This window comes from Micromonospora sp. NPDC047812 (assembly GCF_040704175.1).
Classification (GTDB): Bacteria; Actinomycetota; Actinomycetes; order Mycobacteriales; family Micromonosporaceae; genus Micromonospora.
In genome coordinates this window covers 113,119-170,789 of record NZ_JBEYRY010000004.1, presented here as the reverse complement: position 1 = coordinate 170,789, position 57,671 = coordinate 113,119, and the positions used below count along the sequence as shown (strand labels likewise).

Here is a 57,671-nt window from a genome sequence, read left to right as displayed (position 1 = left end):
CGGTCTCGATGTCGATGTCGATGCCGTCGAAGTTGTACCGCTGCAGGATCGGCACCACGGTCGCGACGAAGCGGTCGGCGACGGCGGCCGAGCTGAGGTCGATCCCGGCGGTCGCGCCACCGATCGACAGGAGGATGGTCAGGCCGGCCGCCTTGGCGCGGCACATCTCGGCGGGGGTGGGCACCCTGACGGTGGCGTCCATCCCGTCCTCCCAGAGCACGGTGCCGTCGGCGCGGATCACGGGGAACGCCGCGTTGATCACGTTGTACCCGTGCGCGGGGATCCGGGAATCGGTGATCGGGATCCATCCCAGCGGCGGGTGGACGCCGTTCGCCGCGCCGTCCCAGTTCTCCCAGTAGCCCTGGAGCACCTTGCCGGTCGGCTTCGGCCTGCCGGCGCAGGTGTCGGGGCCGGGCGGCGTGGGCGTCGCGGTGGGTGTCGGCGTCGGGGTGGGGGAGGGCCCCGACGTGGCGGTCGGGGTGGGTGACGGCGTGCCGCCGCCGTCGCAGGCGCCGAGGTCACTCCAGAGGGAGGGCGTCGCGGCGGGGTTCCAGCCGGCGCCCGGCGGGGGCGTGTGCGTCACCAGCGCCTGGTAGGAGCGCCCGGCGTAGCTGACCCGGCTGCCGGCGGCGTACGTGGTGCCCTCGGCCCAGGCCGGCGCGGCGCAGGTCGCGAAGGCGACGTCGGGGGCGGTCCTTGCGGCGGCGCGGCCCTCCACGGCGGGCACGGCCGCCAGGGCGGCGGTGAGCGCCGCGCCGGCCAGCAGCGCGGGCATCGTACGTCGAAGTCGCATGGCATTCCTCCTCGTCGATGGCGGGAGGCTATCAGTTAACTTTGTTAAATGTAAACGGTGGACCGAAGGCGGGGTGTGGGGCGAGCCGCCCCGGGGTCGCTGGCGACGACCGGAGGGATCCCGGTAAAAGTTTTCGCCGATATCGACAATGGTCTTGGAGCTAATCTCCGCGACGGGATACCCTCCTGTGGACCACCCGCCGTCCATCGTGGAGGAGATCGAGCATGCGCAAGTTGATGTCGGCGATCGGAGCCGGAGCGATGCTGACCGTGGGGCTGCTCGCCGGCGCCGGCCCGGCGCAGGCGGCGAGCTGCACGCTCGTGCAGTCCGAGATCTACAACGGGGCCAACATCATCGCCTGGTCGCAGGGCCTGCAGGGCTGCTCCGGCGACGTCTACTGGGAGATCCAGTCGGGCGACTCCGGCGGCTGGCAGGTCGCGCAGAGCGGCACCACGCACTATGCCAACGAGGTGCAGAGTTACTACGGCGACGTCGAGCTGCCGTGTTACCTGCGGGTCTACGCGAAGTTCGGCACCCAGGAGAAGCTGACCCAGCCCGCTCACAACAACAACTGCGCCGGCTGAGGACCGGGCCGGACGGGCGGGGTGCGCGCCCCGTCCGACCCGGTCTTCCGCGACGGCTACGGAGCCGGGTACCGCGTGAGGTAGACGGGTTCGCCGACCCGCGTCATGTCGGCCGCCGCGCCCACGCCGTTGACCACGTGGTCGATCGTGCCGGCACTCAGGTTCACGGTCATGACGTGGTGCAGCCTGACGCCCGGGGCGACGGGGACCTCGAAGCCGTTCTCGGTGTGGATCGACGGGTTGTTCTGGTTGAACACGTACACCCCGCCGCCGTGCAGCGTGTGGTGCCGCACCCGGTCGCCGACCTTGTACCCGGCCCAGCCCTCGACGGCGCCGTTCATCCAGTCGGCCTGCGTCGGCGGGTCGTACGGCAGCTCGTTCTGGTAGAGGATCGTCGTGCCGTGCTCGCCGTTCCAGACCGTGTTGTACCGCTGGAAGTGCTCGACGAACAGGCCGGTGGCCGTCACGTGGTCACCGTTGATGACAGCGCCGTAGTGGCCGGTGTTGGTCCGCCAGCGGTCGGTGTCGCCGTTGACGCCCTCGGTGAAGCCCTCGATTCCGTGGTCCCCGCGCCACACCCAGGTGTGGTCGATCAGGACGTGGTCGGCGTTGACCTCCAGTGCGGTGTGCGTCCTGCCGATGTGCGGCCCGCCGACGCGGAAGTACACGTCGGACAGCGTGATCGGGTTGCGCGCGGTGCTGGCGTTGCGGCCGTGCTCGCGCCCCACGCGCAGCAGCACCGGCGACTCGGTGGGGCCGGCGTCGACGGTGACCCCGGCGACGACCACGCCGGGCACGCCGGCGACGTCGAGCGGAACGGCGCCGTCGACGGCGGTCAGCGTGGCGTGGCCGATGCCGAGGACCACGGTGTCGGGCCGCTTGACCTCGATGCTGCGGGCGATGTCGTACACGCCGGGGGTGAGCAGCAGGTGCTTGCCGCGGGCGAGCTGACTGTTGATCACGTGCACCGGATCGGACGGCTTGGCGATGAAGAAGTCCCGGATGCCGATGGTGCGGCCCGGCGTCACGCCGTCGCCCCAGGAGACGCCCCGGCTGTCGCGCCGGACGGCGGGGACGCGGACCTGGTAGCGGCCCCGGTCGTCGACGAACAGGTACGGCTTCTCCCTGCTCACCGGCGTGGTGTCCAGCGTGGTGTACGGCGGGTCGGGAAAGTCGGCGTCGTCGGGAGCGCCCACGGTGCCCGCGAAGACCTGGTTCCACACCGCGTTGGACCAGCTCTCGACCTCGCTGTTGCGGGTCAGCCACTGCTGCTGGGAGCCGTTGGTGGTGGCGGGCAGCCGGGAGTCGGCGATGAAGCCGCCGCTGGCGTACTGCGGGCCGGCGGTGCAGTAGTCCATCAGCGACAGGCCGCCGCCGCTGATGTCGAGGCGGCGCATGGACACCGCCTGGGACACGGCCCAGAAGTTCGCCGAGGAACGGCAGCCGTCCTGACCGGTGGCGTTGATGGACAGTGACAGGTTGGACAGGGTGCGCCAGAAGTTGACCAGGGCGATGCAGTTGCCGGTCCCGCCGCCTTCGAGGCAGCGGTTGTAGGTCTCGATCTTGCCGTTGACGGTGACGTCGGTGGGGGAGGCGCCCAGGCCGGAGACCTCGGTGTAGTAGCCGACCCTCACCTGGAGGGGCTGCGCGGTGGTGCCATAGCTGCCGGGCTTGAAGAGGTACGCGTGCCGCGCGGTGCCCATCTCGGCGTCGACCTGTCGGGCGTGCGCCGCGTCGAGGGTCGCCTGGATCTCGGCGACCGGTGTGTCGGGATCGAAGATCGTCACGTTGGGCCCGAAATCAGGAGCGCCGTGGCGGGCCGGTCCGGCGGTGGCGGCCGTGCCGGTGCTGCTGGCGACCGCCGTCAGCACCAGGCCGAGGGCGAGCGTCCGGCGGAGCCGCCGTCGCGCGTCGGGGGACTGCATCCTCATCGTTCGTCCTCTCCGCCGGCCGGGACGGGTGCCGGGCTCGGCGACGTGGTGGGGGAGGTGTTCCGGCGCGGGCGCGGGTGGGCGCGCCGATGGCCGGCTCGCGGTCGTCGTCGACCTGCCTCGTGGGGCGGCGGCGGGGACAGCGCACCCGTGAGAGCGCTCTCTCGCCGCCGCGACTTCTATCACGCTGTGAAAGAAGGGTTGGCATGTTTCTACCCTGTCAATCCGCCGGGCGCTACCGCTGCGCCGCCGTGATCAGGGCAGGTTCCCGCGGAACCCGCTCCCGCCGGGCCACCGCACGTACGCGCCGGTGTTCCCGCGTGACGGCGTCGGCGCGGTGCCGCTCCACGACCTTCCGGGCTCGACCGATGTCGTGAGGGCCGTCGATGGTAGGAATGTGCCGTCCGGTACGGGTGGTCAGCGGGGGTGCGGTGTTCGAGATTCCTGACGCGGTGGTGGCGGAGTTGGCGGGGCCCGTGGCCGCCGCGATGCCGCTCATCGCCGCCAGTGTTGCGACGGCACCGGCGGCCGAACTCGGTCGGCTGCGGGCGGTCGCCGAGGGCGACACCTGGCCGACCCTCGAATCAACCCTCGGACACCGGGCGGTGACGGGATTCCGCCCCGTCAGCGGGACCGGGCCGGACGACGCGCCGGTGCGGGACGCTCTCGGCTCGCTGCCACCGTTGCTCGTCGAACGCCTGCTCGGCGCGCTGGAACTGACCGTGGCGGAGTTGGACCTCGCGGGCACCACCCCGGACCTGACCGGCCTGCTGGGTGCGCCGGCCGCCGGCGCGTTCGCCATCGTGAGCACGAGCGGACAGAGCGAGGCGATCACCGGCGCAGCCGTGCTGGAACAGCTCCGGCCCGGCGTGTCGGCGGTGGTCGCCGCGCTGGCCCGTCGGCTGGCCGGCCACCCGCGGGTGGCCGCCCTCCTGACGGCCGGACCTGACATCGCCGCCGAGCAGGACATCGCCGCGGCGCACGGTGCGAACCGGCTCGCGCTGGCCGTGGCCACCTCCGCCGCCGTCCTGCACCGGGTCGGCGTCCCGTCCTGGGCCACCGCACCGCCGGCCGTGCTCGGCGTGGCGATCGGCACCGCCGTCCTGCTGCTCCGCCAGGCCCCGATGCCCGCCGGCTACGCCGCGGCGTTGCTCGCCCGGGCCCGGGCGGAGTACCTGCTGCCCCGCCACTCCAGCGGGTCGGCGCTGGTGTCGGGGCACCGGTTCGCGGTGCTGGAGGGCACTGCCGTCCCGGACGTCGACTTCGGCGGCAACGGACTGGTCGCGGTCGTCCCGGGCGGCGTGGTGATCCGCACCGGTGTCGAGAGCGGACACGTGCGGATCATGTTGAGCGTCCTGGACGGGCCGCCACCGGAGGTCGCGACCGGCTGGGAGGAGATCGTCGAGGTCAGCTGGCAGGCGGCCGTCGGCGGCGCGTCGGTGCTCGGGCCCCGCGTCGGTGAGTCACGCCTGAGTTGGGCCACCCCGCCCTGGCCGGGCGACTACCGGCTGCGGGTGCACGCCCGGGGGCGGGACGAGACCGACGAACGCGACGCCGAACGCTACGAGCTGGTGGTGTGGCAGGCACCCGCCGCGCCCGAGGTCGTGCATGCCCGTACGGACCGGCTCGGCCACCGGTTGCGCGGCGAGCCGGAGCCGGCGCGGCCCGAACGGCCCGAAGCCGCCTATCGGTGGGTGCCTCAGAGCAGCCTGGGCCAGGCCGCGACGGTCACGGTCGTGACCGGGGCAGGTGCGGCGGACGTGCTGCGCGCCTTCGGGGCGGACCCGGCCCGACCGGAGTCGATGCGGGCCATCGGCGAGGACCTGATGCGGCGGCGGTCGATCGACCCGTGGGTGGCGGTGGCGGACATCGGTGGCGCCGTGCTCGCCGTCGAGTACAACGGCTGGCAGGGCTCGACCGGGCCGGTGCTGACGCGCGCGTCCGCCGGCGGCCGGGCAGCCAGCATGTTCTGGAACGTCAACGCGGTCACCCGGCTGTCGTTCGCCGAGCACGGCGAGGTGCTGCTGTCGGTGGAGCCGTTCGGCGACCTCGACGCGCCACCACCGGTCGCCGCGATACTCGCGGACCTCGACTTCGCCGACCACCACCGTGGCAAACCGCCGATGGGCCTGGTTGCGGTGCAGCGGTTCACCGGCCACGGCGTCACCGGCGAGGACCTGGCCCGGATCGAGGCTGCCGACGTCGGTTTCCGGATCCTGCCGGACCTACCCACGCTGTACCCGCGCCGGTCGCAGCCCGACAATGCGCTCGGCCGGGGCCTGCCCGCGCCGGTTCCGCACCAGCCGCAGCCCGGCGGCCCGCTCGGCCCCGCCCTCGATGCGCTGACCGGGCTGTCCGAACCGGAACTGCGGGACTTGGCCTGGTGGATCGCCGCGGAGGCGGCTCGCCGCGCGGGGCTCGGTGACGACCCGGACGTCGTCGCCAGCGTCGCCGCTCACGCCCTGACTCCGGACGCGCACCTGCGTGCCCGCCGGTCCCAGCTCGCCGACGGCGATCACCGGTGGGTCTGGCTTGCCCTGCACCGGGCGACCAACGGGGACCCGGTAACCGCGGTCACGGACACCCTCGACGCGGCCCGCTACGCCGCCGGCCCGCACGCGGCAGCGCTCGTCGCCGACGCCCGGGGCCGGATTCTCGGACCCGCTGGGCGATGACGGCCGGATCGTAGCTCCTGCTCCGCTTCTCATGACCGCGGCGGCGTGCGCCGCGGTGCACGCCGCCGGCGTCCTGGTAGCTCGTCCGGTGTGGCGCCACGCCCAGGTGTTGAGTATCGGTCTGCTGGTTGTCCACGCCGTGCGCCGCGGACGGCCCGCACCACGCTGGGCGGTGCCGGCGGCACTAGCTGTGCTGCTCATGGACGCGGTCCGGACGATGCCGGCCGACCCCGACGGTGAAGGCCAAAAGTGGAGGGCGCTGCGTCCGGGCGGCGGCGTCGACGTACGGTCCGGCTTCGAGTTCGGTGTGTCCGTGTCATGGGCGTCGTCGGCAGCGGCCGCGCTGCTGCTCGTGGTGTGGCGAGCCGGCGGCCGGCGGCGGCGCCCGATGGCCGCCGCATCGACGGCCGCTGCGCTGGTCGTGGGATATGCGGTGGTCCGGGTCGTCGACATCTGGCTCGCCGTGCGCTCGGAACGCCGGTGGTACGCGAGCGACGTCGGCGATGTCTCGACCGGGGTGATCCTGTCCGTGCTGCCGCCGCTGACGCTCGCGCTGACCGCGCTGGCGCTCGCCGCGAGCGGCGCGGCGCTGCTGGCCTTGGTGGCGCTGCCGCATCTGAACGCCAGCATCGGTGCGCTGTCGCTGTCCGCAGGTGACCGAACAGCACTGTTCGCCTGGCACGTCATCACGCCCACGCTGTCGATGCCACAACCCGTCGCGGCGCTCACGGTAGCGGTGGAGCTGGTCGCGATCCTGGTGCTCGTTGCGGGCCTGACCGGCGCTCCCCGAGCGGTGCGAGCCGTACCGGCGGAAAGGTCCTTGAACACGCTCCTCGCGTCGGCCGCGCCGTGGCGGGCACGGGGGAGCGGAGCCGACCGGTCAGCCGTCGACGGACAGGCGGACCGTCACCGTGTCTCCCACCGCCAGCCCTTCGGCCCGTCGCACGGCCGCCTTCACCGGCACGATGTAGCGCCCGTCCTTGGGGAACAGCGACGTGCTCCAGCCGGTCTTCCCGATCCGGGCCGCGACCGGGATCATGCCCCAGCCGTAGCTCACCCCCGCGGACCGCGCGGCCAACTCCTGGCACCCGTCCTCGGGGACGGTGACGAAGTGCCACGGCGCGGGGCCTCTCCAGAACCACAGCTCACCACCGAACTCCAGGTCCATCGGCTCAGCATAGGAGCGGGGGCCGACTTCTCCGGACGGGCGGGTGTCGCCGGTCCGGGTACGCCGTGCGCCGCCCGGCGGCACTCGCGTCGCCGGCGCCGATGGGGCAGCATTCCCCCGTGCTCCTGATCGTTCCCTCGGACCCGCTGCGACCGCGCCACCCGGACGCCCACTTCGCTCCTGAGGCACGCGCCGCCCAGGAGGCCGGCGTCGAGGTCGCCGTCGTCGACCACGACGCGTTGGCCCGTGGCGACGACGTGTCGCGGGCGGTGTCGCGGGTGACGGTCGAGGGCGTCGCGGTCTACCGCGGCTGGATGCTGCGCAGCGAGCGGTACGCCGCCTTCGCGGACGCGTTGGCCCGCCGGGGCGTCAGCCTGCGTACGAGCGGCGAGCAGTACCGGCGCGCCCACGAGTTGCCGGGCTGGTACCCGGACCTGGTCGAGCTGACGCCACGCTCGGCGTGGACGGTCGGCACGGAGCGCGCCGACTTCGACCGGGCGAGGCGCGCGCTCGGCGGTGGGGCGGCGGTGCTGCGCGACTTCACCAAGTCGTTGAAGCGTCACTGGCACGAGGCGGCGTTCATTCCGGATCTCGACGACGGCGATGCCGCGTGGCGGGTCGCGAGCCGCTTCGTCGACCTGCGCGGCGACGACCTCGTCGGAGGCCTCGTTCTGCGGCGGTTCGAGCGGTTCACCACCGCCGAGGTCCGCACGTGGTGGGTCGACGGCGGCTGTGTCCTGGTCGGTGCCCATCCCGACAGTCCGCACGACACGCCGCCGGCGGCGTTCGACGTGGGTCCGGTGAGCGGGTCGGTGGCGGCACTGGGGCTGCCGTTCGTGACCGTGGACCTGGCGCGGCGCGCCGACGGCGTCTGGCGGATCGTCGAACTCGGTGACGGGCAGGTCAGCGACCGGCCGTCCACCATCGACCCGGCCGCCCTGGTCGGTGTCCTGCGTCGTGGGGCCTGATCCCCGAAACTTCCGGTCCCTCGGCCGTTGCCGAGCCGGCTGGCTGGCAGGGTGGGACGCCGACTGAGGCGACGGCGCGAAGCGCGTCCATCGAAAGAATCCGATAATCGGGCGTTGAGGTTCCGGACATGTTCCGATACGGTCCGATGGAAGGGCTTCGATCAACTCACGGTGTCGAGGATGCTGACGGCGGTGTGGTCTCCGGGCGACCACTCCACCGGCCCCACGCCGTGGCGGGCGGTTGCCGAGGCGGCCTTCCCCATCCATTCGGCTCATCGAAAGGCTCTGCCATGGACAACTCGCTCGCCCGTGCCAGCGGGCGCCCGGTGACCCGCCGGCGGCCCCGCGTCGCGCTGGCGTCGGTCGTGGTCGGTCTCTCCGTCGTCGCGACGACGGTGGCGGTGGCGTCCGGCGCCAGCGCCGGGACGACCCTGGGGGCGTCCGCCGCCGAGAAGGGGCGCTACTTCGGCGCCGCGGTGGCGGCCAACAAGCTCTCCGACGCCACGTACGTCGGGATCCTCAACCGGGAGTTCAACTCGGTCACCCCGGAGAACGAGATGAAGTGGGACGCCACCGAGCCGTCCCAGGGCCAGTTCACGTTCGCCAACGCCGACCGGATCGTCAACCACGCCCGCGCCAACGGGATGCAGGTGCGTGGCCACGCCCTGGCCTGGCACTCCCAGCAGCCGGGATGGGCGCAGAACCTCAACGGCAGCGCGCTGCGCCAGGCGATGGTCAACCACGTCACCCAGGTGGCGACCTACTACCGTGGCAAGATCCACTCCTGGGACGTGGTGAACGAGGCGTTCGCCGACGGCGGCAGCGGGGCCCGCCGCGACTCGAACCTGCAACGCACCGGCAACGACTGGATCGAGGTGGCGTTCCGCGCCGCGCGCGCCGCCGACCCGAACGCGAAGCTGTGCTACAACGACTACAACACCGACGGACAGAACGCCAAGAGCAACGCGGTGTACGCCATGGTGCAGGACTTCAAGGCCCGGGGCGTGCCGATCGACTGCGTCGGCTTCCAGTCGCACTTCAACAGCGCCTCCCCGGTGCCCGCCGACTACCAGGCCAACCTGCAACGCTTCGCCAACCTCGGCGTGGACGTGCAGATCACCGAGCTGGACATCGAGGGCTCAGGCCAGACGCAGGCCGACAACTACGGCCGGGTGGTGCGCGCCTGCCTCGCCGTGACCCGCTGCACCGGCATCACCGTGTGGGGCATCCGGGACACGGACTCCTGGCGCGCCAGCGGCACCCCGCTGCTCTTCGACGGCAGCGGCAACAAGAAGCCGGCGTACACCGCCACCCTCGACGCCCTCAACGGCGGCGCCACCCCGCCGCCCACCACCGCACCCCCGACGACCCCGCCGCCCACCACCCCGCCGCCCTCCGGCGACTGCGCCGCGACGGTGTCACTGAACTCGTGGAACGGCGGCTTCGTCGCCACGGTACGCGTCACCGCGGGAGCCGCGGCGATCAACGGGTGGGCGGTCGCGCTCACCCTGCCGGGCGGCGCGACGGTCACCAACACGTGGAGCGCGCGCGCCGCCGGGGCCAGCGGCGCCGTGACGTTCCACAACGTCGACTACAACGGCCGGCTCTCGGCCGGAGCCGTCACCGAGTTCGGCTTCCAGGGCACCGGAACGGGCCCCACCGGCACGCCCACCTGCACCGCGAGCTGACCCGCCAGCGGCCCGGCGCGGGTGCTCTCCCGCGCCGGGCCGTCGGCGTCGCACGCGCCGCACACCGTGCGCACCGGCACCTCGCGGCGTCCGCAGTCCTCGGCGCGTCTCTCACCCGGCCGCAGGAGCTCCTGCGGCCGGCACTCGGCTGATCCGGCCGGTGCGGCCGGGCGCGCCGAACCACCTGGCCAGCGCGCCCTCGAGCGTCTGCTGGTCCTCGCCGACCCACGCGACGTGCCCGTCCGGCCGGAGCAGTACCGCCGGCACGTCCAGCTCCTCGCTGCTGTCGGCGACCCGGTCGACCCGGTCGACCCAGCCGTCCACCGAGAGCCGCCCGGTCTGGTCGAGCAGCAGTCCGCCGCCGGCGCGCATCAGCTCGAACAGGCGCCCGTGCGTCAGCTGGACGTCGCGCAGCCGCCGCCCGAGCAGGGCATGGTCCGCACCGAAGTCGTACCGGATGCTGATCGCCGTGATCTTCTCGATCAGGAACCGGTTGACGTCGTCGAGGTCCATCAGCTGAGCCAACAACCGCCGGACGGCCTGCGGCCCGGGCTCGTTGGTCGTCAGCTCCATCTGTGCGCGGGTGTTGGTCAGCACGTCGGCGGCCACCGGATGCCGCTCGGACTCGTAGCTGTCCAGCAGGTCGTCCGGCGCCCAGCCGTTGACGGCCGCCGCCAGCTTCCAGCCCAGGTTGAACGAGTCCTGGATCCCGAGGTTGAGCCCCTGCCCGCCCATGGGCGGGTGGACGTGCGCGGCGTCCCCGGCCAGAAACACCCGTCCGACGCGGTAGCGCTCGGCCTGGCGGGTCGCGTCGCCGAAGCGCGACAGCCAGCGGGGCGAGTGAGCGCCGAAGTCGGTGCCGGCGTACCTGCGCAGCTGTCGCGTGAACTCCTCGAGCGTCGGCGGCACCGAACGGTCCTCGGCCACGCCCTCCGCCGGCACGACCGCCCGGAACACCCCCGGCTTGCCCGACGGCCCGATCCCGAAGCGTTTCTCGGTCTTGCGCACCTCGGTCATCACTGCGGTGATGTCGTCCGGGGACGCGGTCATCTCCATCTCGCCCAGCAGCGTGTCGATCCTCGACGGATCGCCGGGGAATCCGACCCCGAGCAGTTTTCGGACCGTGCTGCGCCCACCGTCGCAGCCGACGACGAACCGCGCCCGCAGCGGCGTGGCAGCTCCATTTCCGAGGTGGACGGTCACGCCGTCGTCGTCCTGCTCCAGCCCGACCACTGCACAGCCGCGCCGGATCTCGGCTCCGACGTCGGCCGCGTGCTCGGTGAGCAGCCGGTCGGTGAGCGTCTGCGGAATGCCGAGCACGTATCCGTGGGCGGTGTCCAGCCCGGTGGGAGCGGGCTTTTCGATACCCGCGAAGAATCCCCGGATCGGGTACTGCGTGCCGTTCTCGAGGAACCGCTCCAACAGCCCCCGCTGATCCATCACCTCGATACTGCGTACGTGCAGCCCGAGCGACCGCACGAACGGCGGCGGCTCGGCCTCCTTCTCCAGTACGAGCACGTCGACGCCCCGCAGCCGCAATTCGATCGCCAGCATCATGCCGGTCGGCCCGCCGCCGGCAATGATCACATCGAACATGAATTCCCCCATGGTGTGCCAATTCCTGCGCTCGGCCGACGATTGTGCGCCACGACCGGGGTCTTGCCGCAAGCCCGGGGGTGCGGTATACGTTAATGGTGGCAAGGAGTTCTCCTCCTTGCCTTTGTCGTTTCTCAGGCCAGCACACGTGTTCCCAGGCCAACATGCGCAGCCGAGCTACAGCTCGCGGCCGGCGTCGATACCCGGCAGCGCCGCACTGTCGGCGGTCAGGTCCCTGCGGAATCCCCTCCCAGCACCGTGGGGAGATTAGGTCGGGGGACCCTCCCCGGGGCGTCAGCCGGGCCGGGCCTCGGCGGTCGTGGCCGTTCCCTCCGGCTGCCGCTGCTCGGGTACCGGGGGTCGTCGCATCGTCCGCCAGGGGCCACCGAGCAGGGGAGTGAGCACGATCAGCAGGTAGCAGGTGCCGACGGTGAGCAGGGTGGCGGTGGTGCCGAACCGGTCGGCGGCCAGGCCGGCTCCGAGCGCGCCGAGCGGCATGGCGGCCCAGGCGCCCGCGCCGATCACGCCGTACACGCGCGCCCGCATGTGCGCGGGCACCCGTTCGAGTTTCACCGCGCCGATCAGCGGGTTGATCGCGCCGGCGGCGAGGCCGGCGACCGCGAAGACCACGGCCACCACGGGCAGCGGCGGGGCGGCGGCGAGGGCCCAGAAGGGCGGGGCGCCGGCGACGGCGAAGGCGGTGACGAAGGTGGCCCGGCGGGGCAGCCGGTGCCCGACGGCGCTGAAGAGCAGGGAGCCGACCAGCGCGCCGCCGCCCATCGCGCCGACCAGCAGGCCGAACGCGGTGGCCCCGCCGAGGTCCCGCGCGGCGACTACCGGCAGCAGCACGCTGCTCGTGGTGGCGTCGAAGAGGTTGGTGACCAGTACCAGCAACACCATGGCGCGCAGCAGTGGTTCGCGGATCAGGAAGCGCAGCCCGGCCATGAAGTCCTGCCAGTAGCCGCCGGAGGCTGCCGTGGGGCTGTCGGCCGGCCGCAGGCTCGCCGGCACCAGCACCGCGACCGCTGCCGCCGAGACGGCGAACGTGACCGCGTCCACCGCCAAGGCGGTCAACGCGCCGAGCGTGCCGACCAGCAGGCCGGCCACCGGTGCGCCGAGCAGGCGGGCACCGCGTTCGGTGGCCTCGAACCAGCCGATCGCCCGTTCGATCGGCACCCCGGCGGCGGCCGCCGCCTCGGGCAGCAGCGCGGTTCGGGCCGTCTGACCGGGGGTGTCGAGCAGGCCGCTGACGAAGACCAGGGCGAGCAGCGCCGGGAAGGGCAGCCCGACGGTGGCGTGCAGCAGCGGTACGGCGGCGATCGTCACGCCGGAGACCAGATCGGCCAGCACGCTGGCCCGGCGGTAGCCGATCCGGTCGACGAGCACGCCGCCGAAGGCGCCACCGAGCACGACCGGGGCGGTGGCGAACGCGCCGGCGAGCCCGGTGGCGGCGAGGGAGTCCGTCTCGGCCAGCACATGAAGCGGCAGCGCGATCAGGGTCAGCATGTTGCCGGTCAGCGAGACCGCGTGGCCGATCAGCAGCCCGAGTAGCGGGGCCCGGCGGGACGTGGCCGGTGTCATCGCGGGTCCCGGAAGGCGTGATAGATGAGGGCGGTCGTGTGGGCGTCGGCTCGACCGGCGTCGCTGCGGGCGCGCCAGCGTTCGGCCAGGGCCGCCAGGTCCGCGCGCAGCTCCACCAGCTCGTCGCTGGTCAGGTGCAGCGTGGAGTCGCTGCTGGTGGTGCCGCGTACCCACTCCGGATCGAGGGTGGCCTCGGCGTCGAGGTAGGTCCGGATGCGGTCGACGTACCGGTCGAGGATGGCGCGGCGCAACAGGTCGGAGGCGGCCTTGCGTTCCGGGTCGGCCAGCGCCTCGACCGGCTCCCAGGAGGTGCGGGTGTGCGCCGCCCGCCACCAACGTTCGCGCCGGTTGCGGGCCAGTTCGGGGACCTCCCGGACGAAGCCGTGCTCCGCCAGCTTGCTCAGGTGGTAGCTGACCGAGCCGACCGCCTCGCCGGTGACCTCGCTGAGCGACCCGACCGTCTGCGGGCCGCGGACTCGCAGCTCGCCGAGCAGGCGCAGCCGCGTCGGATGCGCGAGCGCCCGCATGGCACGGGGATCGGTGAGGTGCAGGGTCGAACCATCCGTCATCGCACAAGACTAGATATACAAGGGATGAAGGACAAGGAACCTTGTATATAACGCTATGGGGCGGGCGCCGAGACGCGACTCCCGTGACATCGGGGTGCACGGCGGCTTCCCACGGCCGGCCTCACGTCCCCTGCCACATCGTTGGGGCGCCGGGCAGGTCCGTGCCCGCCGGACGCGGGTGCGGCGGTCTCGCCCGCCGGTCAGCCGGCGCCGAAGCAGACGAAGGCGGCGGCGGTGGCATGGGCGGCACCGCCGCCGTCGGTGTCGAACGCGCGCTGGGCCTCGGCGAGCGCCGCCGCCGGCGCGGCACCGGCACGCATCCGCCGGTGCAGGTCCAGCATCAGCGCGGTGGTCAGGTCGGCCGGGACCGGCAACACGGTGGCGATCAGGCTGCGGGTGCCGAGGGCCAGCAGCACGGCGGTGAAGCCCATCACCTCGTCGCCCGGGCGGACGCCGGAGAGGCCGGAGTCGCAGGCGGAGAGCACCACGCAGCCCGGTGGGCGGGTCAGCCGCTCCAACTCGTACGCGGTCAGCGGCCCGTCGGCCAGCTCCAGCGTGGAGAAGAGCGGGTTGTCGGCGCGGAAGGTGCCGTGCGCGGCGATGTGCGCCAGCCCGGTCCCGTTCAGCGCGTCGGTGACCGCGTCCGCGGTGGCAGCGCGGCCGGTGAGGGAGCGGGAGCCGGGCAGGGCCGCGCCGAGCTGGCGTACCTCGGCCTCGGCGGCAGGCAGCCGGGGCCCGGCCACCAGCACCGGCGGGCCGGCCGGGACGGTCCGCCCGACGGCGCGCAACCAGACCGTCGCCGAGGGCGCCACCGTCACCGGCCGGCCGGCACAGGTCGGCAGGCCCGACCAGGGCACGGCGTGCAGCGCGCCGATCGGGACGATCACCAGTGGCCGGTCGCCCAGCAACCGGCGTACGGGGTCGAAGAGTTGCCGGTCCAGCGCGGTGGCGGCGAACTCGACCCCGGCCCGGGCACCGGCCGAGTCGCCGGTGGTGACCAACCGGCGCAGGCCGAACCGGTGCTGGCGGGCCCGGCCCAGCGCCTCGTCGAGCGGGCCGAGGTCGTGCAGGCTGGTCCGGCCGTCACGGACGAGTACCGCCCGCAGCCGCGGCCCGTGCGCCACCAGCTCCAGCAGCACGGCGGCACCGAGCGCGGCGGCGAGGGCGCCAACCGTGGGCGGTGCCACCAGGCCGCCGCCGCCCGACTCCCGGGCTCCGCCGTCCGCGCCCCGGGCCAGTTCCCGGATGCGCTGTTCGAGTCGGCCCTGGCTGCGCCGCAGCGCGTGCACGGGGTGCCCGGCGAGCAGCGCGTCCTCCAGGGCGGTGCTGACCATCCGTAGCTCGGCCAGGGCGGCGGCCAGCTCGGGGTCCTGCGGCGGCTGCACCGCGCGCATCCGCAGGGCGTTGGCCCGCCAGCGTTCCGCCCAGGCCAGCACCTGGGCGGGCGTGCCGGTGCGGACGGCGATGTCCAGCCCTTCGGCGGCCAGTTCGTGCCCGTACGCCCCGCTGTGCGCGCGTAGCTCGGTGGCGCCCAGGGAGGCCCGGTGGCCGTCGAGCACCGCCAGTCCCCGGCGCAGGGCCCGGGCCGCGCCCCGCAGGTCACCGTCGAGCCGACGACGCAGGGCGAGCGCGTACCAGCCCTGGGCCCGGTGCGGCGCGGTGCCCCGGCGGTGCGCGCGGGCCGCCACCGCCAGCAGCTCGGCCGCCCGGGCGGGCCGGCCCATCGCCTCGGCCAGCCGGGCGGCCTCGATCCGGGTGGTCAGTGCCGGCGAGGGCCAGCCGGTGGCGTCGAGCTGCCCGGCGGTTCGCACCATGGCGGTGAGCAGGGCCGTCGACCGGGTGCCCCGGGCGAACTCGGCGCGCAGCTCGACGTGCCGGGCGAAGGCGGCCCAGATGCGGCGTCCCTGGCGGCGGAAGCGGGCCCGGGACGAGGCGGCGGCGGTCGCGGCGGTGTCCAGGTCGCCGGCGAGCAGCGCCGCCCGGGCCCGGGCCAGCAGCGCCTCGGCGAGATCCGAGGCCATGCCCCGCCGCCGCAGCTCCGTCACAGCGGAGGTGGCGACCTCGACCGCCTCGTCGACCAGCGGCACCGAGAGCAGCAGTTCGAACCGGTCCAACAGCAGTGCCGGACGGGGCACCGACAACCGGCGGTACTCGTCGCCGACGGTGGCGAAGGTGCGCAGCGCGCCCGCGACGTCGCCGCGCTGACCGGCGGCGATGCCGATGTTCCAGCGGGTGTCGGCGGCGGCCAGGTCGAGCCCGAGCCGGCTGAAGATGGCCGCGGAGCGGAACAGGTCGTCGTCGGCGTCCCGGCTGGTGCCCCGGTGGGCGTTGAGCAGTCCACGGTTGTTGCGCGCCCGCGCCTCCAGCAGCAGGTCGCCCTCGCGCTGGGCGATCTCCACCGCGATGCCGTAGTCCCGGACCGCCTCGTCGAACCGTCCCCGGTAGTGCAGCACGACGCCCCGCTGCATCCGGGCCCGGCCGGCGTCGGCGCCGGTCAACCGGGGGAGGGCCAGGGTCACCGCGCGTAGCGCCGCGCCGGTGCGGCCGGCGTTGGCCAGGACGTACCCGAGGCTCATCCGGGCCAGTGCCCGCACCCGGGGCGAGTCGGTGACCCGCACCGCCCGCCGCAGGTGCCGTAGGGCGCCCGGCAGGTCGTTGAGTTCCCGCAGGGCCAATCCGATGGCGCGTTCGGCGGTGGACCGCTCGTCGGCGTCGGGGTGGCCGGCGGCGAGGACCTGCCGGGCGATCGCGATCGCCTCGCGGGGGTAGCGCTGGACGGCGTCGAGCGCGGCCTGGGCCGGGACGGCACCGGAAACGGCGCTGTCGGCCATGCCAAGAAGAATCCCGCAGTCGCGCTGCCCGGTCAATCGCGTCCGGGGTGGACGGGCATCAGTCGCCTGAGCGACGATCAATTGACACCCGACTATCCTTTGAAATAATCGTCCGGTGCCTCGGAGAGCGCTTCCGTAGCCGCCCGGCCCGTCGCCGACCGCGCATCTTCGACCGCCTGGAGGACCGGTGCCGTCTGACGACTCCTTCGCGTCGCGCCCGCCCGCCGGGTTGTCCCGTCGGCAGGTCGTGGCCTGGTCCACCCTGGCCGCCGCGGCGGCGCCGCTCGGTCTCGTCGGGCGGGGCGGCCCGGCCGCCGCCGGCGAGTCACCCGACGCGACCTACCAGCGCGTCTTCCTGGAGGCCCTGGCCGCCGACCCCGACCTGCGCCGGTACGCCGTCGAGGGCCGGGAGTTCCTCTACCGGCCCCGGCAGTTGCTGGTGGCCCACCCGGACGTGCAGCGGGTCGTGAGCCGGCTGCGCAGCTACGGCCACCCGGTCACCGAGGGCGTCGGCTTCGGCGGGGTCGCCCGCCTCCGCTTCGCCGCCGAGACCGACATCCCGTCGGTGGTGACCAGGCTCCGCGACCCGCAGCAGTGGCCCGGGCAGCCGGTGCCCCTGGTCCAGCCGCACCACGCCCTGCTCGGCTTCGGCAACATCATGGGCAACCCGGGCGGCCCACCCCGGGTCGCCGCCGCGCTGCCGGCGCCGGATCCGGCGCGCGCGGGGGAGGGCGCGGGAGTGACGGTGGGGATCTGCGACACCGGCATCTGGCGGCAGGCCGGTTCCCGTCATCCGCAGTGGCTGGCCGGCAGCTATCTACCCGAGGTCGACGACGAGGACGCGGTCTACGTCGGCGCCGACGTGCTGGCGCTGCAGGGTGGTCACGGCACGTTCGTCGCCGGAGTGGTCCGGCAGGCCGCGCCGGGCGTACGTTTCGATCCCGAGGCCGCGCTGAACGCCACCGGCGTCGGCGACGAGGAGATGCTGGTCGCCGCCCTCGGCCGGCTCGGTCCGCAGGCGTCGGTCGTCAACCTCTCGTTGGGCTACTTCACCCAGGACGACCAGCCCCCGCTGCCACTGGTCAACGCGCTGGCCGGGCTGCCCGGCCGGGCGGTGGTGGCGTCGGCGGGCAATGCCGGCACCAGCCGGCGGGCCTGGCCGGCCGCCCTGGACCGGGTCCTGGCGGTGGGCGCGGTGAGTGCCCGCTCCACCGGCCCGGTGCCGGCGCCGTACAGCAGCTACGGCTCGTGGGTGGACGCCTGCGCCCTGGGGGACCGGACCAGCACCTACGTCAGTGGTCGGCTCCAGTTGCCGGGACAACCGGTCCGGTACTTCGACGGCTTCGCCGCCTGGGCCGGCACCTCGTTCGCCACCGGCCACGTCGCCGGCCGACTGGCCGCGCTGATGACCAGCGCCGGGCTCGGCGCGGAGGCGGCCCGAGCCGCGCTGGTCGCCGGCCCGCGCTGGCATCCCGACTACGGCGTACTCGTCACGTGAGGCCGGCATCGGCGCGCCGGGCGTCGTACCGGTGAGCGAGCGCGGCACCGTCGGGCTGGTCGCCGCCGCCTCCTGCGGTGACGAGCGGGCGTGGGGTGAGTTGGTGCGCCGCTACACCCCACTGGTGCTCTCGGTGATCCGGTCGTACGGACTCGACCAGGTCGACGCGGCGGACGTGAACCAGACCGTCTGGCTGCGTGCGGTGGAGCACCTGGGACGGCTGCGGGAGGCGAACGCCCTGCCCGCCTGGCTGATCACCACCACCCGACGCGAGTGTTACCGGCTGCTTCGCCTCGGCCGGCGGACCCAGCCGTTCGACCCGTACGACGACTCGGTCGACGGGCACGTCGGTGCCCATCTGCTGGTGGATCCGGTCACCCCGGACGAGGACCTGTTGCGCGCCGAGCGACAGCAGGCGCTGCGGGAGGCGTTCGCGCAGTTGCCGCCGCGCTGCCGGGACCTGCTGGCCCTGCTGATGGCCGATCCGCCGGTCAGCTACCGCGAGATCGGCGCCCGGTTGGGCATGCCGGTGGGCAGCGTCGGTCCGAGCCAGGCCCGGTGCCTGCACAAGCTGCGGAACTGTCCGGCACTCGCCCCGTTCCTGCGGGTGCGTCCGGGCGACGAGGGGAGCGGAGGTGACCGGGATGGAGCCGTGGCCGCCAGCCGCTGACGACGCCCTGCTGGCCGAGTTGAGGGCCGCCCTGCGGGACTCCGACCCGGTGCCGGAGGAGTTCCAGACCGCGGCCCTCGCCGCGTTCAGCTGGCGGACCGTCGACGCCGAACTGGCCCTCGCGGAGCTGACCTTCGACTCGGCCTGCGATCCGGAACCGGCCGGTCCCACCCGGTCCGCCGGCTCGACGCGCACGCTGACGTTCCGCACCGGTGCGGTGGTGGTCGAGATCGAGGTGACCCCGACCGGCATCGTCGGGCAACTCTCCCCGGCCCGGGGCGGGCGGGTCATAGCCCGGACCTCCGTCGGCCCGTACGAGGAGGTGCCGGTGGACGCGGTCGGCTACTTCTCGATGAGGATGCCGCCCGCCGGGCCGGTCCAGCTCTGCGCCCGCACCGCCGGGTACGCGGTGGCGACCACCTGGGTCACCCTGCGCTGAGCCGGACACCGAGCGGACCCGGAGGCCGGCCGTCGAGGACCCCGGAGCGCCGCGACGGCGGCGACACCCGCCGGACGTGCGGAACGGAGGTCGCGGGCCCCGTCCGCGACCTCCGTCCCTGCCCCTTGCGGGCGCTTACTTGGCCCGCTGGGCCACCGTGATGTCGTACCGCACCCCGCCGAGGTCGGCCCGCGCGGCGCCGGTGGTGTCCGGGCCGACCTGGGTCACGTTGACGGCGATCTTCTCCTGGGTCGGCACGGTCGCCGTGAAGTGCAGCGAGAAGGCGAGCCGCTCACCCGGGTTGAGCTCCAGGTTGTCCAGGCTGGCCTGGCCGATGTCGACGATCTCGACCTGGTTGCGGCCCACCTCGCGGACACCCTTGCCGGCCTTGCCGCCCTTGGCCCAGCGCTCGAACAGGGTCGGTCCGAGGTCCGCGACGAGCCGGCCACCGGCGGCCTGGAACGGGGCCCCGGCCTGGCTGAAGACCACGCTGCTGCGGGCCGGCCGGGTCAGCGTGTTGCCGATGGCGAACGGCCGCGTCTGCGCCTGGCCACCGGCGGTCACCGCCACCGAGTCCACGTTGCGCCAGGCGATGTTGTTGTTGTGACGGGTGTTGACGCCGATGTCCGGTCCCTCGAAGGTCATCGGGTCGTTGGGGGAGATCCAGCGGGCCAACAGGCAGAAGTGCCCCGGACCCGGCACGTCGTCCCACGGGATGGTGACCGAGGTGACGCCCGGGTAGACCGGCACCGCCATCGCGCCGATCTGCGTCCACGCGCCCGGCCAGGCCGCCCCGCCGCCGGGCGTGGTCCGGTAGACCCAGATCGTGCCCTCCTCCATCACGCTGTCGCCGTACGGGCCGGGGTTGCGCAGGTTGATGAAGATGTAGTTCCGCTGGCCGACGATCGGGTTCTGGCTGGTCGCGCACTCGACGGCGGTGTGGCAGACCTTGATGTCCGGGCTCTGCCAGAGCGGGTTGAGCGCGTGCGGTTCGAGCCCCACGTCGGCGGCCGTGTCCTTCATGTACACGTCGACCGCGGCGGCGGTGGCGGGGCCGTCCGCCGGGCCGGCCAGCGGTGCGGCACCGGCCGCAGTGACGGACAACAGCGTCGCCAGTGCCGCGCCGGTGAGCAGGGCGAGCGTCGAACGACGCGCTCTTCCTGCGAGTCTGGTAGACACATTTCCTCCCGATGATGGGGGATCGCCGTTCGCCCCGAGGTGGTGGCGTGGGCGGGTGGACATCCTTACGGAGTCCGATCGATGCGAGTAGATACATCTGCCGCCGGCGGGTGATGTCAGATGGTGGGAGTTGCCGTCAAGCCGGCGAAAGCCGCACAGCGCTCGGATGCGCGCTCAGCTGCGTCGGTTTATGACCGCGAAGGCGGTCGCCCCGACCAGGATCTCCGCCAGGATCAGCAGCGCCAGCATCATCTCGACCGCGGCGCCGAGCCCGATCGCGATCCCCGCCGCACCGGTGAGCGGCAGCGCGAGCAGCCCGAGCACGGCCAGGGCGCGGGTGAGGACGGCGTCGTCCCGCTCGTCACCCGACTGGGACCACGCCCGCTCGAAGGTCGTCGCGCGGTCCGGTCGCCTGCGGAGCCGCCACGCCATCACCGCGACACCGATCAGCCCGACCGCCGCGCCCAGGAGGAAGCCCACTCCCATGTTCCCGGGCGCGTGCTCGCGCAGCAGCAGGCCCACGGCGATCAGCAGCGCCACGATCGCCATGCCGACGCCGAGAGCCAGGGCCCTGCGCCTGTCCGTGTGTCGATCAGTCGACATGGAAGATCTCCTCGACGGTGCGGTGGAAGTGGCGCGCGATGGCGATGGCCAACGGCAGGGAGGGGTCGTAGCGGCCGTTCTCGATCGAGTTGATCGTCTGTCGCGAGACGCCCAGCGCCTGGGCCAGCTCGCGCTGGGACAGCCCGGTGGCCAGCCGGAGCGCGCAGAGGTCGTTCTTCATGAACACCCCCTGATGTCAAGTGAACTTGTCGCGACAAGCGTGCTTGACACTCTCCGGGATTGTCAAGCTCGCTTGTCTCTGGTGAGGGCTCGCCGGCCCGACCGGCGCCCCGAGGCGGGGTTCCGGCCGGGAACGCGGGCGACGGCCCACTCACTGTCCGATGGCCGACGCGCTACTGACTGCCACGGCCCTTCGGGTGCTACCTCTTCGCGGGCGTTCGGCCGACCGGGTCGGGCCGGCAGAGCGAAGGAGCCCTCCACATGTTCCCGTTTCCCGACGAAGCGACCAGGAAGGCACTCGATCTCGGCCGGCGCGAGGTGTTCCAGACCTACCGGGTGCTGATGGCCTGCGAACTGCAGCGGCTGCGCCCCGTCGTACGGGCGCTGCCGGCGGGGCTGCGCCGCGACCAGTTGACCGCCCGGCTCGACAAGGTCGCCGCCCTGGCCGTCGGGACCTGGCTGCAGCAGATCTCGGAACGCGGCGCGACGATGCACCAGGCGGCCACCCTGTTCAAGGAGGTGCAGGACTCTCTCGACGGGGTCGTGCCCTCCGTCGTCGGCAATCCCCACCTCACCGCCGCTCTGGACGAACTGAAGACCAGGATCGTCGACGTCATGGACGACGACAGGAGTCCCACGCACGTCGCCGTCAACACCGCGTTCGCGCGTCTGTTCGGGTCCACCTCATCGGTGGCCAAGGCGCGTTTCGCGCAGACGGTCACGGCCCTGCGGGCGCTGCTCACGCGTACCGACGGCCGACGGTCGGGATTCGTGTGCAACCTGTCGCTGCCCGACGGGATGGGCGCACTGGCCAGCGGTCAGGGCGACACCGCCATCATCAACGTGGGTCGCTCCGCGCTCGACGGGACGATGCACCTGTGGGAGCTCGCCGCCACGCTCGTGCACGAGGGTACGCACACCCTGGCGGACAACCCGACGGTCGACATCGTCTACCGCCACCGCAACGCCGCCTACTACCTCCAGGGCCAGATCGCCCTGCAGAACGCCGCCAACTTCGAGCAGACCGTCTACGAGGCGTTGGGCCAGGGTGGCCCGTTCCCCACCGACGCCGAGGTGGCCGCCATGCGGGGACGCGCCGCGCCCCGGACGGACTCGCTGCACACCGTGCTCGCGTCCCGCATCACCCGTGCGTGGGTGCGCACCTACGACTTCACCTGCCTCGACTTCACCAGGACCGACCTGCCCAAGCCGGTCGCGCTCGTGCTCACCGACCTGCCGCAGGACCGGGCGTACGCGCCGTTGACCAAGGCGTACATGGAGGCGCTGCACGCGGCGATGCTGGCGCTGATGCGGGCGGAGGAGCGGCTGGTGGTGCGGGCCGAGCCGAAGATGCTGAACTACTCGACGGTGATCAACTCGGACGGCACCATCCGGTTCACCATCAACTCCGACCTCGCCGCCCGGACACCCATGGCCCAGCTCCTGCACTGGATGCTCGACGAACTCGTCGCCGAGGCGAAGTGCCAGATCCCCAAGGACACGGCGCAACTGCTGGCCCTGATCCTGGGCATCGAGAAGTTCGACCGGGACAACGTGCACGACGTGCTGAACGACTTCTACGGCTCCTTCCACTGAGCGGCGGCTGCGCGGGGGGTCGCTGGGAAGCGCGGCCCCGGCGACGCCTGGCGGTGGTCGACTCGACGCCGCCCCCCGTGACGCCGAGGACGTACCCATCGACCACAATCGGAGGCCGTCAGCGTCCACAGTCGAAAGGACACGAGTGAAACGCCGCCTTCTACACGCCCTGACGGTCGCGACCGTCGTCTTCTCCGGCTCGGCTGTGGTGGCCGCGCCGGCCTCGGCGAGCGACGCGTGGGGCATCGTCTGCAACCTCCGGCAGAACACCTGGCTGCGCGCCGAGCCGCACGGCCACGTGCTGCTCACCCTGACCGCCGGGCGCGGGTTCCGCTGGCACGGCCAGGTCTCGGCCATCGACGACGACGTCTGGATCTACGGCCACGGCGCCGAGCACCCGTCCGTGGACGGTTGGGTCCCGGCCGGCAACACCACCTGCTGAACCGGCACCTGAGCAGGGGCGGCCGCCGCGCGCTGCCGTCCCGTCGCAGGGTGACCGCCGGGATCCGCTGACCCACGCCGGTCCCGGCTGTGCGCCGAGCCTGGGCACCGAACGCCACCGCGGCGCCGACCCGATCGGGGGCGGCGCCGCGGGTGGTTCCGGCGCAGCTCGCTTCGGCATGCCACCGACGGTGGCTCCTGTGCGAAAGTAAGGCATGACAAGGCAGAGCGACGGTTACGTGATCCGGGCCGGCCGACCCTCAGACGCACCCGAACTCGCCGCCCTGCACGCGTCGGTCCAGCTGCAGTGGGTGACCGGCGGGAAACCGCATCCCGGCATCGCCGCCTGGGTCGAGAGCCTGCTGACCGACCATCCCTCGGTGGTGCCCGACGACTTCCTGGTCGCCGTGGACCTGGCGACCGGCCGCCCGGTGGCGAGCCTCGTGGGCCTCCGGCAGGACTGGAGCGTGGCCGGGGTGCGCCTGCCGGTGGCCCAGGTCGAGCTGGTCGGTACGGCACCGGAGCACCGCGGCAACCGGCTCACCGGGCGGCTGTTCGCCGCGCTGCACGAGCGGTACGCGTCCCGCGGCGTGCCCGTCCAGGTCATCGAGGGGATCCCCTACTTCTACCGGCGGCTCGGCTACGACTACGCCCTCGCCAACGGCGGCGCGCCGGCGGTGCCCGCCGCCGAACTGCCGGCCACTGGTCAGGCCCGGCCGGACGACCCCTCCGACGGGCTGATGCTCCGCTCGGCGACCGCCGCCGACGCGGGTGCCCTCGCCGACATCGACCGGCGGCTCGCTGACGGCGACGCCCTGGTCTGCCCGAGGGACGCGGGAGTGTGGCGGTACGAGATCGCCGGACGCCGTCAGGCTGACCTCGCCCGGCGCGTCGTCGCCGTCCTGACGCGAGGCGCCGAAGTCCGTGGATACCTGGTGCACGGTGCCCGGCTCAACGCCGCCGGCGAGCTGGCCGTGTTCGCGGCGGCCTGCACGCGAACGGCCGACTGGCCGCAGGCCGCCGTAGCGATGCACGCGTACCTGGCCCGGATCGGTCGCGGGTACGAGGCGGCGGCGGGTCGGCCGTTCGTCGCGGTCTGCCCCGCGCTCGACCACGAGCACCCGCTGGCCCGCCTCGGCCCGCCGGGCGTACCGAGGCGGCCCAGAGGCTGGTACGTCCGCACCGGCGATCCGGTCGACCTGCTCGCGCGGTTGGCACCACTGCTGCGGGCCCGTTGGCGCGCGGCCGACCTGCGGTGGCGTGAAGCGACACTGACCATCGACACGTACGGCCGCGCCGCCCGGCTGATGTTCACCGACGGCGAGCTGACGGCGGTGACGGCAGTGCGCGGCACGGTCGGCCCGGCCACCGACCCGGCGACCCACGCCGCCATCCCGCCGGGCGCTCTGCTCCAGCTCGCCCTCGGCAACCGCACCCTGGCCGAGGTGCTGGACGCCTGGCCGGACTGCCTGCTGCGGGACCGCCTCACCGAGCACTTCCTGACGGTGGCGTTCCCCCGGGTGCCGGTCCGCGTCTGGCCCCGCAACTGAGCAGGGGTGCGGTTGCCGCCGTACCGGAGGGCGCGGCTGACACCCGCTGCCGACCTTCGGACGCCACGCCGCCGAGGCCGGGTGGCTACCGGGGCGGCAACACGCAGAACTCGTTGCCGTCCGGGTCGGCCATGACCACCCAGCCGACCTCGCCCTGGCCGATGTCGATCCGGGTGGCCCCCAGGGAGAGCAGCCGGTCGACCTCCGTCTGCTGATCGCCGTCGGCAGGCGGAGCGAGATCGAAGTGCAGGCGTTGCTTGCCGGTCCTCGGATTGAGCGGTGGGCCACCCCACGTGATCTTCGGGCCGCCCAGCGGTGAGCGGATCGCGGTCTCCTGGTCCTGGTCCCAGACCAGCGGCCAGCCCAGCGCTTCGCTCCAGAAGTACCCGACCTCCTGCGAGCCGTCGCAGGCCAGTGCTCCGACGAATCCGCAGTCGGCAAGGAAGGTGTTGCCCGGCGCGATGACGCAGAACTCGTTGCCCTCGGGGTCGGCGAGCACCACGTGCCCCTCTTCGGGGCGCTGGCCGACGTCGATGTGCCGTGCGCCGAGGTCCAGCGCCCTGGCCACCGTCCGCCGCTGGTCCTCTTGGGATGCGCTCGTCAGGTCGAAGTGCATCGGGTTCGGGCCGACCTTCGGCCGCTCGGTCGGAAGGAAGCGGAGCCGGAACCCGGTGTCGTCACCGGGCAGCAGCGCGACACCGTCGGGTGGTTCGTCGACCAGGTCCCAGCCCAGGACCCCGGACCAGAACCGGGCGAGACGCGGAGGTTGGTTCGCATCGAAGCTGAGCGCGAACAGTTGGCACGTCATCTTCTGCGCATCTCCGATCGGCGGTGTGACCGCTGTCGACAGGACGCCTTGCCGGCGCGTAGGTCGGGAGCCTAAGGGCGGGCCGGCGGCGTCCGCAGCCGAGTATTCGGCGCCGCCGGCCCGCCGGTCACCCCGCCGCTGTCGGCGGATGGCGCCGAGTTCACGAGGACGACGGGACGTGCTGCCAGAGCGGGGAGATCCGGGCCCGCGCGAATCGCCAGCCGGTCGGCGTACGTGCGGCGGTGTAGTGGGCCTGGACGCCGGCGGTCCGGTGCGGAGCCTCGCCCCGGTGGAAGAAGTACACGAGCTGATGGGTGCCGACCTCGGCGTGGTCGCCGTCGAGATCCACCACCACGTCGGTGTTGAAGTGCTGGGTCAACTCCTCCTCCGGGCTGGTTCGCCGCACGACGTCGACGATCTCGTCGATGCCGCACAGGGCCCCGCGCGGGCTGCTGGTCTCGGCGTCCGGGGTGTAGACGGCCCGCAGGTCCTCGAAGCGTCGCTCGTCCAGCGCCCGCGCCAGCCTGGCGACCAGTTCGGCGATCTCGGCGCGGTCGGTCACGTGTGACATCTCGGTCCTCCGTATCGTTGGTGCGGCCAACGGTAAGGCAGATCGTTGGCGCCGCCAACGTCCTGTTAGCATGGTCACCCGTGGAACCGACACCGGACCGCCTCGCCACGAAGGCGAGCTGGCTCATCACTCAGACCGCCGTGCACGCGAGGCGGTTCGTCTCCCAGGGGTTCGCCGCCGCCGGCGCGCGGGGCTACCACTACCGGGTGCTGGCGGCGTTGCGGGAGTTCGGCCCCGCGAGCCAGGCGGAGCTGGGGCGGCGCTGCCGCATGGACCGCAGCGACGTCGTCGCGGCCGTGACCGAGCTGGAGGGGGAGGGCTTCGTCGGGCGCAGCGCCGACCCGGCGGACCGCCGACGCAACATCGTCACCATCACCGAGGCGGGCGTCCGGCAGCTCCGGCGGCTGGACCGCGCGCTCGACGACGTGCAGGACGAGCTGCTCGCCCCGCTGTCGGTCACCGAACGGCAGGCCCTGGTCGCGTTGCTCGGCAAGGTGCTCGACCATCACGGCGGCGCACCGACATCGTGATCAGCCGCACGTGGAGCCGCAACGCCGCTTGGCCCGACGTCGTCGGTCGTCACGGCTGAACCGCACCGCCATGCCCGCCACCGGGCCGGGCGCACGTGGCCGCAGGCGGCCACAGTGTGACCTAGATCATCGACTTCTCTCCCGCCGGGACCGCGACCGACCGTCCGCGGCGCGTTCGGACCGGCCGGACCTGCGACTTCCGCGGATCGCGTCCCCTCGTCCCGCCGATCCCGGCTCGGCTGACCGGCCGATGGGTCGCTGTCGTGTCGGTCACTACTGTTAGCGTGCCCTCGTTGTCGATCACGGCCGATTCCTCACGAAATCTGGCTGTTCTGCCACTGCGGAGGGTATTCCTGATGGGCTGGCTACCGGTGGGGGACTCGTACGAGATCTCTCTCGTGGACGGAAAGGTGGCGGCCCGGTCCATCGGCCCGCGGGCCGGCGGCCGTCCGCTGAAGACTCTGCCGAAGGCACTGCGGGACGACCCCGAGGTCGACCGGCTGCGCCAGCTCGCCCAGTGGCTGGACCGGCACGCCGTGGAATGCCTGGCCCGGGTCGACGCCTGGGTGGTGTCCTCGCTCCCGGTGCCGACGGGGCTGCTGGCCCGGGTCTGGCCGGACCCGGCCTGGCAGGACGCGTTGCGCGACCTCGTGGTGCTCGGGGACGACCCGGCCGAGCCGGGCTTCCTGCGCGACGTCACCGACACCGGCGACCTGCGCGTGGTCAACCTCGACGGGGAGACCGTCCGGCTCTCGCCGGTCACCGCCACGCTGCCCCACCCGGTGCGCCTGACCGAGCTGGCCGACCTGCGCGAGTTCGCCGACGAACTGGACGTCACCCAGCGGATCGAGCAGCTGCACCGGGGCACCTGGGGCAGACCCGAGGACCTGAAACAGCGCGACACGACCATCACCGACTTCCGCGGCGCCACCGTGCCGAACCGGCTCGCCGCCCGGGCCGCCACGCTCGGCTTCCGGGTCTCCGGCTCGCAGGTCAAGTGCCGGGTCTGGGAGGCCGGCCGCACGGTCGAGGCCGCCATGTGGTTCAACGAGGACTACTGGGACTCGGAGGCGACCCTGGGCAACCTCTCCTGGTCGGTGGTGGACGGGCCGACGTTGCGGTTGACCGAGGTCGGGCCGGTGGCCTGGTCGGAAGGAATGCGGATGGCGACGGCCCTGTCCGGCGCCGCGAGCGGAACGGGGAAGAAGGCGTGACCGGGATGACGACGACGGCTGACGACGGCGCGGTCGAGAGCCTGCTGACCGCCGGCGCGGTGCTGCCGGCCGACACCGCCGGGGCCGGTGACCGGGCCGTGCCCCTCACCGCCCGCACCTACCGGCACCCGGCCCTCGACGACCGGCCGGTGGTCCGCCTCGTCGACGCCGCCCTGGGCGAGGGCGAGGACATCGCCGTCGGGTTCCTCGGCCTGTCGCCCGGCGCCGAGCCGGTCGTCGTCGGGCTGGGTCCCCGCCGACCGTTGGCCTTCCCGGAGTGGGTGCTGGTGCACCACCCGGCGGACGGCCGGCACGCGTTGGCGGTGGTGCCGGAGTTGCAGAAGCTGGCCAAGCAGGTGCGGTCGCGGCCGAAGGCCGCCCTGGACGGGCACCAGGGCATCGCCGACCGGTTCGCCCGTACGCTGCCGCACCTCCTGCCGACGTTCTTCGAGCAGGCGGCGCGGGTGTTCCTGGCCGCCGGGCAGGACGCGTACGCGACGCAGCTGTTCAACAAGGCGCGCAAGGCGGAGGCGCAGCACGGCCTGCCGGTCGACCTGAACCGGCTGGACGAGGTCTACGTGGAGTTCGCCTCGGCCAAGGTGGTGTCCGCGACCGCGTTGGCCGGCTACGCCAAGGAGCTGTCCGCCCAGTTGCCGGCCGACCAGGCGCTGGAGCGGTTCTGCCGGCTGGCGCTGCGGGCCGCGACCGCCGGCGTGGTGCCGTCCACCCAGTCGGCCGGCGTGGTGAACCGGCTGGTCCGGGCCGCCACCAAGGCCGCCGGCAAGGCCGGGGCCGCCGCCGTCGCCGAGCGTGAGGCGGCCTACCTGACCGAGCTGCTCCGGCTGCCGGTGGCCGCCGAGGCGCCGGCCGGCTTTTGGAAGGCGCACCTGCCGGCGCTGACGGCGCTGGCCGGCCGCGACCCGGCGATCCGCGGCAGCCTGCTCGACCTGATGCCCGCCGACCGGGACGACCTGGTCACCTGGCTGGCCCTGCTGACCGACACCGGTGCGCTCGCTGGGCTGTCCGTGCCGGACGTGCCGGACCCGGCCCGCCCGCAGGACGGCTCCGTCGGCTGGCTGCGCCGCTTCGTGAGCCGGGTCAACTCCGGCCACCGACGCCGTCGGCTGCCGCAGCTGTACCCGCTCGTCGAGCGGATGGCCGACCGGCTGCGCGTCGAACTGGCCGACAGCGGCGAGACCCTCGGGGCCGACGGGGACCTGGAACTGCTCGACCTGCTGCTGGCCCTCGACCTGCCGGTGGCCGCGCCGAAGGAGCGGGAGGCCCTGGACCTGGCGAGCTGGGTCACGCGAGAGGGAGAGCGGGATCTGCTCGCCGTCGCCGGCGACGCCCGGTTCACCGCAGCCCTGCGCCGGGGCCTCGACCAGCTCGACGACCAGCAGGCCGCCCTGCGCCGGATGGTCGAGACGCCGGGCATCCGGCCGATGCTGATCGACTGGCTGCGGACCCGGATCCGCGACCGGTTCGCCGCCGGACTGCCGTACCTGCCGGCGTCGGTGGACTGGCTGGGCAGGCTCCCGGTCGAGGCGCTGCGCCTGGTGTCGGACGAGCTCGACGTGTTCGGTGAGTCCGGTCGGGGCGGCGACCTCGGGCAGGCCCTCGGCGTCGACCTCGCCGAGCGCGTCGCCCGCAGCCTGCGCGGCGGGATCCTCGACGAGCTGGGCTGGCCGGACTGGGAGCTGGCCTGGCAGGAGGTGACCGGCGGCGACCGCCGGGTCGAGGTCATCCGGCAGGAGGCCTGGCCGTACGTGATCCTGGGCGGGCCGACCACGGTGCGCGTGATCGGCGCCGAGGGCGTCGTGCTGCGCCACGACCTGCGCATCCCGGCCGGCGACCTGTGGGGTCAGCCCGGCTACCACTACGTCGACGGTCATCTGCTGGTCTACTGGCGTTCCAAGGCGCTCGACTACGACCTGCGGGGCTACTGGCACTCGTCGCCCGGCGAACCGCAGCTCATCCAGGGTCGTCACCACGGCAGTCAGCCGCGCGGGCAGCAGATCACCCTGCCGCTGCCGGGCGGCGGGCGGACCACCGGCGACGGCGTGCTGCACGCCGGCGACACGGCCGTCCCGTCCGAGCTGCCGGTCATCACCGACGGCACCTCGCACTGGGTGTTCCGGCACAGCGAGGAGGACGACGCCCGCGGCTGGCGCGAGTACGACCCGGTGGCCAACACCCACGGCCGGCGCGGCCTGCCCCGGTTCCTGGCCAACCTCCCGGTCGACGGAAGCCACCTCCGGGAGCCGGCCTCCTGGCTGCGGCCGGCCCTGTCCGACCGGGCCACCCCGGCCGCCGTCCCCGTGGACGGGCTGCTCGGCTGGCGGGTGGTCACGCTGCCGGACGGCTCGGTACGCGGTGAGGACCTGGCCGGTCGTAGCGTCACCGTGGCCGCGGGCCAGGAGCCGATCGCGGCGCTGGTGCTGCCCGGCGACGACCGGCCGCGGGCCGTGCTCGACGGTCCCGTCCTGGTCGACCCGGACGGGGTGGTGTCGGCCGCCGCCGGACCGCCGTCCAGCCGGGACTACAGCCCCGGCGCGGTTCCGCTGCCGGCACGGCAGTTCCTCGGCAACCTGCTGCCCCGCGACCCGGCCGGCTCCACCGCCCTGCGCCGGATGGACCGGGAGACCGCCGCCGCGCTGCTGAAGGCCGCCCTCGACGAGCGCCGCGCCGCCCTGGCCGAAGAGGCCGCGCGGGCCGCGGCCCGCGCGGCGGCGCGACCCGGGTTGACCGCGGCCCCGCAGGCCGTCACCGGCCTTCCCGTCGCGGTTCCGGCGGCCCTGGTCGGCACCGGCTCCGGGCCCGCCGCCACCGGCGCGACCGCCGACGAGGACGACACGGACGCGCTGGTCGAGCTGGTCCGCTCGACGCTGCCGGCGGTCAGCCACGACGCCGTGCTGACGGGCGTGGCCGGGGTGCTGCGGCTGGCCGCCCGGGTGCGCACCGACCTGGACGCGGTGACCGAGCGGCTCACCAGGTCGTTGTCCGCCCCGGCGGCGGTGGCGCCGGCGGTCACCGTGACCGGACCCACCGACCGGCAGCTCAACGAGGCGCTGGACGGCCTGCGTGGCTCGGCCCACGGGGCGGGCACCGCGACCCACGCCTTCACCCAGTTCCAGGCGTTTACCACCCAGTGGTCCACCACCGGCGGGGGCGGCTCCGCCGTACGCCTGCACCTCGACGGGCCGTCGCTGCCGTCCGCGCTGGACTGGTGGTCCCTGCTCGGCGGTGTGGCCGCCGTCGCCTACCGGGCCGTCGCGGCGGTGACCCCGGACGAGCACCGGGAGACGCTGCGCGCCCTGCTCGTGGCGCTGGACGGGCTCGACCTGGGCGCGGTGGCCGCGCCGGGGCGGTGGCGCCGGTGCAGGCTGCACCTGCGCGACGACGACCTGAAGAACCCCGACGGCTCGCGCCGCTACCCGAGGCCGGGCATCCTGCCGTTGCCCGACGGGGCGTTCCTCGCCGTTCTCAACTCCAGGGGCACGGCCACCGGCTACTTCTTCGACGCGTTGCACCACGACCCGGCGGGCGTCTTCGCCGTGCCCGAGCCCTACACGGTGCAGTCCTCGGAGTCGGTCGGTGACGAACGGCCGGCCGGCTGGCTGGGCGGTTTCCTCGCCGAGTCGGCCGCGCGCGGCCCGCTGCCCTGGCGGCCGGAGGCGGCCGAGCAGTTCGCCGAGCTGACCGGCGTCACCCCCACCGCCGCGAAGCTGGTGCTGGCCGGCCTCCCGTACGTGGACTCGGTGAACACCGTGCCGGCCGAGCTGCGCAAGGCGCTCGGGATCAAGCAGGTCGGGGAGGTCAAGCTGGCTTTCGGGGTGCTGAGGGAGGCCAGGCCGGGATTGCGGCGGGCAGTGGTCTCGGCGCTGCTGCCGGAGGACCCGGCCCGGCTGTGGACCGACGGCCCCGACGTGGCCGCCGCCGCGGCGGTGTGGAACGCCGCCCTGGGGCGCCGGGTGGTGGTGCCCGAACAACTGCTCGCCGAGGCGACGCGCACGGTCCGCACCGGCTGGGAGCCGGCCAAGGCGTTGCCGGCGCTGCTCGATCCGGCCCGTTCGACCGAGCTGAGCACCGACCTGGCCTTCGAGATCAGGGGCGACCGGGTCCGGCCGGTCGACGGCCGCGCGGCGGGCTTCACCGGTCAGGTGCTGCGCTCCACGGTCGCCCTGGCGGCCTGGGTGGCCCACCACACGCCGGCCGGCGACCCGTGCCGGGCCGCGCTGCCCGCCGCGCTGGCCGTGATCCGGGACCGACTGGCCAACCCCGGCCTGCTGCTCGACCTCGACCAGTACGTCTCCCTGCCCGCGTTCCGGCAGGTGGCGGGCACCCCGTCGGAGACCGGCCCCGGCTGGGAACGGTACGGCGCCATCGTGCTGTCCACCCACGACAGCCAGCCGTCGCCCGCGCTGCGGCCGGACCTGCTCGACGCCGACGGGTCGGACCCGTACCTGCCGGCGCTGCGCGGCGACGCCGCCAAGCCGTACCCGATCGAGGTGGCGCTGCGCCTGGTCCGCGACCCACGCTTCGCGGCGCTGCTCGGCGATCCGGGGGAGCCGGGCGGCGGCGCGCGGGCGGCGGACGGCACCTGGTGGCCGCAGGATCCGACCCGGTCGGTGCCGGACCTGGTCGCCGAGGTGGCCGGGGCACACGGCCTGGGCGCCGACGCGGCGGCGGTGTACCTGATGCTGCTGGCCATGCCGGACCCGACCGACCGCAACACGGCGAAGTGGACCGCCTGGAAGCCGGCCCGGCTGAAGGCGGCCCGCGCCGAACTGGCCGGCACCGACCTGGTCGTCGAGGCCAGCCGGTCCCGGGCCGGCCGGTCGCTGTTCCTGCCCGGCCCCTGGCTGGAACGCGGCAACGGGCAGGCGCCGATCGAGGGCTGGAAGGTGACCCTGTTCGACCTCGCACCCGACGGTACGGCCGCGCTCGGCGTGACCGTTCCGTTCGAACCGGCCGCCGAGCTGCACCGGCGGGCCTGGCAACGCCTGCGCGACGGCGACCGGCCCCGCTTCGACAACCTGCCCACCCGCCGCTGACCCACCCCCGACGCGGTGGTGGTGTCCGCGACGACCTGCCCGGCCGTCGCGGCACCACCGCGCCGCCGACCCCTGCCCGACCCACCCCATCCGAACCAGAGAGATCGAGGAACGCCCGTGACCGTGACGGAACACGTCCGCCCCACCGTGGCGCCGGAGACCGCCGCCCAGGTCCTCTCCGCCGAGCAGCGGTACGCCGACGAGCTGGCCTTCCTGGCCGCGTACGACGACGGGGCCCGGCCGCCGGGCTGGGCGCTGACCCCGCGCGCCGTGGTCACCTTCATCCAGGGCAGCGACGGCGAGGCGTTGAAGCTGCCCGCCGACCGGCGCACCGGCCCGGACGGCACCGAACTGCCGGCCAGCATGACCATCCCGGCGAAGTTCGTCGGCGAGCGGAGCCTGGTCGAGCGGTGCGTGGTCACCCTGGCCGGCGAGCGGGGCCTGCTGCTGGTCGGCGAGCCCGGTACCGCCAAGTCCATGCTCTCCGAGCTGCTGGCCGCCGCCGTCTGCGGCACCAGCGCGCTGACCGTGCAGGGCACCGCCGGCACCACCGAGGACGCCTTCCGGTACGGCTGGAACTACGCCCTGCTGCTCGCCCAGGGCCCGACCCCGCAGGCGCTGGTCGACTCGCCGGTGCTGACCGCCATGCGCACCGGCCGCGTGGTGCGCATCGAGGAGGTCACCCGCTGCCTGCCCGAGGTGCAGGACGCGCTGGTGTCCATCCTGTCCGACCGGCGGATGAACGTGCCGGAGCTGTCCGGCACCGAGGACGGGCTGATCCGCGCCGTGCCCGGGTTCACCGTGATCGCCACCGCCAACCTGCGGGACCGGGGCGTGTCGGAGATGTCCTCGGCCCTCAAGCGCCGGTTCAACTTCGAGACCATCCACCCGATCTCGGACGCGGACGTCGAGACCGACCTGGTCCGTCAGCAGGCCACCGCCGCCGTGCAGCGCGCCGGCGCGGCGTACACGGTGGACGACGCGGTGCTGGACGCCCTGGTCACCGTGTTCCGCGACCTGCGTTCCGGCCGGTCGGGCGAGGGCTGGGACGTGGAGCGGCCCGGCACGGTCATGTCCACCGCCGAGGCGGTGCAGGTGGCGGTGTCGCTCGGACTGGCGGCCGCGTACCTGCCCGGCGGGGACGCGCTCGACCTGGTGCCCGGGCACCTGCTCGGCGTGGTCCGCAAGGACGACCAGAACGACCACGCCCGCCTGCTCGGCTACTGGGACGGCCCGGTCCGTCGCCGCGCCGAGGACGGCTCGGCGATGTGGCGCCGGCTCTGGGACCTGCGGGAGAACCTGCGGTGACGACCCTCTCCAGCCCACCGACCGGTGCGGCCCCGGCGACCGCCGACCCGGTGGGAGCCGACGCGACGTCGGCCGATCCGCGCGCCGTGGTCGACGCGCTCGCCGGTTCGGTGCGGCCGTACCTGATCGGGGTGCGGCACCACAGCCCGGCGCTGGCGGCGGTGGTCCCGGCGCTGCTGGACGCCGCCGGGGCCGAGGTGGTCTGCATCGAGTTGCCGGCCGACTTCCAGCGCTGGCTGCCGTACCTGTCCGATCCGGCCGCCCGGGCCCCGCTGGCCCTGGTCGGCAGCCACGGCGCGGACGGGCCGATGGGCTTCTACCCGTTCGCCGACTTCTCCCCGGAACTTGCCGCGATCCGCTGGGCCCGGCAGCGCGGCGTGGAGGTGGTCTGCTGCGACCTGCCGCTGGCCGACCCCGGCTGGACCGCCGGCACCACCGACCCCGACCCGACCACCGACCCCGACCCGGCCGCCGGTGGCGGTCCCACACCGGACGCGGGGGAGCCGGTGCCCGGCCTGCGCCGGTCCTACGCCGCCGCGCTCAGCGCCAGCGGCACCGGCCGGGACGGCGACGACCTGTGGGACCGGGTGGTCGAGGTGCGTGCCCCGGGCTGCCCGCCCGAGGCGGTCCGCCGGGCCGCGCTCGGCGTCGGCTGGGCGATGCGTACCGACAGCGCCAACCGCGACGGCGTGCCGGCCCGGGACCTGGCCCGCGAGCGGCACATGCGCCGGGTGCTGGCCGAAGCCGGCGTCGACGGCCGGCGGGTCGCCGCCGTCATCGGCGCCTTCCACGCCCCGGCCCTGGTCACCGCCCCGTCGACCGCCGAGGTCGCCATCGCGTCCGCCCGGCCCGGCACCGCCGCGGTCGATCCCGTCCGCTCCGTGACGACCCCGTCCCGACCGGCCGCCACCGACGGCGGCGGCACGGCGGTCACCTCGCTGGTGCCGTACGCGTTCGACCTGCTCGACTCCCGGTCCGGTTACCCGGCCGGGATCCGCGACCCGCGCTGGCAGCAGTCCGTGTTCACCGCCGCCGGCGACCCGGAACGGATCCGGGCCGCCGCGGCCCGGGCGGTGACGGACCTGTGCCGGGAACTCCGCGCGGCCGGCCACACCGCCGGCACCGGTGAGGCCACCGAGACGGTACGGCTCGCCGACGACCTGGCCCGGCTGCGGGACCTGCCCGCCCCCGGTCGGGGCGAGGTGCTGGAGGCGGTGACCACCGTGCTCGGCCAGGGCGAACTGCTCGGCCGCGGCCGGGCGCTGGCCAAGGCCCTGGAGAGCGTGCTGGTCGGCGCCGAACGGGGCCGCATCGCCCCCGGCACGCCGCGCTCCGGGCTCGGCCCGGCGGTCGAGGCGGAACTCACCACGCTGCGGCTGCCCCACCCCGACAGCCCGAAGGCCCGCGAGGTGCGCCTGGACCCGCTGCGCACCGAGCTGGACGGGCGGCGGGAGACCCTGCTGCAACGCCTCCAGGTCTGCGGCGTCGGCTACGGCGAGCCGATCGCGGTGTCCGGCACCGGCGACGGCGCCGCCCTGACCACCCGCTGGCAGCTGGCCTGGACGCCGTCCGTGGCGGCCCGGCTGGACCTGGTCGGCGTACGCGGGGTGACCGCGGCGCTGGCCGCGGCCGGCACGCTGCGGGAGCGGTTCCGCCGGGAGGCCGCCGACGGCGGTCCCACCGCCGCGCAGCTGCTCACCGGGCTCCGCGACGCCGCCCGGTGCGACCTGCCGGAGCTGGTCACCGACCGGCTCGAGCTGGCCGCCACGGTGCTGCCGGGCACCGGCACGCTGCCCGAGCTGCTGGCCGCACTGGACCTGCTGGAGGCGCTGCGCCGCGAACACCTGCCCGGCACGACCCCCGACGGCCGGGCCCGGGCGGCCGAGCTGGCCGTCGTGCTGCTGGACGCGGCGGTGCGCGGGCTGCCCGGCCTGGCCGGCAGCGACACCCCGGCGGACGCCGCCGCGCTGGTCGACCTCGCGGTCCGCGCCGGCGAGGACCGTATCGGGCTGCGCCTGGACGAGGCCCTCGACCACCTGGCCCGCACCGGTTCGCCGCTGATCCAGGGCGCCGCCCTGGCCGCCCGGGTGCTGCTCGACCTGACCGACCTGGAGACCCTGGGTACCCGGGTGGCCGGCTGGATCGACGCGGCGACCGGACCCGACACGCGACGGCACCTGCACCGGCTGCTCGGCGGCCTGCTCACCGGGGCGCACCCGCTGTTGCAGTCCGCCCCGGCCGCGCTGGACCCGCTGCTGGAGCGGATCGAGCGGCTCCCCGACGCCGACTTCCTGGACCGGCTGCCCGCGCTGCGCGGCGGGTTCGACGTGCTCACCCCGGCGGCCCGGGGCCGGCTGCTGGACACCGTCACCGAGCGGCTGGGCGACCGGCTCGACCTGAGCCTGTCCGCCCCGCCGGAGCTGCTGGCCCGCTGGGCCGCCGCCGACGCGGCCGGCCGGGCCGCCCTGCTCGCCCGCCGCATCCCCGTTGCGGGCACGCCGACCGGTCCCGGCGACGCCGACGCCGATGCCGGCGCGACGCCCGGGCCGGGCACGCCGGACGCCCGGCTCACCGCCACCGACCGGTGGCGGCTGCTGCTGGGCCGCCAACCCGACCGGTTGCCGGCCGACGCCCGCCGCTACGCCCGCGCCCTGGACGAGCTGTACGGGGCGGGTCAGGGCGAGGGCGCCACCGACCTCGGGCAGGCGGCCGGCGGCGGTCAGGAAGCCTCCTTCCCGACCGCCCGCGAGTGGGCCGACGAACTCGAGGCGCTGTTCGGCACCGCCGTACGCGAGGAGGTCATCGCCCGGGCGGCCGAGAACGGCCGTACCGACGTGCTCACCGAACTCGACCCGGCCGCGGTACGCCCCTCGATGGAGCTGCTGACCTCGGTGCTGTCGCTGGCCGGCGGCCTGCCCGAGGCGCAGCTCGCCAAGCTGCGGCCCCTGGTGCGGCGGCTGGTCGAGGAGCTGACCAGGCAGCTGGCCACCCAGGTGCGTCCGGCGCTGACCGGGCTGACCAACCCGCGTCCGACCAGCCGTCCCGGTGGCCGGATCAACCTCGCCCGTACGCTGCGGGCGAATCTGGCGCACACCCAGCGGCTCGGCGACGGCCGGACGGTGGTGGTGCCGCAGCGCCCGGTCTTCAACAGCCGCACCCGCAAGGAGGCCGACTGGCGGCTGGTGCTCGTGGTCGACGTGTCCGGCTCGATGGAGGCGTCGGTGGTGTGGTCGGCGTTGACCGCCGCCGTACTGGCCGGGGTGCCCACCCTGTCCACCCACTTCCTCGCCTTCTCCACCGAGGTGGTCGACCTGACCGACCGGGTCGACGACCCGCTGTCGCTGCTGCTGGAGGTGCGCGTCGGCGGCGGTACGCACATCGCCGCCGGGCTGGCCGCCGCCCGCTCGCTGGTGACCGTGCCGAGCCGCACCATCGTCGCGGTGGTCAGCGACTTCGAGGAGGGTTATCCGCTGGCCGGGCTGCTCGGTGAGGTCCGCACGCTGGTCGGTTCGGGCGTGCATGTGCTCGGCTGCGCCGCGCTGAACGACAGGGGAGCGCCCTGCTACTCGGTGCCGGTGGCCGAGCAGCTCGTCGCGGCCGGGATGCCGGTCGCCGCTCTCAGCCCGCTCGAACTCGCCCGCTGGGTGGGCGACCGCATCCGCGGAGGATCACGTTGACGGACCGCACAGCCACTGCCGTGGACACCGACCGGTTGCCGCCGGTGCTGCCGGCGGTCGCCGCCGCGGCGGTGGCGGCCCTGCCGCCCCGGCTGCACAAGCGGCTGGACGCCGCCGTCGAACGGCTGGCCGGCTTACCGGTCGGCCCCGTCGACGGGGGCGTGTCGGTCGACTGCGGCCCGGAGTCGCTGGTCACCCTGACACCCGGAGCGACCGGCGCGGTCACTGACCCGCACCAGGCGCGGTGCAGCTGCCTGCTGGCGCCCCGCTGCCTGCACCGCGCCGCCGTCCTTCTCGCCTGCCCGGTGGCCGACCCGGCCACCCACCCCGACCCGGCGTCCGCCGCCGCGGCGTCGTCGGCGTCGGACCGCACCGACGCGGCGTCCGGCCGGACCGGGGGGACCGGCCGCACCGGGCGTACCAGGAAATCGGCTGGCGCGACCGGCGGCGCGGCGCCGACGAAGGCGCAACGGGCCGCCGCCGGCGCGCTGTGGCGGGCAGCCGCCGCGGTGCTCGCGGCCGGCGTGCCGGCCGCCGGGGCGGTGCCCCAGGCCGAGCTGCTGCGGGCCGCCCACGGCGCCCGGCTGGCCGGCCTGCCGCGGGCCGAGAGCGCCGCGCTGCGCACGGTGCGTGGTCTGCGCGCACAGCGGGGACGGCAGAACGGCCACCGGTTGGCCGAGCTGGTCGAGGTGCTGCACGACCTGCTGTACGTCGCCGGCCGGCTGGCCGCCGGAGATGCCGACCCGGCGCTGGTCGGCGTCCTACGGCGGGCCTACCAGCCGGACGGCACCCTGGAGGTGTACGGCGTCTGCCGGGAGCCGGTGATCAGCGCGACCGGGTACGCCGGGGTGGTCACGCACCTGCTCGCCGCCGACGGGCGCCGACTGTCCTTCGGCGACGTGAAACCGGGCGGTCCGGACCGGGCGCGGGACTGCGCCCGGGCGGTCACCGAGATGGGCGCGGTCGCGGTCAACCACGCGGTGCTGGCCCGTGGCGGCCTGCGGATCACCGGCACCACCGTCTCCCCGGACGGCCGGCTCGGTGCCGGTAAGGGGGTCCGGGCCACCCCGCTCGCCGGGACCGACTGGTCCACCGGGCCGCTGGCGCACCTGTTCGCCCGCCCGCTCGCCGAGGTGGTGACCGCGCAGCTCGCCACCGACGACCCGGAGGACCCGGCCCGGGCGGGGACCGCGCTGTTCGGCGGCGACCTGATGGTGGTGGGTGCCGTCGGTGACCAGGTGCTGGCCCGCGAGCTGGCCCCCGCCACCGACGCCGGAAGCGAGCGTGCCCCGGTGCCGGACGGGCCGCTGATCCGGCTGGTGCCGGTCGACTCCCACCCGATGCTGGCCCACGTGGCCAACCTGCGGCGGCTCGCCTCCCGGCCCGGCCTGCGGGTCCGGGTGCTCGGTCGGCTGGACCCGGACCGGGCCAGCACGCTGCGACCGCTCGCGGTCGGCCCGGTGCCCGGTGCCGCCGCCACGTTGCGACTGCCGGCGGACTGGCACGGCCGGGCGGACCTCGGCTACGACGAGATCCAGGGCGGCCACCTGCCGCCGCGCGACCCGGCCGAGATGACCGAACCGGTGCTCGCCGTCGGCGCCGACGCGATTGCGGAGTCCCCGCTGTGGCGGGTGCGCCGGCTGGTGGAGTTGGCCGTCTCCGGCGGTCGCCGCGCCGTCGCCGAGGCGGCCCGCGGCGACGGCACCGGCCTGGCCGGCCCGCTGCGGCGGGCCGGCTTCACCACCGCCGCCGCGCTCACCACCGCGTTGGCCGACGAGTCCGACCGGCGCGGCCGGGACGTGTTCGGCCGGCGTACCGATCCCGACCCGGACCGGTACGCGTGGGCCTGGCTCGCCGCCACCGCCCACCTCGCCGCCGCCGAGCGGGAGCTGATCCGGTCCTCCTGGACCGCCCCACCCGTCGGCTGACTCGGCCCGCGTCGGCCACCTGCGCATCGGCGCCCACCCGAGCCCCGGGCGGGCGCCGATCGTCGGGCGGCGGGGCCGTACGGGCAGCGCGCCTGCGCTGTCGGAACGTCACAGGGCGCGTGCCGGATCCGCTGTGCTAATTCGTATTAGCATCTTGACGCCGCCGAGACGGCGCGCGCAGACTCATCGACCAACGGCACCGCCCGCGACGAGCGTCCGCACCGGTCGGCCGCCCGGCGAGGCGGAGTGACACCTGCCTCGTCACGGCCGGCCCGCTTCCCCTGCCCCCGTCGGCCCGTCCCACGAACGGAGGGAACGCGATGACGCGTACCCCGGAAGGCTCCTTCTCCCGACGCACGCTGCTGCGTGGCGCGGCGGCCGCCGGTGTCGCGACCGCGACCACCGGCGCCGGCCTCGCCGCGACGCCCACGCCCGCGCTCGCCGGACCGGCCGGCTTCCCCAACTACCGGTACGTGCGCGACGCGTTCGACAGGCCGTTGCGTTACAACCCGACCGGCGAGTTCATCTTCCCGTGCGTGCGCGGCGTCTACGACAAGATCGGCGGCTACCTCGGCCGCTACTACCTCTACTACGCGCCGCACGACGCGCCCGGCGGGATCTGCCTCGCCTACGCCGACCGGCTCGAGGGCCCTTACACCGAGTACGCCAACAATCCCGTCATCGACCGGGTGCTGCCGTCCACGACGGTGAGCCACGTGTCGTCGCCGCACGTCGTGTGGGACGCGCCGACCCGGCAGTTCTACCTGTACTTCCACGGCGAGAACCACACGACCCGGGTCGCCCGCTCGACCGACGGCGTCCGCTTCACCGACGAGACGCCGATCCTGTCGACGAACCTGGTGCCCAACACGACCGAGACCTCGTACGCGCGGGTCTTCGAGCACCCGGTGGCCGGCAAGGGAAACCGCTACGTGATGGTGTTCATGGGCGCCCACACCATCCGGCCGGGCACCCGGAAGATCTTCTGGGGCTGGTCGCCCAACGGCTGGAGCGGCTGGCAGTTCTCCCCGAACCCGCTGGTGTCGCCGTCGGGCGACGGGCTCACCGACATCTCCGCGCCGCATCTGCTGAAGCGCAACGGCACCGCGTACATCGCGTACCACGGCGGCAGCGGCAACATGTATCTGACCGAGGTCGGCAACAACTTCGACCGCGAGGTCCACCTCGGAGTGTTCCACCGGCCGATCGCCTCGGACAACGGCCGGGTGGCGTCGCCGACGTTCGGCACCGACGGCGGCGTGGAGTACATGCTCTACGAGGCCGGGCCACGCCTGGACGCCAGGATCTGCGTGGCCCGCGCGGTCTAGCCCCGGCGCACCCGAACCTGCCTGGCTACGCGGGGACTGCCTGCGGATCGCCGGCGGCGTCGTGGGCGGCCATGCTCTCCTGCCGGCGGGGTTCCTCGCGCAGGATGGCGGCGTGCAGCCACGCGTCGGGGATGGCGAAACCGTCCACGAGTGTCCGCATGTGCGGGCGCAGCTCCTTGAGCAGACCGTTCACCACGCCGGTGATCGCCTTGGACCGGGCCGGCGTGAGACGGCCGTGCTCCAGGAACCATCCCTTGTGGGCCTCGATGACGCTGAGCGCGTACAGGTCGCAGACCCGGGAGAGCAGCGCCCGGACCGCCGGGTCCGCGGTGTCCTCGATGCCGGCGACGAACGCCTCCAGGGCGACCCGGTCGACGTGCGCGGCGGCGACGGCGAGGACGTGGTCCTGGACGTCGTTGAAGATGTCGAAGGGACGGTCCTTCTTCGTGGCCGCGCCGTTGCGCAGGCGGCGGACCGCGCCGTCGAGGAGGTGCCGCTCGCGGTCCTCGAAGGCCTTGAGCTGCCAGCCGCGGTCGGTGACGGCGACCTCCTCGTCGCGGCCGGGCACGGCGCTGACCAGCCGCTCGATGAGCGACCGCGCGGCGGTGCGTTCGAGCACCATCTCGCGGACCTGCTCGGCGACGAAGGAGGCGCGTCCCCAGCCGTCCAGCGAGCCGAACTCGTCCCGGTGGCCGGTGAGCAGTCCCTTGGCCACCAGCTGCAGCAGCACCGTGTTGTCGCCCTCGAACGTGGTGAAGACGTCGGTGTCGGCCTTGAGGCTGGGCAGCCGGTTCTCGGACAGGTAGCCGGCGCCGCCGCACGCCTCGCGGCACATCTGGATGGTGCGGGTCGCGTGCCAGGTCTGCGCGGCCTTGAGGCCGGCGGCCCGGGACTCCAGCTCCCGTTGCCGGTGCTCGTCGACCGGCCCGTCGCCGCCCTGTACCTCGTCCAGCGCGGCGACCAGCTCGGCCTGGGCGAAGTGCAGCGCGTACGTGGTGGCCAGCGCGGGCAGCAGCTTGCGCTGGTGGGCCAGGTAGTCGTTGAGCAGCACCTCCCGCTCCGCGTCGGGCGTGCCGAACTGGCGGCGGATGTCGCCGTAGCGCACGGCGATCGTCAGCGCCGACCTGGTGGCCGCCGACGCGGCGCCGCCCACGCTCACCCGACCGCGGACCAGGGTGCCGAGCATGGTGAAGAAGCGCCGGGAGTCGTTCTCGATCGGGCTGGAGTACGTGCCGTCCTCGGCGACCCGACCGTAGCGGTCCAGCAGCATGTCCCGCGGCACCTGCACGTGGTCGAAGCTGAGCCGCCCGTTGTCGACGCCGAGCAGGCCCGCCTTCGCCCCGGCGTCCCCGATGGTCACACCGGGCAGGGGCTTGCCCTGCGCGTCGCGGATCGGGACCAGCCACGCGTGTACGCCGTGCCGCCGCCCGTTGGCGAGCAGCTGCGCGAAGACCACCGCCATCCGCCCGTCCCGGGCCGCGTTGCCGATGTAGTCCTTGCGCGCCGCCTCGTGCGGGGTGTGCAGGTCGAAGGTCTGCGTCCGCGGGTCGTACGTGCAGGTGGTGCGCAGCTGCTGGACGTCGGAGCCGTGGCCGGTCTCGGTCATCGCGAAGCAGCCGAAGATCCTGCCCGAGACGATGTCCCGCAGGTAGGCGTCGTGGTGCCGCCGGGTGCCCAGGGCCGCGACGGCGCCGCCGAACAGGCCCCACTGCACGCCCGCCTTGACCATCAGCGAGAGGTCGACCTGCGCCAGCATCTCGGTGGCGACGATCGAGCCGCCGACGTCGGACCTGCCGCCGTACTCGGTGGGGAAGGCCGAGGCGATACCCAGCTCGACGGGGAGTTCGGAGAGCAGCCGGGTGATCCGCTCACGCGCCTGGTCACCGGTCTCGCCGTACACCGGGAGGAAGCGCGCGTCGAGGTGCTTCCGGTGGGCGTTGCGGACCTCGGCCCACGGTCCGTCGAGCACTTCCTGAAGGCGGGCGAGGTCGATGCGGCCGGACGCGTGATCAGGCATGGTCACCCCTCGAAATGGCGGACATATGGGTACAGTCCGTACCCGATCAAGAGTACCGGCCCGCTACGGTGACCCGCCGAGCAAGACCGCGGTGAGACGGGCCACCATCGCCTCCGGCCGCAGCGGTGCCGACCGGGGCCAGGTGACGGGGGCGACGAGCGACGCTACCGATGAGCACGGAGGCGCACCCACCCAGCTCACCGCCGGTCAGGGCAGGATCTCGACGTACCCGTCGGTCGCGTGCACGCGAATCCGCTGCCCGTCCCGGATCAGCGTGGTCGCCTGCTCCACGCCGACGAGGGCGGGCAGGCCGTACTCCCGGGCGACCACCGCCCCGTGGGTCATGAGGCCGCCCACCTCCGTCACCAGTCCCTCGATCGCGACGAACAGGGGGGACCAGCTCGGATCGGTGTAGGCGGTGACCAGGATGTCGCCCGGTTCGAGATCGGCCCTGGCCAGGTCCAGGATGACGCGAGCCCGCCCCTCGACGACCCCGCCGGAAACCGGGAGGCCGACCAGCGCGCCGGCCGGCACATCCTCGCGTCGGTACGCGCCGGCGATGCCCTCACCCTCCGACGTGAGCACCCGGGGCGGGATGAGCGTCTGGTACGACCTGAACGCTTCCTTCCGCCGGTGGATGAGTTGATTATCCACCTCGTTCGTGTGCACGACGTCGGAGAGTTCCTGGAACGTGAGGTAGAAGATGTCCTCCCTCTCCGGAAGCACGCCGGCCCGCACGAGGCGCTCGGCCTCCTCGAGCAGGGCCTGTTTGTAGAAGAAGTAGCGGCTGACGATGGCGTACTTCGGATACTCCCGGTACCCGACGAAGGTGCGGACCCGGTCGATCATCCGCTTCGTCTCTTCCGCCTTCCGCTCCCCGTCCGGCAGGGCCCGCAAGCGCGCCAGAACCTCCTGTTCCTTCTTTTCCGCCTGCTGGCGCCCCTGCGCGAAGCGCCGCGTGCGAGCGCCCGGCTCGAGGTTCCTGATGTTGTCGAGGATGACGGGCACGAGCGTGCTGGGACGTTCGCTCCAGCGCGGCCTCGTGATGTCGATCTCGCCGGCGCAGCGCATGCCGTACGTGTCGAGAAAGGTCCGGATGGCGTCTCGCGCTTCCTGTCCGCCCGGGAGCCCGGCCAGCTCATCCACGAAGCCCTCGTCCTCGACCTGCCGCAGGAAGGCCACGACCTCCGGGTGCGGGCGGATGACGTCCGCGACGTCCAGGAGCGCCAGTCCCATCTCCGACGTGACGTTGTGGGGCGCGGACAACGTGAGCGTGTCGGCCGCGTTCTTCTCGCCCAGCCACTCGTGCAGCTTGTCGTTGAGCCACCACGTGGCCTCCATCCCCGCCATGATCGCCTGCATGTTGAGGGGATCACTGAGGGCGCGCTTGTGCTCCTCGAAGGCCTCCCGCAGGAAGTCGAACAGCGCCGGTCCGGATTTCGTCCGGATGTCGCGCTGCAGGGTGGCGACGGACGCCCGGCTGCGTTCGATCAGCTCGGTGACGATGGCCGGATCGGTCTCGATCGGGGCGGGCGCACCGTCGGCGGGCGGCCCTGCGGGACCCTGGTCGGGGAGCGACGTGACGAAGTCGCCGCGGTCGAGGACGGTCTCCAGCGCGTCCCTGACCAGTGGATCGGACCTGCCCACCATCTCCAGGAGACCAGCGCGGCTCGCGGGTGAGGCCAGGCGCCGGGTGACGTCGACGAACAGCCTCCCGCCGGCCTCGTGCATCGGCGCCATGGCCGTCAGTTGCCACATGGAGGCCCCGAGGGGCCTCATGGCGTCGGTCATCATCTGCTGGTGACCGACGGAGACGTAGACGTGGTTCTCTCCGTCGCCGGTCTCGGGGATCGGGAACAGGGTGGTGATCGGTCGGCTCTGGACGATGTGGAAGTCGTCGTCGACCAGGCACCATTCGATGTCCTGGGGGTGGCCGAAGTGGGCTTCGATCCGCCGGCCCAACCGCGCCAGCCGCACGACCTGCGCATCCGTCAGCGCCGGCTGCTCCTGCCGTTCCGGCTCGATCGCCTGTTCCTTCGTGCCACCGTCCCGCAGGGCGTGGACGGCAAGCCGCTTGGTGGCGATCGCCCTGTCGATGATCGTGCGGTCGCGCACCTTGTAGGCGTCCGCGTTCACCAGCCCGGAGACCAGCGCCTCGCCGAGGCCGAAGCTGGCCTCCACGGAGGCGACCTTCCGGTTGGACGTGACGGGGTCGGCCGTGAACAGGACGCCGGCCGCCTGCGGGAAGGCCATCTCCTGCACGACGACGGCCATGTGGACCGTGCGGTGGTCGATGCCGTTGCGTTGACGGTAGGTCACGGCCCGCTCGGTGAAGAGCGAGGCCCAGCACCGGCTGACGTGCCGCAGGATCGCCGCCAGCCCGATGACGTTCAGGTACGTGTCCTGCTGGCCAGCGAAGGAGGCCGTCGGCAGGTCCTCCGCCGTCGCGCTGGACCGGACGGCGTAGGCAGCCTGCTCACCGAGCTGGGTGAGAGCCCGGGTGATCGCCGCCGCCACATCCTCGGGGAGGACGACCGCTTCGATGGTCCGGCGGATCTGCGCACTGAGTGTGCGGATCGCCTCGTGGTCGTCCGGGTTCAGGTGCGACAGCTGATCGAGCCGATCGTCGATCGACGGCGCTTCGGCCATGATCCGTCGGAAGGCCTCCGTCGTCACGCAGAAACCAGCCGGCACGCGGATGCCGTCGAGCCGCGACAACGCCCCCAGGCGCGCGCCCTTGCCGCCAACGACCGCGGCCTGCGTTTCGTCGACCTCTCGGAGACCCCACACGTACTGCTCGATCATCGCGATACCTCCGAGATGGCCGTCCTGCGTCGCACTCCACAGACCGGGCGGACCACCGGCGTATCGAGCTCGGTCAACATCCTGGGGCCGTCCTCATCTCTCCTTGCCGTCCCCTCCGGCTGTCGGCCGGCCGCTCCGCCCATTCGGGCGACCCGCACACCCGCATCTCCGCGCCGATCGGCCGCGATCGCACCCCGAATGCCACCAGGGAATCGACGTCACTGCGCCTTCCGTGGCTCGACAACAACACACGCATGTCGTGCCCCATTTCCTCGTCCGTTCTTGGGTCCGGCCGACGATTCTGCGGCAAGACCCGGGTCTTGCCGCAAGCCTCCCGTTGAGATATACATTAAGGTGGGAGCGTTGCCCTTCTTGTTTTCTGCTGCGACTGAAATCGTTCTCGCGAAGCGTGGTGCAGACCTTCGAACTCCGGCATCTGTGACACGAGTGGGCGCGGTTCGTCAGTCACCGCCAGTACGGTGTGTCCGCCGGCGACCCGGACGGGGCTCGCCGAAAAGGTCGACAACCAGGTCCGGTCGGGGTGGTGCGTCGAGGTAGATGTATCCGCCGGCGTCATCCGGGATGCCGGTCCACTGCGGCAGGAACACCACCGGCTTGTTGTCCTGGCGGCCGACGACCGCTGCTCGGCCGTTGGTGGACAGGTCCCGAAGGTGCAGCGGGAGGCGCTGGCCGTAGTACTAGCGGGAACTCCCGATTCGCCCCTCCTTGACACCGTCGGCCACGGCGTTGAACGCCCAGCGGTGCGAGGCCCAGTACGACGCGGGGTGGAACAGCCCCCAGTTGGTGAACCACGCGCAGGCGCCGACGAGCAACACGGCAGTGGCGAGCGCCGCCGAAGCGCCTGCGGGGACGGCACGGAACGCCAGTCGCACCGTCAGCGTCAGGGCGATGAGCCACACTGCGAGTTCGAACGGGGGAATGACGAACAGCAGTAGTGAGGCGTTGGGCGGTCTGCCATTTCGACCAACGCCACCCCGAGCCAGGCCGCCAGTAGGCCGATCCATCCGTACCGCCGCACCGCCTGCACTGTTGCGGCCGTGGCCGCCCCCGCGCCCGACACGACGACATCATGCCCGACGGCGTGGCGCTCCCGCGCGAGAGCCGAGGTGTCCGTACGCTGAGCCCGACGCCTGCGACCCCGATCTGGGAGTTTGGGGATGGTTGACCCTGGGGCGGCTCCGGCATCCCAGGCGACGGCCCGCGCGTCGGTCTGCCCGACAGCAGGCCCGTTCAGCTGATCAGCTGCCGATGGGCAGTACAAGCCCTCTCGGCCACTCGTTAGCAGGGTTCGTGGACCGTCGCCTTATGCACTGACATCGGCACGACAAGGCGGCGCCGAACGCGCACGGTCGGCCGGCAGAGGCGGTTGCCCGTAGGCGTCACCGGCCCGATGCTTCGTCGGTGCCTGACCACATTGACGTGCAGGTCCTCGGCGAGCAGATCCCTCGCGTACTGAGGTCCCCTCGAGGCATTTCGCTTGACCGTCCTGACAGGACTTGTGAGAGTCGGCTGATGATCGTGGTCCAACGGGTGCTGACGGCATGGACGAAGCGGTCGCGAGGCGCGCCCGGGGCGGTACGACGTAACGCCGTGGCGGAGGTGTTCCGGCTGCCTCCCGGTGACCTGGCCGCCCCTGAGGAATGGGTGAAGCGGAAGCGAGGTGTGCGAAGTGCGGCGCGACGCCACGCGGACGCCAAGGCACTCAAGCTGCCACCACCCGCGGGTCAAGCCGAGGTGCTTGTCCACCAGGTCGTTGCCCGTGAGGAGGACGACTTCGCGGTGCGACAGACGGCGACCAGGCTCACGTGGCCGGATGCCGGGCCGTTCAGCTCGGCTGGGGTGCGGTTGGAGATGGTGGCTGGGCAGCTTGTGGTAACCGGCGACACCCAGGTCTGGTGTCAGTGCTTCACTGTCTTTCCGCCGCGCCCGAATGACACGGTGCTCCGTCTGCTGGTCGGCCAGTGGGGGCTTTGGCGCCTCAACTTTCGGCTCTGGGAGTACTGGGGCAACTGCGAGTGGCAGTACCAGAAATGGGCGATCAACGTTGCCTATCTCCCCGGCCTGCCGCCGGTCGACCTGTTCCAGGTGACGGAGCCGGCCGAGATTGTCGACGATATGGTCCAGCTTTCGCGCCCGACAGGATCGGAGGACCGACGGATCTTCCGGTCCGGGCGCCGGTGAAGGTATCCGACCAGCGACACCAAGAGGCGTCGGGAGACGGACGGCATCCGGATCTCCCGCGAGGCGCGCTCATGCCGATATCTCTGCCGTCGGCGCAGCACTGGGGCCTGCCACATCCTCGTGGATCACAATCCGGCACCCGACCACGCCAGGTACTCCGCCCAGAACTCTGCGCTTGCCGACATCTCCCAGCCCTCGTATGAGTACCTCTTGCCGGCACCGCCCTCGCCAAACTCCTGCAGTACATAGTCGGCCAGGTCCGGCGCCCAGGCCCGCGACCCCGACGGCCAGGTCTGGCGGTACGACCCGCGAGCCAACACATTGCGCCTGGAGATCATCTTCACCCGTCCCACCCCGGCACCGGAGAACCCGGAGTTCGACGCCCCGGACAACATCTGCATGTCGCCGTACGGGGGCCTGATGATGTGCGAGGACGGGATCGGGGACCAGCACATCCTGGGTACGACCGCCGCCGGCGAGTGTTCGTCTTCGCACGTAACCGGGTCAACGTGGGCGGCGCCGGGGACGCGGAGCTCGGCGAGTTGGCTGGCGCGACGTTCTTCCGCCGACGGCCGGACCATGTTCTTCAACGTCTACAACCCGGGCATCGCGTACGCCGTCACCGGCCCCTGGAACCGCGGCCAGCGCTGATCCCGCAGCCACCGTGCGGTGCTTGCGGGGTCTCCATGTGATCGGGGAACCCGCCTCGCCGGGGGCCTCGGGGCGCCCACGACCGTGCGGCTGATTCACGCTGGGTGCAGCGACCGGCTCTGCTCCTGACCCGGCCTGTCGCCCTTGTGGTGAACGCGTTTCAGACCAGGCCGGCGACGGCGCCTATCGCGGTGATGGCGACTGCGACCTGCTCGGTAAGGGCACCGTCGACCGGCCACGAGCCGTCCGGGCGCTGGGTGGCGGTGAGCCGCCGGAGCACGACGCGGAACACTGGATGCTCCGGAGGCAGCAACGCCGTCCGTAGCGCGCATCCGGCGCGGGCGATGTCGGCCGGCGGGGCGTCGAGCAGCCGCCGCGCCAGGATGCCCAGCCCCTGGTCCGCCTCCTCGCGCAGCCCCACCGCCCACAGCAGGGCGGCGGCGAGCCAGGTGGTGGTGAGGCACGACGGCCAGACCCCTGAGGCCCCGACGGCGTCGCGCACCGCCCGGGCGGCCGGCCCGGCCGCCTCGGGCCGGTCCAGGACCGTCAAGCACCAGCCGACGTTGGCGGTCAGGTAGAGCGGGTCCTGTGACGGCAGGTGTCCGGTGTCCACGGCGGAGCGCACCCTGCCGTCCGGCGCGACCAGCGCGGCGAGCCAGTCGGCGCAACGGTCCACCCGTGAGCTGTACCGCAGGTCCAACTCGATGATCCGGTCGAGCCGTTCGCACGTCGCCGCCACGGAGGGGGCGCGGGCTGACCAAGGCGCCGGGAAACCGCCCTCGGGAGACTGGTCGGCGAACAGCGCGTCCGCCACATCCAGCGGCGCCGGCCACACCCCGGTCAGTACCGTCGCCAGTCGGTGCCTGTCGGACTCGTCGCCGTGCGCGATCACCCACTCGACCGCCGCAGCAGTGTCGATCATGTGCGGAACCTAGCAAGCGCGGACGAAGCGCCGAGCTGAGGCACGTCTTGGGAGATTCTCGCCGGTGATCAGCGGGAGGTTCCGGCGGCGCGGTTCACCGGCCGCCTCTCGGCCGTCCGTGGACCCGGATGGCCGCCTCGACCCTGTCCCGCCCGATCTCATCGCGGTCACCGCTACCCGCGCGCATCCGCACCACGACGCCCGCACCGTACGCAGCCGGCCGAGCACCAATCCCGCCCTCGTGGCCGGGTCGTTCGCGGCGAGGTGCCTGTCAGCGACGGGAGAGCAGGGAGGTGACCCGCATCCGTTCGCTGTGGATCCACACGTCGGAGTACTCGATCGGCCGGCCGTCGTCGAGGTAGGTGATCTGCTCCAGGTACAGCAGCGGGAACTGCTCCGGCACCTCCAGCGCCGCCGCGATCCTTCCGGTGGCGGCAGTCGCGCTGAAGGTGCGCCGACCAGTGCTGATCTTTAGACCGTACTCGTTCTCCAGCAGGCCGAACAGGGAGCGGTCGGCCAAGTCGACGAGGTCCAGGCCGGGAGCCAGGTCGACGCGTACGTAGTTGACCAGCCAGGCCACCGGGCCGGTGGAGGTGGCCCGGAGCCGCTCCAGGCGGAGTACCGACTGGCCGGGGCGCAGGTCGAGTAGGGCGGCCACCGGCGACGGCGCGGCCATGACCTGGTGGGTGACCACGTGGGTGGTCATCGAGACCCCCTGCCGGGCGAAGTCCTCGGACAGGGTGGTCAGCTTCTGCGCGATCGAGGGCTCGATGGCGGTGGAGGTGACGAAGGTGCCACGCCCTCGCACCTGCACCAGCAGGCCGTCCCGGATCAGGGTGGACAGGGCCCGTCGCAGGGTGCCCCGGGAGATGCCGAGTTCGGTCGCCAGTTCGGGTTCGCTGCGCAGCCGGTAGTGCGGTGGCCACTCGGCGGACAGGATCCGGGCCCGGATCTGTTCCGACACCTGCGCGTGCAGGGGCACCGGGGCGTCACGGTCGAGGTGCTCGGACGCGCCGGACGGGTGCAACTGGTCGGACATGTCACCTTCCATGGGGTTCCGGCGCCCCTCGACCGGCCGCACCTGCCGCCGTGGTCGAGGGGCGCCGGACCGTCAGTAGCTCGTGGTCTCTTCACTGGTCGTGTCGGTGACGATAGCGACCCCGGCGCTGGTGCCGAGCAGCACCGCCCCGGCCCGCAGCAGGGACACGGCCTGATCGAAGGACTTGATCGAGCCGGAGGCCTTGACCTTCACGCACTCCGGCGCGCGGGCCACCAGATAGGCGACACTGTCCGGGTTCGCCACCTCGATTGCGCCGCTGCTGGCGTTCTTGAGGATAGCCGCACCGGCCTCGATGGACAGTTCGACGGCCGCCTCCCGCTCGTCCGGGGTGAGCAGCGGCAGTTCGAGCATCACCTTGATCGGTACACCGGACGCCCGGACCACACCGGCGATGTCCTCGCGGAACGCGTCGTACCGCCCGCTCTTGAGCCAGCCGAGCTGTACGCCGATGTCGATCTGGGTCGCCCCGGCCCGAACCAGGCTCTCGGCCTCGGCGGCCTTGCCGGCGCTCGTGGTCACCCCGACGGTGGGGAAGTCCAGCGCCGAGGCGACCTCGACGCCGGTGCCGCGCAGAACCTCGGCGACCTCCGGAACCCAGGAGCCCGGCACCATCGCCGCGTTGAAACCGTACCGGACGGCCTCCTCGGCGTGGGCCACGATCCGGTCCCGGGTCACGCCGGCTTCGATCAGGGTGTGCTGGATGTAGGGGGCAAGCGCCGCAGGGGTGACGTCGGCGTCGGTCAGGGTGGCAGTGCTCACGTTCTTCTCCAATTTCGGGTACGTCGTGGGGGCGGTGATGCCGCTACATCCGGTCCTGGTAGTAGTCGGGCACGATGACTCCGGGCTCGTCGAACCAGCGCGGGACGTCCACGCCGCAGATCAGCCCGACGTTGCCCCACGGGTTGAACGCCCCGGTCCGGACGATCGCCTTGGCCTGGTGGGCCAGCTCGTTGAGCATCTCGGCGTGCTGCCGGGTGGTCGTCGGTACGCCGGGGAAGCGCTTCCCCAGCCACTCCGCGAGGGGCTTGTTGTGGGTGGTGACGTCCTCGGCGACGACGACGCCCTCGACGATGATCTCGTCGGCGACGAGGTCGATCACCGTGGTGAGCTTCGGCAGGTCCTCGGTGACGGCCAGGTCGACGCGGTGGGCGGTGCGCGGGATCGGAAAACCGGCGTCGACCACAAGCAGCAGATCGGTGTGGCCCAGGGTGGCCAGCACCCCAGACAGTTCGGCGTTGAGCACGCCCCTGCGTTTCATGCCTTCTCCTTCATGGTGTGTGCGCCGGTGGCCAGGGCCATCACCGACTCCTCGGTGGCCTCCGCCGCGGGAATGACACCGACCAGGGCGCCGGCGGCCATGACGGCGATCCGGTCGCTGACGGTCAGCAGCTCGGGCAGGTCCGACGAGGAGACGACGAGCGCCACCCCCTCGTCGGCCAGGTTGCGGAACAGCCGGTAGATCTCCGCCTTGGCGCCGACGTCGACGCCTCGGGTGGGCTCGTCCAGCAGCATCAAGCGGGGCTCGATGGACAGCCACCGGGCCAGCAGCGCCTTCTGCTGGTTGCCGCCGGAGAGCTGCGTGATGCCCTGGGCGGTCGTCGACGTCTTCACCCGCAGTTCCTGGACGCGGATGTCCGCGTCACGACGCAGGGCCCGTCGCCGCAGCAGTCCGAACCGCTGGCGACGGTCCAGGGTCAGGATGTTGACGTTGTCGGCGACGCTCATCGTCGGCAGAATCCCCTGCTGCCTGCGTTCGCCCGGCAGGTAAGCCACCCGGGCGGCGATGGCGTCTCGCGGTGACCTCGCCGTGAACGCCTCCCCGTCCAGTGCCAGCTCGCCGCCGGTCATCGGGTCGGCGCCGAAGATGCCGCGCAACAGCTCGATCCGGCCGCTGTCGGGCAGGCCGGCCACGCCGACCACCTCACCCGGGGCGACGTCCAGGTCGACCCCGGTGAAACCGGAGCCGGAGACGCCACGCAGCCGTAGGCGCGGGGTGGCCGCGGCGGCGGGCGCGGGACTGTCGTGCCGGCTGACCTCGGCGGCGAGTTCCCGGCCCACCATCGCGGCGACCACCTGGTCGGGGGTGACCTCCGCGGTGGGCCAGTGCCCGACGTGCCGACCGTCGCGCAGCACGTGGATGTGCTGGGAGAGGGCGAACACCTCGGGCATCCGGTGCGAGACGTAGAGCATGGTCACCCCGTCGGCCCGCAGCGACCGGATCACCTCGAACAGTCGCTCCGACTCCGCGGGGGAGAGAATCGAGGTCGGCTCGTCGAGGATCACCATTCGTGCCTCGCGCGCCAGGGACCGGGCGATGACCACCAACTGTTGGGAGGCCGCGTCCAGTTGGCGGATGCTGCGCCGGGGGTCGACCCGCAGGCCGAGCCGGTCCAGCAGTTCCGCCGCCCGCTCGTCCATCCGGCGGCGATGCGGGAAGGAGCGGGATCCCGGTTCGACGCCGAGCATGATGTTCTCGGCGACGGTCCGGTCCTGGGCGAGAGCGAGCTCCTGGGGCACCAGGGCGACCCGGTGCCGGCTGAGCAGCGTGGCCGGATCGTACCGGCGGACCTCCTCGCCGTCCACGTGCACCGTGCCGGTGGTGGGGGTGTCCAGCCCGGCCAGGATCTTCATGAGTGTCGACTTGCCGGCACCGTTCTCACCCATCACGGCGGTGAGGCTGCCGGCGGGGACGCTGAGGTTCACGCCCTGCAGGGCGCGGACGGCTCCGAAGTGCTTCGACAGATCCGTCACCTCGACGGCGGCTGTCGTCGGGGCGGCGATCGTGGCCGGGCTGGTCATCGGCTCAGCCCTCCACCGGCACGGTGGCCACGGTGTCGCGGGTGACCACGAGCGCGCCGGTGTCCACGTCCTTGATCTCGGTGCCGTTCTTCAGGAAGTCGGCGAGCAGCTTGACCGCCTGGTAGCCCTGCTCGGCCGGGCCCTGGCTGATGGTCAGGTCGACGACGCCGCCCTTGAGGTACTCGACGGTCTGCGGCTGCACGTCGAAACCGACCGCGTGGATCTTGCCTGCCTTGCCGGACTGCTGGAGCCACTTGGCGCCGGCGGTGAAGCTGCAGCAGTCGAGGGAGACGAGGGCGATCGCGTCGCTCTGCGCCGCCATCGTGGACTCGATGGTGTTGTAGGCCGCGCTGGGCTCGTTGCCGGTGTTCACCGGACCGACGATCTGTACGCCGGAGTCCTTCAGCCCCTCCTGGAAGCCGGAGAAGCGGTCGTTGGACCAGCCGGCGCCGGAGTCGACGGAGACCACGACGACCTTTCCGGTCTTGCCCTTGAGCACGCCGAGCAGCTCCTTGGCCAGGGACCGGCCGGAGGCCACGAGGTCCTGGCCGACGAAGCCCATCTGCTTGGACTCGGGGTTGTTGGTGTTGAACGAGATGATCGGGATGCCGGCGTCGTACGCCTGAGCGATGATCGGCTTGAGGGCGTCGTTGCTGGCCGAGGAGACGGCCAGGCCGTGGATCTGCTTCTGGTTGATCAGGGTCTGCAGCTCGCTGACCTGGTCGGCGGGGTTGCCGCCCGACGGCCCGATCATCTGCGCGTCGACGCCGAGTTCCTTGGAGCCGCGCTCCATGCCCTGCCGGATCGGGACGGCGAAGGCCAGCGACGGGTCGTGGTAGCTCAGCTTGATCTTGAGCGGCTCGCCCTTCTCGACGGCTTCCTCGATGTAGTCGGCGAGCTTGAAGCCGCCGCTCTCGGCGGAGGTGGTGCTGGCCGGGGCGATCGCGCCGCAGGCGGCGTTCGCCATCAGCGTCAGGCCGAGGGTCGCGGCGACCGCGATCCGACGCCCGAGGGAGAGCTTCATCAGGGTGACTCCTTGCGGTGTGGGGGACGGGGGAGTGCGGGGTGGGTGGCGGTCGAGGTCACCGACGCCCGGAGCGTCTGCGCAGCCAGGTGTCGGCGGCCACGGCGAGGATGATCACCGTGCCGGTCGCCACCGTCTGCCAGAAGGAGGAGATGCCGCGCAGGTTGAGGATGTTCTGCAGGACGCCGATGAACGCGACGCCGATGACGGTGCCGAGCATGGTGCCGGAGCCGCCGAACAGGGCCGCGCCACCGATGATCACTGCGGAGATGGCGGTGAGTTCCATCCCGGCGCCGGTGACGCCCTGCACGTAGGAGAGGAAGGACAGGCCGAGCACGCCGGCCAGACCGGCGAGGGTGCCGGAGAGCATGAAGGCGGTGACGCGCACCCGGCCGGTGTTGATGCCGCACAGCCGCGCGGCCTCGGCGCTGCCACCGACCGCGTAGGTGTTGAAGCCGTAGCGGGACCGGGCGAGGAGGATCGTGCCGAGGACGGCGACGAGGGCGAAGATGACGAGCTGCATCGGCAGGACGCCGAAGAGCTTGCCCTGACCGAGCAGGTTGAACTCGGCGACCTCGGGGTCGTTGGCGGACAGGGAGATCGGCGACCCGCCGCTGAGCAGCAGCGTCACTCCCCGGAAGACACTGAGGGTGCCGAGGGTGACGATGAAGGACGGGATGCCGAAGCCCACGGTCAGGAGGCCGTTGAGCAAGCCGGCGACCGCGCCGGCGGCGATGCCGGCGAGGGCGGCCAGCGGCCAGGCGACGTCTGAGGTCATGAGCAGGCCGCAGACCACGGCACCGAGGCCGTAGATGGAGCCGACGGACAGATCGATCTCGGCGTTGATGATGACGAAGGTGACGCCGATCGCCATGATGCCGATCTGCGCGATCTGCTGGCCGACGGTGAGGAAGTTGCTGGTTCCTACGAAGCCTGGAGCGATCAGGGTGCCCAGCGCGAAGAGCACGACCAGGGCGAGGAAGGTGCTGGACTCCCGGGCGTGCAGGAATCGTTGGACGGGCGAGGGGTTACGGGAAGCGGCGACCGCCGTCTTCGCCGGAGGCGCCGCTTGAGCGGTCATCTGGGCCATCTCTCTCATCTCCTCAACAGGGCCGCGATGTCGTCCGGGCGGGGCAGGGCGGGTATGACCTCGGCGATGCCGACGGTGTGGGCGCCGGCCGCGGCGGCGAACCGGACCGCCTCGGTGAGGTCGTCGCCCCGGACCAGGGCGACCGCGAGCGCACCGGTGAAGGCATCGCCTGCGCCGGTGGTGTCGACGACGCGGGGCACGGTGACCGGCGCGACCCAGGACCGTTGCCCGTCGGAGTCCACCAGGGCGCCCTCGGCGCCGAGGGTGAGCACGACGGTCCCGGCATAGCGGGTCCGGAGCAGGTCCACTAGCTCGTCGCCGCTGGCCGTGCCGTCCGGGTCCCGCCCGGTGAGCACCCGCGCTTCGCTGGCGTTCGGGGTGAGCACGTCGATCCACTCCCACGCCTCGTCGGGCAGGGCCACGGCCGGGGCGGGATTGAGCAGGGTGCGGACCCCGCGTTCGTGGGCGGTACGCAGGGCCGCGACCGCGACCGGCAGGGGAATCTCCAGGCTGACCACGACCAGGTCCGCTGCGGCGATCCGGTCGGTGAACCCGTCGACGTCGGCGAGGGTCAGCTTGTCCAGGGCTCCGGGCGCGATCGCGATCCGGTTCTCGCCCTCGTCGTCGACGAGGATGATGCCGACCATGGTGGCGGCGTCGGCGGTGCGGACACCGCTCGCGTCGATTCCTTCCTCGGCCCAGAGTCGGCGCGCGGCGGCGCCGAACTGGTCCGGCCCGACGGCGGTCAGGAAGCTGACCTCCGCACCCAGGCGGGCCGCGGCCACCGCCTGGTTAGAGCCCTTGCCCCCATGCCCCGAGGCGAACGTGCCGCCTGAGAGGGTCTCACCCGCCACGGGAACCCGGGGCACCTGCATGGTGAGCCCGGCGCCGTAACTGCCGACCACTGCAATCTTCATTCTGGCCTCTTGTTCATGGACAACCATGTACAACTTGGCGGGGACCATACGGACGGCGCGGCGAGAGTGTCAATAGCGTCGGGGGCGTTTTGTCGAAACAATCCCGAAATGAGGTGCAGACGAACGGCACCAGGGTCGCCACCGAACCAACGGGCGTGGCTCCGGCACGGTGACCTGCCGGCTGCGGCGGCCGCGGTGCGCCCCGGCGCGCCCCGGCGCCTCGGCGCCGAGGCCGCTGAGCTGGGCGAAGCGCCCCTGCGGGCGCACTCCCGGGACGTGCCGTCGCCACGTGCGCCGACGCCGTGGCCGTCTCCCGGGTTGGCGCCCGGCGCTACCTGGACACTCCGCCGAGGCTCGACGGGCGAAGGTCAGCCTTCGGCGCGGCTGCGCCGACCGCCGGAGTCCCTACGGGATCTCCTGATGGCCCGCGGCCCGGCGCTGCACCAGCTTCCCGGGCGGCCCGGGGAGGCTGGCGCCCGTCTCGCGGGAGCTGCCGGCCTCACCCGAAGGTGAGGGCGTAGAAGGCGCTGGAGCCCAGTTCTCGCTCGTGGCGGAGGCGAGCCCCTTGGCGAACTGGTCGGCGCGGTCGGGCAGTGGCCCACCGGGGTCTTGGCCTGTGGGCGCGCCGCTGGGGGCGGGCTGGTGACGAGCCGTCAGGAAGGTGGCCAGGATCTGGCCGCGTGTGCAGCATGCGGGACGGGGATCGGCAGCGGAAGGCGCGGGGCAAGCGTGGGCAGCCAGGAGTACTCCTTGCGCAGCAGCGCGTCCGCGGACCCGGTCGCCCAGGGAAGCGGGACGGCGAGGTCGTCACCGAGCCGCCACAGTTGGCTGTCCCATCCACGCGCGCCTAGCCGGACCGGGCGGTCGGCGAGGTCGGGGTGCTGGTCACGGACCAGATCCCGGACCAGCTCCGCGGTGATCTCGATCTCGACGTGGGTCGTCGCGGTCCGCAGCTGCGGGAAGCCGTGACGGCCGCGTCCGCCGCGACGTCGACCAGCGGGCCTGGCAGCCTGGTCGATCTTGACCGGGATGCCACCCCGGCGTCTGAGTGGTGGCCGCGAACAGGTCCAGGTTAGCGGTTGGCACGCCGAGCAAGAGCGCAGATCCTGCGGGTGGAAAGCGGCACAGCGCCAAGCTGTGCCTGCTCGGCAGCCGTTCTACTGAGGTGCGTCATCACAACAATACTCTTGCCCTTGGCGTCAAGGTTCATTGCGGCTAAGGGCAGT

General features: G+C 73.1%; 42 protein-coding genes and 2 pseudogenes (2 of these 44 only partly in view). 19 read left to right on the top strand and 25 right to left on the bottom strand.

From position 1 onward, the window contains the following. Positions 1-793, bottom strand: partial view of a glycosyl hydrolase family 18 protein gene (locus tag AB0883_RS18625; protein ID WP_366642405.1) — the 5' portion only. 551 nt of this gene lie to the left of the window's left edge; 793 of the gene's 1,344 nt are visible here — the first part of the coding sequence; its start codon is at positions 791-793; the stop codon falls past the left edge of the window. A 224-nt stretch (positions 794-1,017) separates the two neighbouring features. Between AB0883_RS18625 and AB0883_RS18620 the strand changes: the two genes are divergently transcribed. Next, the gene (locus AB0883_RS18620; RefSeq protein WP_366642404.1) at positions 1,018-1,377 is read left to right on the top strand and encodes a hypothetical protein; all 360 of its coding nucleotides are present in this window, start codon (positions 1,018-1,020) and stop codon (positions 1,375-1,377) included. A 56-nt stretch (positions 1,378-1,433) separates the two neighbouring features. Here AB0883_RS18620 and AB0883_RS18615 read toward each other — a convergent pair whose 3' ends face one another. After that, on the bottom strand, positions 1,434-3,302 hold the full coding sequence (locus tag AB0883_RS18615; protein WP_366642650.1) for an adenylyl cyclase: 1,869 nt from the start codon (positions 3,300-3,302) through the stop codon (positions 1,434-1,436). 437 nt (positions 3,303-3,739) lie between these two features. On the opposite strand from AB0883_RS18615, the gene AB0883_RS18610 reads away from it, so the two are divergent. Then, complete coding sequence (locus tag AB0883_RS18610; protein WP_366642403.1) at positions 3,740-5,983, top strand: DUF6461 domain-containing protein; 2,244 nt, start codon at positions 3,740-3,742, stop codon at positions 5,981-5,983. An 880-nt stretch (positions 5,984-6,863) separates the two neighbouring features. Here AB0883_RS18610 and AB0883_RS18605 read toward each other — a convergent pair. Further along, the gene (locus AB0883_RS18605; protein ID WP_366642402.1) at positions 6,864-7,151 is read right to left on the bottom strand and encodes a DUF1905 domain-containing protein; all 288 of its coding nucleotides are present in this window, start codon (positions 7,149-7,151) and stop codon (positions 6,864-6,866) included. A gap of 119 nt (positions 7,152-7,270) precedes the next feature. On the opposite strand from AB0883_RS18605, the gene AB0883_RS18600 reads away from it, so the two are divergent. After that, the gene (locus AB0883_RS18600; RefSeq protein ID WP_366642401.1) at positions 7,271-8,119 is read left to right on the top strand and encodes an ATP-grasp domain-containing protein; all 849 of its coding nucleotides are present in this window, start codon (positions 7,271-7,273) and stop codon (positions 8,117-8,119) included. A 290-nt stretch (positions 8,120-8,409) separates the two neighbouring features. Then, a complete protein-coding gene (locus AB0883_RS18595) occupies positions 8,410-9,807 on the top strand; it encodes an endo-1,4-beta-xylanase (RefSeq protein WP_366642399.1) in 1,398 nt (465 codons plus the stop codon). A gap of 111 nt (positions 9,808-9,918) precedes the next feature. On the opposite strand, the gene rox is transcribed toward AB0883_RS18595, so the two are convergent. The 4 genes from rox to AB0883_RS18575 all read right to left on the bottom strand — a co-directional run bounded on the left by rox (position 9,919) and on the right by AB0883_RS18575 (position 16,384). Further along, a complete protein-coding gene (rox, locus tag AB0883_RS18590) occupies positions 9,919-11,403 on the bottom strand; it encodes a rifampin monooxygenase (RefSeq protein WP_366642397.1) in 1,485 nt (494 codons plus the stop codon). A 294-nt stretch (positions 11,404-11,697) separates the two neighbouring features. Next, positions 11,698-12,984 (bottom strand): MFS transporter, encoded by a 1,287-nt coding sequence (locus AB0883_RS18585; RefSeq protein ID WP_366642396.1) that lies wholly within the window; start codon positions 12,982-12,984, stop codon positions 11,698-11,700. After that, positions 12,981-13,553: a helix-turn-helix domain-containing protein gene (locus AB0883_RS18580; protein WP_366642395.1), complete on the bottom strand. Its 573-nt coding sequence runs from the start codon at positions 13,551-13,553 to the stop codon at positions 12,981-12,983. Before AB0883_RS18580 ends, AB0883_RS18585 begins: the two co-directional genes overlap by 4 nt. A 200-nt stretch (positions 13,554-13,753) precedes the next feature. Beyond that, positions 13,754-16,384, bottom strand: a complete 2,631-nt coding sequence (locus AB0883_RS18575; protein WP_366642394.1) for a CHAT domain-containing tetratricopeptide repeat protein — start codon at positions 16,382-16,384, stop codon at positions 13,754-13,756. 187 nt (positions 16,385-16,571) lie between these two features. Between AB0883_RS18575 and AB0883_RS18570 the strand changes: the two genes are divergently transcribed. The 3 genes from AB0883_RS18570 to AB0883_RS18560 are packed head-to-tail and all read left to right on the top strand — an operon-like array spanning position 16,572 to position 18,991. Next, positions 16,572-17,882 (top strand): S8/S53 family peptidase, encoded by a 1,311-nt coding sequence (locus tag AB0883_RS18570; protein ID WP_366642393.1) that lies wholly within the window; start codon positions 16,572-16,574, stop codon positions 17,880-17,882. A 31-nt stretch (positions 17,883-17,913) separates the two neighbouring features. Continuing rightward, positions 17,914-18,552: a sigma-70 family RNA polymerase sigma factor gene (locus AB0883_RS18565; protein WP_366642392.1), complete on the top strand. Its 639-nt coding sequence runs from the start codon at positions 17,914-17,916 to the stop codon at positions 18,550-18,552. Next, positions 18,527-18,991 carry a hypothetical protein gene (locus tag AB0883_RS18560; RefSeq protein ID WP_366642649.1) on the top strand — a complete coding sequence of 155 codons (465 nt, stop codon included), beginning with the start codon at positions 18,527-18,529 and terminating at the stop codon, positions 18,989-18,991. The genes AB0883_RS18565 and AB0883_RS18560 overlap by 26 nt, the downstream gene beginning before the upstream one ends. 135 nt (positions 18,992-19,126) lie before the next feature. Here the strand turns inward: AB0883_RS18560 and AB0883_RS18555 are convergent, their stop codons facing one another. From AB0883_RS18555 to AB0883_RS18545, 3 genes are all read right to left on the bottom strand, one after another. Beyond that, on the bottom strand, positions 19,127-20,170 hold the full coding sequence (locus AB0883_RS18555) for a hypothetical protein (protein ID WP_366642391.1): 1,044 nt from the start codon (positions 20,168-20,170) through the stop codon (positions 19,127-19,129). 174 nt (positions 20,171-20,344) lie between these two features. Next, positions 20,345-20,773, bottom strand: coding sequence for a hypothetical protein (locus AB0883_RS18550; RefSeq protein ID WP_366642390.1), 429 nt, complete (start codon positions 20,771-20,773; stop codon positions 20,345-20,347). Beyond that, positions 20,763-20,954, bottom strand: a complete 192-nt coding sequence (locus AB0883_RS18545) for a helix-turn-helix transcriptional regulator (RefSeq protein ID WP_121399264.1) — start codon at positions 20,952-20,954, stop codon at positions 20,763-20,765. Before AB0883_RS18545 ends, AB0883_RS18550 begins: the two co-directional genes overlap by 11 nt. 260 nt (positions 20,955-21,214) lie before the next feature. Here AB0883_RS18545 and AB0883_RS18540 point away from each other — a divergent pair, with 260 nt between their 5' ends. The 3 genes from AB0883_RS18540 to AB0883_RS18530 all read left to right on the top strand — a co-directional run bounded on the left by AB0883_RS18540 (position 21,215) and on the right by AB0883_RS18530 (position 24,540). Then, the gene (locus tag AB0883_RS18540; RefSeq protein WP_366642389.1) at positions 21,215-22,549 is read left to right on the top strand and encodes a hypothetical protein; all 1,335 of its coding nucleotides are present in this window, start codon (positions 21,215-21,217) and stop codon (positions 22,547-22,549) included. 145 nt (positions 22,550-22,694) lie between these two features. Continuing rightward, positions 22,695-22,991, top strand: coding sequence for a hypothetical protein (locus tag AB0883_RS18535; RefSeq protein WP_366642388.1), 297 nt, complete (start codon positions 22,695-22,697; stop codon positions 22,989-22,991). Positions 22,992-23,205: 214 nt separating this feature from the next. Further along, a complete protein-coding gene (locus tag AB0883_RS18530) occupies positions 23,206-24,540 on the top strand; it encodes a GNAT family N-acetyltransferase (protein WP_366642387.1) in 1,335 nt (444 codons plus the stop codon). Positions 24,541-24,625: 85 nt separating this feature from the next. Here AB0883_RS18530 and AB0883_RS18525 read toward each other — a convergent pair whose 3' ends face one another. Both AB0883_RS18525 and AB0883_RS18520 read right to left on the bottom strand, forming a co-directional pair. Further along, positions 24,626-25,348 (bottom strand): VOC family protein, encoded by a 723-nt coding sequence (locus AB0883_RS18525; RefSeq protein ID WP_366642385.1) that lies wholly within the window; start codon positions 25,346-25,348, stop codon positions 24,626-24,628. A 160-nt stretch (positions 25,349-25,508) separates the two neighbouring features. Beyond that, positions 25,509-25,919 carry a nuclear transport factor 2 family protein gene (locus AB0883_RS18520; RefSeq protein WP_366642383.1) on the bottom strand — a complete coding sequence of 137 codons (411 nt, stop codon included), beginning with the start codon at positions 25,917-25,919 and terminating at the stop codon, positions 25,509-25,511. Positions 25,920-25,999: 80 nt separating this feature from the next. Here AB0883_RS18520 and AB0883_RS18515 point away from each other — a divergent pair, with 80 nt between their 5' ends. The 7 genes from AB0883_RS18515 (at position 26,000) to AB0883_RS18485 (ending at position 40,958) form a co-directional block, all read left to right on the top strand. Next, positions 26,000-26,449, top strand: a complete 450-nt coding sequence (locus AB0883_RS18515) for a MarR family winged helix-turn-helix transcriptional regulator (protein WP_366642382.1) — start codon at positions 26,000-26,002, stop codon at positions 26,447-26,449. 356 nt (positions 26,450-26,805) lie between these two features. Continuing rightward, positions 26,806-27,663, top strand: coding sequence for a DUF4132 domain-containing protein (locus tag AB0883_RS18510; RefSeq protein ID WP_366642380.1), 858 nt, complete (start codon positions 26,806-26,808; stop codon positions 27,661-27,663). Positions 27,664-27,668: 5 nt separating this feature from the next. After that, a complete protein-coding gene (locus AB0883_RS18505; RefSeq protein WP_366642379.1) occupies positions 27,669-32,717 on the top strand; it encodes a hypothetical protein in 5,049 nt (1,682 codons plus the stop codon). A 117-nt stretch (positions 32,718-32,834) separates the two neighbouring features. Continuing rightward, the gene (locus AB0883_RS18500; RefSeq protein WP_366642378.1) at positions 32,835-34,025 is read left to right on the top strand and encodes an AAA family ATPase; all 1,191 of its coding nucleotides are present in this window, start codon (positions 32,835-32,837) and stop codon (positions 34,023-34,025) included. Beyond that, positions 34,022-37,702, top strand: coding sequence for a DUF5682 family protein (locus tag AB0883_RS18495; protein ID WP_366642377.1), 3,681 nt, complete (start codon positions 34,022-34,024; stop codon positions 37,700-37,702). The genes AB0883_RS18500 and AB0883_RS18495 overlap by 4 nt, the downstream gene beginning before the upstream one ends. Further along, positions 37,699-39,630, top strand: coding sequence for a hypothetical protein (locus AB0883_RS18490; RefSeq protein ID WP_366642376.1), 1,932 nt, complete (start codon positions 37,699-37,701; stop codon positions 39,628-39,630). Before AB0883_RS18495 ends, AB0883_RS18490 begins: the two co-directional genes overlap by 4 nt. A gap of 320 nt (positions 39,631-39,950) precedes the next feature. Further along, a complete protein-coding gene (locus AB0883_RS18485; RefSeq protein WP_366642375.1) occupies positions 39,951-40,958 on the top strand; it encodes a hypothetical protein in 1,008 nt (335 codons plus the stop codon). A gap of 25 nt (positions 40,959-40,983) precedes the next feature. On the opposite strand, the gene AB0883_RS18480 is transcribed toward AB0883_RS18485, so the two are convergent. The 3 genes from AB0883_RS18480 to AB0883_RS18470 all read right to left on the bottom strand — a co-directional run bounded on the left by AB0883_RS18480 (position 40,984) and on the right by AB0883_RS18470 (position 46,700). Then, positions 40,984-42,975 carry an acyl-CoA dehydrogenase gene (locus AB0883_RS18480; protein ID WP_366642374.1) on the bottom strand — a complete coding sequence of 664 codons (1,992 nt, stop codon included), beginning with the start codon at positions 42,973-42,975 and terminating at the stop codon, positions 40,984-40,986. A gap of 207 nt (positions 42,976-43,182) precedes the next feature. Further along, positions 43,183-45,780, bottom strand: coding sequence for a rifamycin-inactivating phosphotransferase (rph, locus tag AB0883_RS18475; protein WP_366642373.1), 2,598 nt, complete (start codon positions 45,778-45,780; stop codon positions 43,183-43,185). A gap of 698 nt (positions 45,781-46,478) precedes the next feature. Beyond that, on the bottom strand, positions 46,479-46,700 hold the full coding sequence (locus AB0883_RS18470) for a hypothetical protein (protein ID WP_366642372.1): 222 nt from the start codon (positions 46,698-46,700) through the stop codon (positions 46,479-46,481). 613 nt (positions 46,701-47,313) lie between these two features. On the opposite strand from AB0883_RS18470, the gene AB0883_RS18465 reads away from it, so the two are divergent. Both AB0883_RS18465 and AB0883_RS18460 read left to right on the top strand, forming a co-directional pair. Beyond that, positions 47,314-47,982: a hypothetical protein gene (locus AB0883_RS18465; RefSeq protein WP_366642371.1), complete on the top strand. Its 669-nt coding sequence runs from the start codon at positions 47,314-47,316 to the stop codon at positions 47,980-47,982. A 279-nt stretch (positions 47,983-48,261) separates the two neighbouring features. After that, positions 48,262-48,633 (top strand): annotated as a pseudogene (locus AB0883_RS18460) (alkaline phosphatase PhoX); the annotation flags it as partial. 160 nt (positions 48,634-48,793) lie between these two features. Here AB0883_RS18460 and AB0883_RS18455 read toward each other — a convergent pair. The 10 genes and pseudogenes from AB0883_RS18455 to AB0883_RS18410 all read right to left on the bottom strand — a co-directional run. After that, entirely contained in the window at positions 48,794-49,555 is a 762-nt protein-coding gene (locus AB0883_RS18455) for a hypothetical protein (RefSeq protein ID WP_366642370.1), read from the bottom strand. Between the two features lie 271 nt (positions 49,556-49,826). Then, positions 49,827-50,594 (bottom strand): GntR family transcriptional regulator, encoded by a 768-nt coding sequence (locus tag AB0883_RS18450; RefSeq protein WP_366642369.1) that lies wholly within the window; start codon positions 50,592-50,594, stop codon positions 49,827-49,829. Positions 50,595-50,666: 72 nt separating this feature from the next. Further along, positions 50,667-51,374, bottom strand: coding sequence for a deoxyribose-phosphate aldolase (deoC, locus tag AB0883_RS18445; protein WP_366642368.1), 708 nt, complete (start codon positions 51,372-51,374; stop codon positions 50,667-50,669). A gap of 43 nt (positions 51,375-51,417) precedes the next feature. Next, entirely contained in the window at positions 51,418-51,873 is a 456-nt protein-coding gene (gene rbsD / locus AB0883_RS18440) for a D-ribose pyranase (RefSeq protein ID WP_366642367.1), read from the bottom strand. Continuing rightward, positions 51,870-53,414, bottom strand: coding sequence for a sugar ABC transporter ATP-binding protein (locus AB0883_RS18435; RefSeq protein ID WP_366642365.1), 1,545 nt, complete (start codon positions 53,412-53,414; stop codon positions 51,870-51,872). The genes rbsD and AB0883_RS18435 overlap by 4 nt, the downstream gene beginning before the upstream one ends. 4 nt (positions 53,415-53,418) lie before the next feature. Further along, positions 53,419-54,438, bottom strand: coding sequence for a substrate-binding domain-containing protein (locus tag AB0883_RS18430; RefSeq protein ID WP_366642364.1), 1,020 nt, complete (start codon positions 54,436-54,438; stop codon positions 53,419-53,421). Between the two features lie 58 nt (positions 54,439-54,496). Then, entirely contained in the window at positions 54,497-55,519 is a 1,023-nt protein-coding gene (locus tag AB0883_RS18425) for an ABC transporter permease (protein WP_366642363.1), read from the bottom strand. A gap of 14 nt (positions 55,520-55,533) precedes the next feature. Beyond that, entirely contained in the window at positions 55,534-56,445 is a 912-nt protein-coding gene (locus AB0883_RS18420) for a ribokinase (RefSeq protein ID WP_366642362.1), read from the bottom strand. A 546-nt stretch (positions 56,446-56,991) separates the two neighbouring features. Further along, positions 56,992-57,398, bottom strand: a pseudogene (locus AB0883_RS18415) (aminoglycoside phosphotransferase); the annotation flags it as partial. 262 nt (positions 57,399-57,660) lie between these two features. Beyond that, positions 57,661-57,671, bottom strand: partial view of a hypothetical protein gene (locus tag AB0883_RS18410; RefSeq protein WP_366642361.1) — the 3' end only. Its footprint extends 943 nt past the window's final position; only the last 11 of its 954 coding nucleotides appear in the window; its start codon lies beyond the right edge, outside the window; its stop codon occupies positions 57,661-57,663.

Bases quoted from the DNA above. Each gene is read 5' to 3' on its own strand.
- AB0883_RS18520 (WP_366642383.1), bottom strand. From the start codon at position 25,919: ATGTCACACGTGACCGACCGCGCCGAGATCGCCGAACTGGTCGCCAGG.
- AB0883_RS18605 (WP_366642402.1), bottom strand. From the start codon at position 7,151: ATGGACCTGGAGTTCGGTGGTGAGCTGTGGTTCTGGAGAGGCCCCGCG.
- AB0883_RS18480 (WP_366642374.1), bottom strand. From the start codon at position 42,975: ATGCCTGATCACGCGTCCGGCCGCATCGACCTCGCCCGCCTTCAGGAA.
- AB0883_RS18465 (WP_366642371.1), top strand. From the start codon at position 47,314: ATGATCGTGGTCCAACGGGTGCTGACGGCATGGACGAAGCGGTCGCGA.
- AB0883_RS18450 (WP_366642369.1), bottom strand. From the start codon at position 50,594: ATGTCCGACCAGTTGCACCCGTCCGGCGCGTCCGAGCACCTCGACCGT.
- rph (WP_366642373.1), bottom strand. From the start codon at position 45,780: ATGATCGAGCAGTACGTGTGGGGTCTCCGAGAGGTCGACGAAACGCAG.
- rbsD (WP_366642367.1), bottom strand. From the start codon at position 51,873: ATGAAACGCAGGGGCGTGCTCAACGCCGAACTGTCTGGGGTGCTGGCC.
- AB0883_RS18585 (WP_366642396.1), bottom strand. From the start codon at position 12,984: ATGACACCGGCCACGTCCCGCCGGGCCCCGCTACTCGGGCTGCTGATC.
- AB0883_RS18575 (WP_366642394.1), bottom strand. From the start codon at position 16,384: ATGGCCGACAGCGCCGTTTCCGGTGCCGTCCCGGCCCAGGCCGCGCTC.
- AB0883_RS18485 (WP_366642375.1), top strand. From the start codon at position 39,951: ATGACGCGTACCCCGGAAGGCTCCTTCTCCCGACGCACGCTGCTGCGT.
- AB0883_RS18620 (WP_366642404.1), top strand. From the start codon at position 1,018: ATGCGCAAGTTGATGTCGGCGATCGGAGCCGGAGCGATGCTGACCGTG.
- AB0883_RS18505 (WP_366642379.1), top strand. From the start codon at position 27,669: ATGACGACGACGGCTGACGACGGCGCGGTCGAGAGCCTGCTGACCGCC.
- AB0883_RS18455 (WP_366642370.1), bottom strand. From the start codon at position 49,555: ATGATCGACACTGCTGCGGCGGTCGAGTGGGTGATCGCGCACGGCGAC.
- AB0883_RS18550 (WP_366642390.1), bottom strand. From the start codon at position 20,773: ATGTCGACTGATCGACACACGGACAGGCGCAGGGCCCTGGCTCTCGGC.
- AB0883_RS18580 (WP_366642395.1), bottom strand. From the start codon at position 13,553: ATGACGGATGGTTCGACCCTGCACCTCACCGATCCCCGTGCCATGCGG.
- AB0883_RS18435 (WP_366642365.1), bottom strand. From the start codon at position 53,414: ATGACCAGCCCGGCCACGATCGCCGCCCCGACGACAGCCGCCGTCGAG.
- rox (WP_366642397.1), bottom strand. From the start codon at position 11,403: ATGTTCGATGTGATCATTGCCGGCGGCGGGCCGACCGGCATGATGCTG.
- AB0883_RS18540 (WP_366642389.1), top strand. From the start codon at position 21,215: ATGTTCCCGTTTCCCGACGAAGCGACCAGGAAGGCACTCGATCTCGGC.
- AB0883_RS18430 (WP_366642364.1), bottom strand. From the start codon at position 54,438: ATGAAGCTCTCCCTCGGGCGTCGGATCGCGGTCGCCGCGACCCTCGGC.
- AB0883_RS18530 (WP_366642387.1), top strand. From the start codon at position 23,206: ATGACAAGGCAGAGCGACGGTTACGTGATCCGGGCCGGCCGACCCTCA.
- AB0883_RS18545 (WP_121399264.1), bottom strand. From the start codon at position 20,954: ATGAAGAACGACCTCTGCGCGCTCCGGCTGGCCACCGGGCTGTCCCAG.
- AB0883_RS18425 (WP_366642363.1), bottom strand. From the start codon at position 55,519: ATGACCGCTCAAGCGGCGCCTCCGGCGAAGACGGCGGTCGCCGCTTCC.
- AB0883_RS18595 (WP_366642399.1), top strand. From the start codon at position 8,410: ATGGACAACTCGCTCGCCCGTGCCAGCGGGCGCCCGGTGACCCGCCGG.
- AB0883_RS18510 (WP_366642380.1), top strand. From the start codon at position 26,806: ATGGGCTGGCTACCGGTGGGGGACTCGTACGAGATCTCTCTCGTGGAC.
- AB0883_RS18525 (WP_366642385.1), bottom strand. From the start codon at position 25,348: ATGACGTGCCAACTGTTCGCGCTCAGCTTCGATGCGAACCAACCTCCG.
- AB0883_RS18420 (WP_366642362.1), bottom strand. From the start codon at position 56,445: ATGAAGATTGCAGTGGTCGGCAGTTACGGCGCCGGGCTCACCATGCAG.
- AB0883_RS18615 (WP_366642650.1), bottom strand. From the start codon at position 3,302: ATGCAGTCCCCCGACGCGCGACGGCGGCTCCGCCGGACGCTCGCCCTC.
- AB0883_RS18560 (WP_366642649.1), top strand. From the start codon at position 18,527: ATGGAGCCGTGGCCGCCAGCCGCTGACGACGCCCTGCTGGCCGAGTTG.